The organism is Sphingomonas sp. CARO-RG-8B-R24-01, assembly GCF_022662295.1.
Taxonomy (GTDB): domain Bacteria; phylum Pseudomonadota; class Alphaproteobacteria; order Sphingomonadales; family Sphingomonadaceae; genus Sphingomonas.
The window spans coordinates 227,302-279,799 of the sequence record NZ_JAKNQI010000002.1 but is presented as its reverse complement, the minus strand read 5'-3'; the positions used below and the strand labels follow the sequence as shown (position 1 = coordinate 279,799).

The following is a 52,498-nucleotide window of genomic DNA, read 5'->3' as shown; positions in this document are numbered from 1 at the left end:
CCCGTGCGCGCCCCAAGCTGCGACCAGCGCCACCTTGCGTTCGATCGAGGTCAGCGCCGCGAGACGGATCGCTTCATCGTTCTCCGGTCCGATCGGTTCGGGATGCAGCTTCATCACCCGCGGGTCGGTGGCGCGGAGGGCGAAGAGGTTCACGACCACGACGCCGCCATACGCCCAGGCGCGCGCGCGTTTGGCGAGGCCGGCGATCGTCGGGTCGAGCTTCTCATGCGTCGCGGTCGACGGGTTCAGCATGCAAACGACGAGTGGCGGTAGCGCCCGGTCCCAAATCCACGACAGGCTGTAGCGGTGGGCCTCATCGTCGGAGAAGGTCGCCGTGCATTCGATGCCGGAAAGGTCGCTGCGCGAAAGCGTCTTCATCGTTCCCCATCCTCCCTGGTGAGGAAGCCGGGAAGGACGACCGTGAGATCCTCGGTGATCGTCACAATCGCCTTGGTGCCGTTTTTGTACGGCGGCGACCCGACGCTCTCGTCTTCAAACTGGACTTGGAAAGATACGCCTGGCCCAAGGGGGCTGGCTGGCCCTCGCGCGAGCTTCTTGCAAATAGCGTCGGCGATGATCCGCTCGAGTTCTGCCGCGGGCACAACCGCCCGATGCTTCCGGACGTGTGTCTCGGTGGTGACGACGTCATTCATTGCTGCTCGGGCTCCTCGTCCCAATGCTTGTTCAGGATATCGACCACGCGGCGGGCGATCGCTTCCGGCTCGTTCGCGTATGCCGAGACGATCAGGGCCGGGAAGTTCAGGCTCAGGCTGGTACTGCCGCTCTCGTTTCGGACAGGCGCGCTCTGGTAGAGCACCGCCCACGCCGTACGGTCTGCCGGGTCGAGGTTGCGCAGGTAGGCGGTCCGGTCGGCAGACCAGCACAAGTGTTCCTTGCTTGCTGCGGCGGTCATTGGATGCCAGCTCCTACTACCGGCTCATCCTTGCCGACGAAGGTGGCACTCACATCGCTAGCGACTGAGGTACCGGTCGAGATCCGCGTCAGGATAGCGAACAGCCGGTCCATTTCGTGTTGTCCGACGATGAACGAATCCTCAGCAGTGTCCGGATGGCTGATCACGATGCTCACCTCGCAATCGGCACCTGCACGCTCTGCGAGCTCGCGAAGGAAATCGATCGCAGTAGCCGACGCCATCTTGAGCTCGTCGAGCAGGCTCTGGTTTGCTGTCGCCATGTCGCTCATCGGATCACCTTCCCGGCATCGTTCGCGGTCGACCGAGGCTCGCTCTCCCACAATCCAGGCGGATCGAACCGACTGAAGCCACGCGGGCTCGGCGCGGTCGCGCGCGGCATAAGCCAGCGGCGGGCGACGTCGCGGAATTGTGCTTGCACGTCGGGCGGCACAATCTTGACCCAGCCGCCTTCACGCTGACCGGTGTCGTCGGCATGTTCGGGCCAACTGCGATCGGTCATCGCATCGCCAAACCCACCCTCGTCGTGCAGAAACTGTGCGAGCCGCTCTACATCCTCATTCCCGGTGTCGGGGCGGGCGGTGTGCGCGAGGGTCGCGTTGTGCGCGGAAACAACCGCTGTTGTGGCCTTGTGCGTGGATTCATCACCGCCGAAATATGCAATCAGATTGCCCCGCTCGTCGACGATCGCCGAACCTTTCTGCGGCTCTGACCCGTACCACCGCTCACGCCATTTAAGCGCGTTTTCCTGCGTAACCTCCTTGTGCATCGGTGCCGCAGGAGCAACAAGCTCGGCCTTTACCCCTTGGCATTGCGGGCAAGCTTCCTTGCCGCCCATAGAGGTGGTGGACGGTGCCATGATGACGTAGCCGTATCCCTTGCAATACGTGCAGTTTTCCTCGCGCATCGGCGCGGCGGTGGGGGTGTCGTTCATGCTGCCATCCTCAAATCTACGATCCCGGGTTGGTTGGCCGCGACCAGGGCGCGGGCCATCGGCGGGCACACGCTGTTGCCGATCGCGCTGATCTGCTCTGCGATGGTGAGGCGCTGCTCGACCCACTTGCCGCGGACGAACTTCCGAACGATCGGGTCGAGGACGTATCCCTCGGGGAACCCCTGTGCGCGGGCGAGCTCGCGCGGCTTGAGCATGCGCAGACCGATATCGACGATGACGTAGGTTACGGCATCGATCGTCACGGTGACGACGGCATAGCGCGCCTTGGTGGTCACCACATCGAGGGGCCGGTCGACAGCCTGGTGCTGGCCACCCCCTCCGTAGTATTTCACAAGGAACGCCGCGGTTGTCACGGCGCGCTCGAGCAGCTCGGGCGGAAGCGCGTCCTCTTCGATCAGGGTTGTTTCCACGATGCGCTGCTGCGCCCCGGTGGTGGTGACGGTTGACACAGGTCGGTCGGCGGCGCGTCCCGCGCTGTTGACGTTGCAGGGGCCGCCATTGGCCTGTTCGATATGGGCAACAACGGCGGAATGATGCTGCCCGCCCGCACGCGCCGTCTTGAGCGGCTCCTCGGCGTCCCCACCCCCGCCAGTCGTGTTGCTGCCGTTGAACGTCGACAGGAACGCTGCGACCTCGGCATGTTTCGACTTGCCCTCGATCGTCTGGGTCGGCTCGTCGAGGCTGGTTGCATCGTTGCCGGTTGCGAACTTGGACAGGAAGACCGCGACAGGAGCATGCTTGTTGCCCTCCGCCACGACGGTACCGAGCGGCTTGTCGATGTCGAGCGCGCGCGGCGCCTGCCCTTCCCGCTCGCCGTACCCTGTTTGCACCATCGTGCAGGCGATGACGCCGTTCGTGTCCTTCTTCGACGCCGCGATCGTATGATGCGGATCCTCAACGGAGCGGTTGAGGCCGCCATGCTGGCCGTAGCTGATGAAGGGGGCGAGAGAAGCCTCGGTATAAGCAAGCTCGCCGCGGTGAGCACCCGTTACCGTCCGGAGGGGTTCCTCAATATCATGAACGCGAATCCCGCCCTGGTGCGTGACCGGTGTCACGAAAGGCGCGAGCATGGTCTCGACGGTCCCGTGTCGCGTCGCCCCGGCCATAACCGTATCGAGCGGATCGGCGGGCGACTTGCCGCGGCTGTTCTCGCTGAACTTCTCCAGGTGCGCACCGACGAGACCGAGCGGCATAGCGCCCGCGGGCCGCGCCGGATTGCCGTTGCTGGTGACGGTGGGCATTTCCTTGTCGATCGGCGACCCCACGCTCCCGCTGTGGAACTTGGTGACGTGCGGCGCGATCTTGCCATCGACGATGAACGGGCGGCGCTGCAGGACGTAGCGAACCACGCCGGCGGCGATCCTGCGCTTGGTCGCCTCGGCAAGCTCGCGAGACCGGCCGAAGATCGACGGGCACGGGATCGACCAGTCGATGCAGCTGGCGGCGGTCAAATACGGCAGCAGCTTCCCGCTGCGCACGCCTGGCGAGCCCGGCGCGCCATGGGTCGGCTTCGGCCACACGATCGGCAGCCCATCGCATCGCATGACGATGTAGAGGCGCTTCCGGCTGGTGGGCGTGCCGTAATCACAGGCGCGCAGCACCTTCCACTCGACCTTGTAGCCCTCAGCGCGCCAGCTGCGGACGAGCTTCTTGAACTCCTTGCCCTTGGCGTCAGGCAGCGGCACGCCGTGGGCGTCGAGCGGAGCTGCGTATTCGAACTCCTCGACGTTCTCGACATAGGCGACGGTCGGCCGCACGTCCTTGAGCCAGCCGACGATCTCCCCCGCCAAGGCGCGGATATGGCGGTTCTTGACCGGCGCGCCCTTGGCCTTCGAATATTCCTTGCAGTCAGGTGAGAACCACGCCCCTGCGACCGGCCGCAGCCGCGTGGCCTGCCGAGGCCAGACGGCGCGGATGTCCTGGCAGTGATGCTCGGTGGTCGGATGGTTCGCCTTATGGATCGCGATCGCGCTGGGGCTGTGATTGATGGCGATGTCGACCTCGCGGCCGATCGCCTGGGCGATGCCAGTGCTTGCGCCGCCTCCGCCCGCGAAACCGTCGATGAAGAGGCCAGCCATCGCGGATCCCCCGAGCGCAGCTGTTGCCGGGGCCCGCATCAGTAATCACCGACCGAGGTGCTGACGGCAGCCTCGTCCAAAGTGATCGTGGTACCGCACGCGAAGTAGGCGCGGATCTTTTGATTGAGCCCATAACTCCGACCGACATAGTCGGTGGTCTTCAGGTCGCGACCGCGCATGGTCGCGCTCAGGAGCTTGCCGTCTTTCCCGATATGCAACTGGACTTCGCTGCGCCGCCTGTCGTGTTCGGCAAGCACCTGTTCCTCGTCGAGATAGACGGTAGCGGTGCCATAATCACTATGCTCGACGATGACGGTGATCACTTCGCCGTATCCGTCGCCCTCATGCCTTTTGCACATGTCGGCGGCGATCTCGGAGAGCTTGATCTCCTTCGGCGCGAGGTTCAGCAGCTCGTCCATGTCGGCGGCGAGCTGACCGGCGACAAGTGGGGCGACCTTTGCCTCGATCTGGGCCTTGAGGATGCCCGCGACCACGTTGCCGTAGGAAGGCAGATCGAGCCGCTCGACCCGCAAGGCATCGTCGATCGCCTTCTCGATCAGCTTTCCGGTGTCGCTGTAGCTCCGCAGGGCGCGATCGATGCTCTCGACAATGAGCTTCTCAACGCGGGTATTCACCTCTTTCTCGACGAATTCGGGGGTCATCTTCGCCGATACGGCGCTGCTGATGAGGCTGGTGAGGTCGGTCAATTTACGTCTCCTCGATGGGGTTCAGCGGCACGCGGGGCATGCCGGAAATAGACAGGGGTGGCGGGCGCACCGACGATGAGCCGGACAACCTCAGGATGGTGGAGCTTGCCGTCGGCACCCATCCAGGTCAGGCAGCCGTAGTGGATCCAGTCTTTCGGCAGTTCGGACGCGCCGAACCGCAGCAGCGGCTCGATGTCCTCCGGATGCTCGGCGAGGTAGGAGACGAAGCTTCCGGCCGTCTCCATCGCGCCGACGCCTGCGGCCTGCCCCAAGGCTTCCGAAACCTCGGCGAGACGCTTGATCACCGCAGCGGCAGCGGCGAAATCGATCGTCGACACGTCCGTCATGACTGCTTCCGCAGATCGGCGAGCGCCCGTGTCAGGTCCATGCTTGCGCGGCGGACCGCGCCACTGTCTTTCGGCGGAATGCTGTCGTCTATCCAAGCTTTGCCGTCTTTCGCCCATTCTGCCGGCGCGCGCTCGACCGGACCGGGTACGGCCTTCGCGCGGGCAAGGAAGCGTTCGGCCTCCTTGATCGCGGTGTTGAGGGTGTCGCGATTCATTCCGCGGTTCCTTTCGGTGCTGGCAGCATCGGCAGCATCGCGGGCATGGTGCCGACCCGATACGCCTCGGCGATTTGCGGACGCATCCAGTCGCCGACCGACTTTCCGTCGGGCAGCACGATGTTGGCCATGAACTCGTCTTCGAACAGCGCGATGCCGCTCTCGACCGCCTCAAGTTTCGCCTTGATGACAAGCGCGAGGGCCCGCCAGCGCTGCCGCACCGCCTGGTCGAATTCCTTGGCGGCGGCATCGGCGGTGCGAACGCCGCGGCTATGGTGCGTGAAAGCGTGGTCGTTGCGCGCCGGCAGCGGCAGGACGAACTTGATCTGGCGACCGTCCATGCGGAAGCCAACGACCGCGGCGTCACCCTGCCAGCCGTACATGAACTGGTCGGCACCGTAGCGGATCAGCGTGCGCTCGATCTCGTCACGCGACCGCGCGCTGGTGACCTCGGTCGAGGCGGCGTAGCGCGTCATGCGAAGTCGCCCGTGGGCGTGGTGAACTGCATCCGCTCGCCAGGGCGGGTTCGGCGATACTCGGCGCGGCGACCGTTGGCGTAATCGCAGACCAGCGCGACAAGCTTGCCCGTGTCGTCGTCGAAGAAGGCGATCGCGTCGACCGGGTCACCGATATCTTCGGGCGCGCCCTTGCGGCGCATGACCTCAGCTGCCTGACCTTCTCCCAAGATCGCGATGCTTGTCGCTTCGAACCGCGCGGGAAGGAAAGCGGGTCTATACCCCGACTGGTAGAGCGTCTTCATGCGAACTCACCGCATCCGCGCCCGACGAGCTCGCCGTTCTCCCCACCCGTGAAGTCGCGCCAATGCACCCAGCCCTTCGGACAGGCGAAGCCCCACTCGCGGACCTTGGGCCCGGTCATGAACAGCGACACGGCGCGCTCGCCCGGCAGGATCTCCAAGCGGTGCAGCGCGTCGGCACCGCGGCTGCCGATCCACCCGGCCTCGCGCATGAACGAACCCTCTGGAGTGTGCTCGACGTAGCGGCCCGAGAGCAGCATCGACGTGTTCGGCCACGGGTGGTCGTGCAGCGCACGGTCGTCGTCGCTCCGCAGGATCTCGTGCAGGTAGACGTTCGCACCCTCATTGCGCGGCACGACCCACCAGCGGCGGAGATACGGCGCGGCGGCCTCGCCGATGATGAAGTCGGGCGCGCGGACCATGACGTCCTGTGCCCATTCCGCCATATCGGCGGCGGTGGCGTATCCGATGCTCATGCCAATGCTCCCGCGCCGGCACGCCGGCAGTAATCGATAAAAGAGAGGTTGCAGTCGGCGTCGAGCCAGGCCTGATAGCGCCGCTGGCTTCGCGTCAGCTTGGGGGGCGGCGGGCTGTTAGCGACGACGAACGCGCGGCCCTCGTCGGTGACGCGGAAGAAGTCGTCGCCCCCGAACATCAGGGTTGCGCCATCCTTGCGCCACATCAGCCCAGCCTCGACCAGCGCAATACAATCCGGGTAGTCGTCGCTCCCGGCACCGGTGACGAAGTGCGAGCGATGTTGCTCGCCCTGTCCGTAATGGTCGACTCCGAGGGCGTGCTGCAAAATATGCAGCTGGCGTGCAGCGGGATCTGAGCGCACGATGTGCAACGAGACGATAATGGGACGATCAGTCATGACGGCGGAGCCTGAACTCGAGCGCGGAACACCAGCGAAGCTGTTTCGACTTTCCGGGTTTCCCGGTCAGCAGACGCAAACAGGGGGACCTATTCAGGAAGGTTCGCTCCGGGACTTGCTCCAGGTCGCCATGAATGACGTAGACGATCTCTGGCGCTACTCGATCGTGACGCTCGGCCGCCCGCTGATCAAGGAAAGCGACATTCGTGCCCTGGCGAAGGAATGGGATATCCGACCAGCCTGAAACACCGCAGATCACTTCGGCATCCCGTCATGCTGGACGCCATCGAGCAACCGCCCGGCGGCGCGCTTGCCGACCGAGCGCATCACGACGAAGCGCTTGCCGTGGAAGCCACATCCGCCCTCAAGGTTCAGCCACTTCGACTTGCCGCGATCAACGTAATCGTTCGTATAGTCGGCGCGCCAATCAGGATCGTCCCGCTCGCGATCGAGCGCTAGTTCCCAGTCTCCCCACTGCTTCATGAGGAACGGGACACCTGCAGCGGCGCACTGATCGCGCAGCCCACGTGCCCAGTCCGGATGCATCGGGCGCGCCCCGGGGCCGCTCTCGCCGCCCACGATCACCCAGTCGATCTTGCGGGTCAGCGCCCCGTCTCCGCCATTACGTCGGCAGCCCGCGTCAAACCCGTAGAGCGAGCCGCAAGCGCAATCTCCCCAGCATTCCGGATCCAGCGCAGTTGCGCCGTCGCAAACTTCGGTCAGATCGACCGGCCCGAGCAGCGGCTCACATGACAGGAACCGCACCGCGGCGGGGGTGGCGAGCAGATCGGGGATGCGCTCATCTGCGCGCTTCTGGTCCTCGACCGACACGCCCATCCACACGTTCTCCAGCGGCCAGCGGACGAACGAGGGATCCTCCTCCCGCGCGCGATCACCGAGTGGCGCGAGCTGGGCGGCGCCGGACACACCCCACAAATGCGACTCGTCCAAGATCACCCGCGCGATTCGCTGCGGCGTCCACGGATTGGCACAATAGGACTGCATGCGCGCCGACCGCTTGGTCAGCACCTGGTGCGTGTGATGAGGCGTCAGCGCCATGATGGCGAAGCACCGGTCGATCCATGCATCAGGGACGTTCCCGTGGAACAGGTCGCCGTGCGCGTTCCAGAAGATGGTCCGCGCGCGGCGCCAGTGCAGCGGTAGCACCAGCGCGCGCTCGTTGAGCCGGACATTGCCGGTCCAGACGTGCCCGGCCTTGCTCGGCACGGTCAGACCGGTTGACGGGTGCCCCGGCAAGTTCCGACCGCCCGCGCGCATGGCGAAGCAATTCGCGCAGCCGGGCGAGATCACGCTGCACCCGTTGACGACGTTCAGCGTCGCGTCGGTCCATTCGATTTTGGTGCCGTCAGCCATGTCGCACTGCCCCGCGCGCGGCGCGCAGCTGGTCGAGACGTTTTCGGATCCACAGCGGATCAATGCGGTCCAGGCGATCGCGTGCCTCGAGGACGCGCGCGGTATGCACCCGATCGTTGTGGACGAAGCGCTTCCCGGCCGGCGGCATGTAAGACGCGCTCACAGGGCACCGCGCATGCGAACTGGACCGACTGTGGGCAGGTGCGGCAGCGCGGCATCCCACTTGGCCTGGTCAACCTCGACCGGCGCGCGCGTACGGTGGGCGCACAGCACCTTCCCTTCGCGCGCCGGCACGCGGCGCAGCAGGCGCAACGGTACAAAGTGGACCGGCGCCACCTCGACGTTTCGGTATTGGCTGGACATCAGTAATCCTTCCGCGGCTTGCCGGGCGCGCCGACCCATCCGTCGCTGCGGACGATCTGGGGGAGACCCGACGGGGAGATGATCTTGATGCGCCCGTCGGCCATTCGGCCGATCACAGGGCACTGGAACGCGAAGTAAGGGGGCGGCGAGCGGAGCGGCCACCAGTATTCCCCGTTGGTCGCGTTGCGCTTGACCTCGATCGCTTCGCAGCCGACCGGCGTGATGCCAGCGGTAATCATGGCGGCGACCTGCTGATGGGTGAACGGCTTCCCCTCCTCGAACGAGCCATACCAGGGGTTCGGCTTCGAAGGGGTGACGAGCTTGATCTCGGGCTGACGCCCGACGAATTGGCGGGGGTGTTCCATCAGTTCGAATATCCCGTGTAAGCGCGACATGCGGCGCGCGCTGCGGCATCACGCCGTTTGGCTTTCTCGAAATCCGATTGCGCGCGGATCAGCGCCGCCTCGGTCGTCACGAGGTGATCAGCACACCCCTTGGAACGCGCCTGAAGCGCCACGGCCATCTGCTTAGCGCTGGGCTTGCGATTGACCCTTGAACGCTTGATCTCATCCGCGTCGGCGGCAAGGATCGCAAGGAAGGCATCGTATTCCAGCCGGATCCGGTCGGCGCGCAGTGAGATCTCGGATGCCAACTCGCGGACATACGCTTTGACCGCAGCTTCGACGTTGAGGTTGTTGCGAACCTTTTCGTAACGCAACTTGGCACGCTCTGCCCGCAGCTTGGCATAGACCGGACGAAGCTCGGCGATCGCCTGGTCGAGTTCGGGGTCGCGCGTCACCGCGGCGCCCCCGCGACATGCGCCCAGCGCGCGCGGTGCGGCGATGCCTTGCCGTACGCCCTGCCCGCCTCGAAATGGTCGACGCCATATTTCGCCTGCCAGGTGCGCAGCCCGATCGTGTCTTTCTCCTGGTGCGCGCCCGAGCAGAGCGGCACGGCGTGATAGTCCGGCGACTTGAGCGAAACGCCTTTCATGCCGTCGGCATCGGAGTGAGATGCCTCCATCACGCCAGTGCAGACGTGCCCCGCCCGGCCCGTGAGCAGGCACGGCCGCTTGCGCAACCAGGCGAGGTGCGTCGGGAATCGGCGGTCGGCGTCGGCCTTCCCGCTGTTCTGCTTCCGTGGGCGGATATCGACGCGCATCAGCCGAGCCACGCCCGTGCCACGACGAGGCAGACGACGACGAGACCGATGCCGAGGGTCAGCGCTGCGGACATCCAAAGCGGCTCCGGCTGTTCGGCGGCGGCGCGGGCGCGCGCCGCCTGCCGATTCAGCGCGTCCATGTTCTCGATCGAGCGCAGGAACTGCTGGCGGTTCTGCGGCGCATTCATGCCGCGCCCCCGTCGACGATCACATAGTGCGTGATCCCGCATTCATCGCCGTGGTCGCGGTTCCAGCGACGATACCACGCGCTCGCCCTACGCGGCGGTTGGGTGTGATCGAACTCGGCTTCGAAGACGCACTGGATCTGCACCAGCGTCTGCGGCGGGAGTGGGCAATCGCCCCCCGCCCATGCGATCGGCTGCGGCGTGTTCTCAGTAATTTCGGGTGGTAGCGATGCCACGTCGATCTCCATCGCCCGTCATGGGCTGATGGCTCGTTCTATAGCCTTGGCTATAGGCGGTCAATAGGCTTGGCTATAGAATTATCAGCTAGCGTTAGTCGTCAGGCGGTATGTAATCCGGATAAAAGTCATCCTGTCCTATATCGCACGCGCTATTTAAGTCGGCTTGCCAAGGTGTGGGCAACGCGGGCGGCGCGCCGACGCCGACTCGGATGGCAGCACCCCAGTTCGTCTCCTCTTGGAATATGGCGATGAGGCTATGACCTGCTCGCCGTAAAGCGCCGACATATGTCGCTCGCTCGGACGAGACGTAGCCGATCTGCGTATTACGTACACTCACCACCGCTATAGCGTGCTCGTCGTACGCATTCTTTGGCTCCGGGACGAGCGTCACCTCCTCGCCCGGAACGCAGAGTTTGATCTCGAACTGGCGGTTCGTTCCGTCAGCGTTTGGATACGCCGCCCCCACCACCGCAAGAGAGAAGTCTGCTATATTCGACGGCCGATCCAGATCACTCTTCCTAAAATATGCATTTCGCCGTCAGTGGCGCGTATCGTCCTCACCGATGGGTTGTCGCTCATAAGCTCGTGCGATCCGTCCGGCAGCCTGCGAACGCGCTTGATCATACCAAGGCCGCCGTACGACACTGCCCAAACTCGCTCCGGCTTGTCTATTACTCTTTGAGATCCATCGATTAAAACTACATCCCCATCTCGCAGCGTTGGTTCCATGCTGTCACCATCGCCTTGAGCGACGAACAGCTTCTCAAGGTTTCCTCCGGACACCGACCGAAGCCATTCTCGGTCAAATGCACGGTCGCCGCGTCGCTCGAAGACGTCGAGGAACGAGCCGCTTCCCATGGCGAGGCTGATTTCCATGTCGGGAACAAGCCATAGTCCCAACTTCTCCGCCATGCCTGCGCGATCGATAGCGCCCAGGGCGCCGGCGTCGGGATCGTCCGTCTCACCTAAAAGCCAAGCTTCGGTTGTATCGAGCTCGATCGCGATTTGCCGGAGGTGCTTCGACCGCTGCGTGTCCCCGTTGAAGATTGCGGAAATTGTCGGTTGAGAGACGCCGACAGCGCGAGCGAGCGCAGCTTGGCTGATGCCTCGTTCGCCCATTCGGGATGCCATTCGTTCGCCTAAGGTCATGCTGTCGCTTCTATAGAATGACCTATCGGAAGAAACTAACGATAGCCTATTGACCGACCTATAGGCTGTCCTATACATAGTCGTCATGGATCAGACGCCTCTTACCCGAGCCCTTAGCGCCATCGGCGGCCAAGCGGCACTGTCCCGCGCCGTCGGGGTATCCCAACCTTCGGTTTGGCACTGGGTCCACAGATCTCGCCGGGTACCTGCCGAATTCGTGCTGGCTGTTGAGACCGCAACAGGCGTTTCGCGCCACGAGCTCCGCCCCGACTTGTACCCCATCGAAAGGGCAGCAGCATGAACATCGTCGACGCGATCGCATTCTGGTCGGTGGTATCCGTTGGGCTGGGTCTGTTGATTGGCCCCGCTTTGCGCAAGGTTACGGCAGAGAAATCCTCGGGGCCGGTGCGTCACAATCGTCGCGCCGGAGACCGGTAAGCTATGACGCACGCTCATGACGAAGCTGAAGCGGCCAAGTGGATCGATCCGCTGATCGGTAAGCTCAACGCCGTCAGCGGTACCCGCTGCGCAGTCTGCCGTCAGGGCGTCTGCAACCATTCCGACGCTGAATACGCGGGCATCGTCAGTGATACTCAGCGCGTTCACGAGACAGGGACCAAGTGATGAGTGATCGTTTCCATGATGCTGAGGTAGCGCCGCAGTGCAGCAGCGTCGTTCCGGGAAATCGGGACGTTAACGAAGCCGAGTTCCGCGCAGCGATGTTGAGCGGCTTGGCGCGTTGTTCGAACACGGCGGCAAAGAAGCGTTCGCTTGCCGGCGCGATGGACCTCTCGAGCAAGGGCTTGGAGAACATCCAGCTGCGCGGTGCTGTGCCCGGCCCGAAGCGTTTGTGGGATGCCACTGCGGCATGTCCGCACGCGCTGGACGATATTGCAGACCTGTATGGGTTCGAGCTCGTCCGGAAAAGCGGCGACACCGCGACAGACGGAAATGGTACTTTGCCGATCGCCACCCTTCTTGCGCTTGTCGCCGAAGCGGAGGCCCCAGGCAGCGAGGGTGGCAAGGTCAAGACTCACCGGGAACTGCTGCGGATGGAACCGAATATCCGCCGAGTGCACGCGCTCACGGCGCAGTGGATCAAGGAAATCACCGACATACGCGCAGAGACGGGACTGCGCTCAATTCAGAACTGAGGATCAACGCCGGCGCTACCGGCAGGGAGTAAACGACAATGCCGAACACCACCCCTGCGGTGGCGACGATGGTCGCTTCCGTGAACGACAAAGCGCGCCTGGCTCGACCGGCATCGTTCAGGCTGCTGCCTGTTGCGAACAAGGCGATCGCCGGCTGGAACGAGCGCCTCCAGGTCTGGGCGGAGGCAGCGTAATGGCGCATGCTCGGATCATTCAGCAGCAGATGCTCGACTGGATCGGCAACAGCATCGCTCTGCGCAGCGCGCTGCCGACTGATGCGCAGATCGTCGATCGCTTCAACCTTCCCGGCGTTGAATCGGCGCGCTCGCTTTTGGCGGACCTAGCCGACGCAGGCGAGATCACGATCAAGGGCTTCGGTCCCTCTCGCACGATCACCATGGGGCGGAATGCTCGCTCTTTCGAGGCTGCGCCCCGCCCGACCCCGGCGGTCGTTGCTCGAATTGGCGGCAAGCGCGCCGATGACGAGAAGGTGCAGATCGACACGACGGCCGCTCGCATCCGCGCGATCGTCGCGCGCGGCAAGGCGGCCGTGGCCGAACCCGCGGCCGCGGTAATCCCCGCGCCGGTGTCCGATCCAGTTGCCGTCGAGGTCGTGCCGGTCCCCCCGCCCGAAACACCCGTTGTCGTCGAGCAGCTTGAGGTCGCGCCCGTCCCGCCTGAACAGCAGACGCAACTTCAGATCGAGCGCCTGCCTACGGCCCCGGGTCGCGCGCCGACGCGGCACGAAACAGCGATCGCGCCGCGCGACACGCGCCGGCAGCTCAACATCCACTTCCCGCACGACCAGTTCGACAAGCTCACTGCGCTGGCCAACGGCGCGGGATCGTCGGCAGCGGCGTTCGCGCGGGCCACGCTGATCAGCTGCCTCGACCGGAAGCCCCGCGTCCCCGCGGCGGTGACTGCGGCGGCGCTGCGCGAGAAAGCCCCGGTCGTCGACTTCGCCCATCGGATGATGGCCCTCGGCCTCGCCGCCTACGACCACGAGCGCTCAGGAGGCGCAGCATAATGCCCGACCACATCGATATGGCCGTTGAGATCAGCGACCTTCACCTCGAGCGCAGCATCCGCGCCGCGCGCCAGCCCGTCCCAATCGGCGTCCCCGGTGAGTGCGAGCAGTGCTATGAGGACAGCCCTCGCCTGGTCGGCGGGCGCTGCGCCCCGTGCCGTGATGGGAAGCGCCGGTGAACGTGCCCACTGCCCCCGCGCGCGTCTGCATCGCCGAAGGTTGCACCACGACGATCAGCCGCACCTCGAAGGGCCGCTGCCGTCCCTGTTCGACCAAACGTCTACATGACGACCCCGAGATCGTCGCGCGGCGGGCAGCTGCGCGCATCGCCTATCACGCACAGCCGGGTGTGAAGGAAGCCCAGCGCGATCGCTTGGCCACCGCGATCGCCAACCTGTCCGAGGACGCCATCGAGCGCCGTCGCGCGCATGCCCGCAAGGTGGTTGCCGAGCGTCTTCACACGCCCGAGGCTCAGGCCAAGGCACTGGCGAAGCGTTGCGAGCCTGAGGCCATCGCAAAGCGCGCGCGGTCGATCGCTCGTAAGGCTATGCCCTGGCTGCCGGATCATCTGATCGAAACCTACCGCGAGTTGACGCGCAAGGGCACGCCGAAGGACGTGGCGCGCGCGGCGCTCGAGCCGGAGATCCCGGGCACCGCCGCACACACGGCGCGCGTCCTGGCCAACTTCACTGATGCCCAGCGCATCCGCGCCGAGCGCGAGCGGGCGCAGGCATACTGATGCGCAGGGTCATTCTCGAAAGCCCCTATGCGGGCGACGTCGAGCGGAACGTGGCGTACGCTCGCGCCTGCTTGGCGGACAGCCTGGCGCGCGGAGAGGCCCCGATTGCGAGCCACCTGCTCTACACGCAGCCCGGCGTCCTCGACGATGCGAACCCGGACGAGCGGGCACTCGGCATATCCGCCGGGCTGGCTTGGAAGTCAGTGGCCGACGCCCAGATCTTCTACGTCGATCTCGGCTGGTCGAAGGGCATGTGTGCCGCTGCCGGTGACCGCGCCTTCGACACGATCGAATGCCGCCGTCTCGGCGGGGAGTGGACAGCATGACGGCTACCGTCCTCCACGGCGACTGCCGGGTCCTCATGGCCGCAATGGTCGAGGCCTCGATCGACTGCATCGCTACCGATCCGCCGTACGAACTCGGCTTCATGGGTCGCAGCTGGGACAAGTCCGGCATTGCGAACGACGCCGCTATGTGGCGCGAGGCGTTCCGCGTACTCAAGCCCGGCGGCATCCTCGTCGCGTTCTCGCACGCCCGGACCTATCACCGGATGGTATGCGCGATTGAGGACGCGGGCTTCGAGATCCGCGACCAGATCATGTGGCTGTACGGCTCGGGCTTCCCAAAGGGTGGCAACCGCGACGGCAAGGGCAGCTGCCTTAAGCCCGCGCACGAGCCGATCGTCGTTGCCCGCAAGCCGTTGATCGGATCGGTAGCGGCGAACGAGGCGATGTACGGTACCGGTGCGATCAATATTGATGCCTGCCGCATCCATTCCGACGACGCCTTGGGCGGCACATACACCGTCAAGCGGTTGAAGCCCGGCGCAACGCTGGACAAAACCGGCGGTAACTGGCGCCCCACCGACGGCGTCGAATACCACGGCGAGATGAAACCGGGCCGGTGGCCAGCGAACATCGTCCACGACGGCAGCGACGAAGTTCTGGCGGGGTTTCCAGCGCATGCTGGCGGTGCAGCGCCAGCGAGTGGCTCCACGCGCACCGACGGCTTCAAAAGTCGGGCGATGGCCGGTTCGATGAACGGCATAAGCACCCCAGCACCGTTCTACGGCGACACCGGTTCAGCGGCCCGTTTCTTCTACTGTGCCAAGGCCAGCAAGTCTGATCGCGACGAGGGACTCGACCACCTCGATCCGCAGGCGTTTGTCCAGTTCCAGACAGGAAATGGCGAAAGCGGCGCGGCGTCGAGCCTCAGCGAAGGCCGAGAGACTCAGTACCGGAACATCCACCCGACGGTGAAGCCCGAAGGCCTCATGCGGTGGCTGGTCCGTCTGTACACCCCGCCCGGCGGTACAGTTCTGGACCCGTTCACGGGCAGCGGATCGACCGGCAAAGCCGCGGTTCTCGAAGGCCTCGACTTCATCGGCTGCGAACTGACCGACGAATACATCCCGATCGCACGCGCCCGCATTGCGGCTGCCGAATTGCGCGTCGCGGACGTGCCGCCACCCTCGCCCCAACTCGGGCTGTTCGAGGACGCGGCATGACCATTGAGAATCACCAAGGGAGAACTGCTGTGAACATCCAAGTGAAGTCTGCCGACTTCCGGCGCGCGATCGTGCTCGCCGGCAAGGTCATCGAACGGCGGCACGTGATTCCGATCCTTAGCATGGTACGATGCCACGCCAACGGGTCGTTCCAAGCGACCGGCACCGATCTCGATATGTCGCTGACCGCAACGGTGGCGCGCATCCCGGGCCCCGGCGGCGACTTCGTCATGCAGTCCCCGAAGAACGTCGTCTCGGCTCTCTCGGCAGCTGGCGGCGACACGGTCTCGGCGTGGCCTGAGGACGGCAAGGTCGCATTTGCGTCGGGTCCGCTGACCATTGCAGTGGGAACGCTGCCAACCGACGACTTCCCCTCGGATATGGAGCGGACCATCACGCCGGCCTTCTCGGCGACGCTGTCGCGCGACCATATGGACGTGCTCGCCCGGGTAGCCGACGCCATGTCGAGCGAAGAGACCCGCTACTATCTCAACGGCCTGCACCTTCGCTCGATCGGTGACACCACGATCCGAGCCGAGGCGACCGACGGCCATCGGATGTATTTCGCCGACATCGAACTGCCGGATGCAGCTGGCACCTTGCCGACTAACTGCATCATCCCGCGCAAGGCGGTGGCCCTTCTGTTCGACCTTGCGAAGTCCGCAGACGACGGTGTGCGGCTGGCAATCGGTCCCGCACTGGCGAGCAACCATATCGAGGGCACCGCTCCAGAAGCGGTCGGCGCGCCGCGGTTGAGCGTCAGCATCCGCGAGCGCGCAGCCGAAGTCACCTTCCAATCGAAGCTCATCGATGGGACCTTCCCCGACGTGTCGCGGATCATCCCGACGGCGGGCAAGCGACAGTTCCTGTTCCAGTTGCCTGATCTTCGTCGCGCGATCGCAGCGATATCGGGGCACTCGTCGACGGTGCGGGCAACCCGGATCACGCTGGCAGAAGGCGGGACGGCGAAGATCTCGGCGGCGTTCATCGACATCGGCCTGTCCGCGGAGGTCATCGTGCCTTGCCAGCACACCTCGCCCGGTTTCGAGATCGGTTACAACGGCCGCTACCTGTCTTCGGTGATCGGCTCCTGCCGCGGCAGCGAGATCCTTTTCGATGTCGAGGATCCGTCAACGCCCGGCCTCGTGCGCGACCCGGCCGACACCGCCTGGACTGCTGTCCTGATGCCGTTGCGCCTTTCCTGACCTTCCCAGCACTCACGGAGATTACCATCATGAGCGATTCCATTTCTGCCGACCAGCTGCGCCTGCTGATCGAACGCGTCGAGCGTCTTGAGGAAGAGAAGAAGGGCATCACCGACGACATCAAGGACGTCTATGGCGAGGCCAAATCGACCGGTTTCGACGTCAAGACGATCAAGACGATCGTGCGCCTCCGCAAGATGGAGAAGCATCACCGCGACGAGGCCGAGGCGCTGCTCGAGACCTACAAGCAGGCGTTGGGCCTGGCCTGATGGGTCTGCTGGCCGCCCTTTTCCTGTCCAAGCAGGAACGCAACGCGCGTGCGCGGCGGCGGGCGCTGGAGGCCGAGCTCGACGCTCGCCTCCAGCGCCGGAAGGCCAGCCGCGCCATCCTCAACGAACGCGCGCGCCTCGGTGCCGCGACCAAGGTGCATGAGCAGGTCGCGCGCGACCCGCTGCTGCTCGAGCAGGTGATTTTCTGATGACAGGCCATGCGCCTCTAACATCGGCGGACGCCGACCTGCAGGACTTCCCCTTCATGCCCCTGCACGTCGCGCGTCTCCGCGACAGCGATCTTGCCGCAGAGGCTCACCCGGAAGCGTGCTGGTACGCTGTGCTGCTTTGGTCGGCATCGTGGCATCAGGTTCCTGCCGGGTCGCTGCCTGCCGGTGAGGCGGTGCTCGCGCGGCTATGCGGCTTGGGGCGCGACGTGAAGACGTTCCGCCGGCACCGCGACGATGCGATGCGCGGCTGGATCGAATGCAGCGACGGCCGGCTGTACCACCCGGTCGTTGCCGAGCAGGTCAACTCCGCGTGGTCTGAAAAGCTGGCGTATCGCGATCGCAAAGCAAAGCGTGCCGCTTCCGGATCCGCTGGCGGTGAGGCGAAGTGGAATGCCGATCCCAGCGGCTTGAGCCGTTCACAGCGACTGTCCATTGCGCGCGAGAAGGGTCGGCATACCAAGCAGGACTGGCTTCTGATGATTGAGGCTTGCGGTACCATCTGCGCGCGCTGTGGCGACGGTGGCCCTCTCGTGAAAGACCATATCCTCCCGATCTACAAAGGCGGGTCGGACGGCATCGAAAACCTTCAACCCCTCTGCCCAACATGCAACTCCTCGAAGGGCCCCGAGGACACCGACCACCGCCCGAACGGCTGGGAAGATCGCTACGAACGTCTGCGCGAATGCCTAGCAAACGGTAAACGAACGCCTAGCAAAATGCCTGACGAAATCGAAGGCGAACGCCTACCGAAAGGGACAGGGAGAGGGAAAGGGACAGGGAGTTATTCCGATGCTGACGCATCGGGCGGCGCTGCCGCCGTCGGTGCCGAGGTGATCCCGATCATTCCGGCAGGTGCTCCGCCAAGCCCCCCCGTCGATCCCGCCAAGGTCATGTTCGACAGCGGGATAGCCCTGTTGGGAGCAGCAGCCGTTCCCGAGCGGAAGGCCCGCAGCATGCTCGGGAAGTGGCTGCGCGACCACGGCCCCGAAACAGTCATCGTCGCCCTCGGCAACGCTCAGCGAGAAGGCGCAGTCGACCCCGTCAGTTTCATCGAAAGGTGTTTCCGCAATGGACCGCAATCCCGACCTGCCCGCCAATCTCGCAACGGCTTCCTCGATGCCATCATTGATGAGGAGCGCGCAGCCCGTGCTTGATCGAGCGTTCGAACCTGGCGCAGTATTCAGCGCGGCCGATATTGCGGTGATCACGCCGCTCGCGAATGCAGTGGCGCGCCCGCAGCTCGCCGACGACCGCTTCATCAATCAGTCCCTCGGCGGTTTGTCCGCGTCGATGCCAAGTCAGGCCACCGACAGCATTCATGGCAAGCTCAAGCTCAACACGTACAAGGCGATGCTCGAGGGATGCGACGCCCGCGCGCTGACATACGCAGTGCGGCGCTGCCTGGACGAGCTCGATTGGATGCCGACCGTTCACCAGCTGAAGGAACGTATGGCGAACTGGATAAGCCCCGAAGAAGCTGCGATCCGCCGCGCGCGATTCATTTTGCGAACGGGCACGAGGGACGAGCCAGTACAAGACGTGCCGATCACCGCCGCGCAGATCCGCGCCATGAAGCCGGAGTTTCGCGCGATGGGTCTCGCCGCCGGGCATCTGACGCAGGACGAGATCGACGCTGCCCTGTCCGAGCCGGTCGAGCAGGCGCAAGCCGCATGATGCCGCTGGTCGTAACCGCGCTGCTCGAAGCGGCCCCCGACGTCCGGGTCGAGGTCATGTCGCCCGTGTTCCGCAAGATCCAGCTCGGCGACGGTCGCGCGCTCCACCACTTCACCGCAGGTGACGAAGGTGATGAGTTCCACGATCACCCTTGGTGTTTCGCCAGCAGCGTCCTTCATGGGGGATATGCCGAGGACGTCGTTGTGTCGCTGGATCCGTTCACCGTCATGGAGAAGCGACGTCTGCCCGACACCATGCATCTGGTGAACGCCGGTCACATTCATCGCATCACGCGCCTGCTCGCGGAAGATTGCTGGACCTTGGTGGTTGCCGGTCCTCCCAAGCGCGACGTTAGCTTCTACCGGCACCGCGAGGGCAGCGTGCAATCCCGGCGATGGGACGAGGCTTGGCCATGAAGTGTCGCAAAAGCTTCAACCGAAAATACGTGAGAGGAAACCCTATGGCTAACGATCCCATCCGCAGCGAACGTCCCCGAGAAGACATCCCGGAATCGATGCGCAATCTTGTCCAGGCTTGGCAGGCGATGGCGTCGTCATCCGCCGAGATTGCCAATGCGAAGCGCACGATTTTCCTCGCCTACGTCGCCGAGGGGTTCAGCGAAGCCCAGGCACTGGATCTGGTTAAGACCGTGTGACGGCACAGAACGCATTCAATTCAGTATCAAAGTTCAAAGGGTGGGATATGACGAGGAACGCAGAGAAGCGCCGGAACAACTCCGATTGGTGCATTTTGCGTACGTCCGGACCAAGCACGCTCAGCTTGGTCTCCTCGCTTCAGGATGCCGGCCTCCACGTCTGGACACCGACCGAGCATACAAAGCGGCGCGTTCCGCGAAGTAAGGCCACCGAGTACCGTATCGTGCCGTTGGCGCCGACATATGTGTTTGCGCGGCGCAGTCATCTTGCGGCGTTGCAACGGATCGAGCGGATGATAGTCTCGCCTCATCCTCGGTTCTCGATATTCAGGTATTATGGCGAAACGGTATTCGTCAGACACAGCGAGCTGGCTCCGCTTCGATCGATCCAGCAGGGCACATATGTCAGGTCTTTGCCTGCTAGCGGCAAAGCCGCCGGCAAGCCGCGCGGTAAAGCGTACGACGTGGACGACGTTGTAACCTTCACGACCGGGTCGTTCACTGGCTTCGAAGGCTTCGTGTATTCGAGCGACGGGCTAACCACGACGGTGCAGCTCAGTCTCTTCGGCCGTGAGCAGCTGGTGAAAGTAGATACTTTACAACTTCGTTCACGCAATGTACCAGTAAGGAAGAAAGCTGCTTGAGCAGCCCGCGACGAGCGTGACCGGCTGGCGATATCGCCTTACTGCCCTCGTCCCCAACGCAGAGGCCCGCATAGGGTTCTCGGGCGATTGTCCTACGGCATGGTAAAACCCAGTATTCAGTTCGGTTGGCTGACCGTTCCCTCCCTGGCGGTCAGCACGCCCCCTCACCCAAGCACACGACGCAAGACATCGGTCATGCTTCGGCACCTGCGAGCGGCTGACTGGCGGTGAGGAAAGACAATGGCCAAGCTCAAGACGCTGCCCAGCCGCCTCGGTTCGTTGAGCCCGATGCGCGGCCACCTGCCAGCGCCTGAGCGGAAGCTCGAAGCCGAGCGCAAGGTCTTCTCGCCTTGGCGCGCCTGGTACAACACGACGCGATGGCGTCGCCTGCGCTGGGCGCAACTGGTCAAGGACCGCTTCACCTGCACTCGGTGCGGTAAGCTCGAAGGCGACACCGCCAAGCTGGTCTGCGACCACAAGATCCCGCACCGCGGCAGTGCGGACCTGTTCTGGGACGAGGGCAACCTGACGACCCTGTGCAAACCGTGCCACGACAGCGCCAAGCAGCGCGATGAGCAGGCGCAGGGTATGCGCGGGGCCTGACACGTCCTGCGGCGCGCTGGCGGGAGTCCTGGGTAGCCTGATGCTGCACGAGACCGGGGGGGGTGGTCCGGACTTCGCGGCGGGGCGCCGCCTGAGACCGGTATGGCTCTCACGCAGAGAAAAAATTCTACTGGAGCGATCCGGGGTGCGAACTAGGCCGCGGGAACCGATGCAATGAAGACTTCCCGCCCAACTGTTGACTGGTCGAGAATTGAGCTCGAATACTGCGCCAACGAAGATTCCATTCGCGAAATAGCCGATCGCCATGCAATTTCCGACACGGCTATTCGTAAGCGCGCAAAGGCCGAAAAGTGGGTTCGCTTGGTTCGCACCCCGCCAAGTGCGAACCAGTGCGAACCTGAGCTGACCGCACCCCCTCCCCGGCCTGTTGACCCATCTGAACCGATCGACCCGGTCGCGATCGCGGATGGGGGGCGCGGCTTGGTGTGGCGTATGCTCGACGAGCTCGATGCCACCACGACACGGCGCGGTGAGCTCGAAGACATGATCATCGCAGCGACCGACGGTGACGACGATACTGCCCGGCGGGAATCGATGATGCGCGCGGTCAGCCTGAGCAGCCGAGCCAACAATCTCAAGACGCTCGCACTGGCGTTCAAGACCCTGAACGAAGCATCAGCGCCGCAGGGTAAGAAGGCTGCGGCGCAGGAGCGAGCCACCCAGATTGGCGGCAGCTCGCGCTTCGGATCGATCGGTCCGCCGAAGCTGAAGGCAGTCCAGTAGCGTGGTGACCTGGTCGACTGCGAACCTCGACTGGAAGCGCAATATCCGTGAGCGGCGATCGCTCATCCCGTTCGCTCCGCTGTTCCCGGACTCGGCTGATGCCAAGATGGCGGTGTTCACGTCGCTGAAGATCGTGGACGTCCCCGGGCGCCCCACGTTCGGCGAGGCATCGGATCAGTGGCTGCTCGACTTCGTCGCTGCGATCTTCGGTGCCTACGACCCCGAGACCGGGCAGCAGATGATCCGGGAGTTCCTGCTCCTCATATCGAAGAAGAATACGAAGTCGACGCTCGCTGCCGGCATCATGCTGACCGAGCTCATATGCGGTTGGCGCGAGGAAGACGAGAACCTGATCCTCGCGCCGACGATCGAGGTCGCGGGCAACAGTTCCAAGCCAGCGTTCGCAATGATACGCGCCGACGACGAGCTTGCCGAGCTCCTGCATATCCAGGAGCACATTCGGCTCATCACGCACCGGGTGACCAAGGCGACCCTGAAGGTGGTTGCCGCGGACAGCGCCACGGTATCGGGTAAGAAGGCCAGCCGTGTTCTGGTCGACGAGCTTTGGTTGTTCGGCAAGAAGGCGACGGCGGACTCGATGCTGCGCGAAGCGACCGGCGGGCAGGTGTCACGGCCGGAGGGATACACCCTCTACCTGACGACACAGTCGGACGAGCCGCCCGCCGGAGTGTTCAAGGAGAAGCTGGCCTATTTCCGCGACGTCCGCGACGGCATCATCAACGACCCGGAAAGCCTGCCGGTACTCTACGAATTCCCCGACGAGATGGTCAAAACGGGCGAGCACCTCGACCCCGCCAACTTCTACGTCACCAACCCGAACCTCGGTCTGTCGGTCAGCCAGAAGTGGCTGGAGAGCGAGTTCCGAAAGGTTGAGAACGCCGAAGACGGCACCAAGCAGGTGTTCTACGCGAAGCATCTCAATGTCGAGATCGGCGTCGGGCTGCGGCATGATGCCTGGGTCGGCGCTCTCTACTGGCAGGCGGCGCGCGCAGCCCCTGAAGTCTGGGACGGCTCGCTCGACCAGTTCCTCGAAATCGTCGAGGTGGTGGTTGCCGGCGGCGACGGCGGCGGGCTCGACGATCTGATGGGGCTAGCGCTGCTCGGGCGGCACAAAGTCACCAAGCAGTGGCTGCTCTGGTGCCGGGCATGGGCGCAGCAGGACGTTTTTGATCGGCGCAAGGACATCGTGTCCAACCTCAACGACTTCGCGGCCGAGGGGTCCTTGGTCAAATGCCTGACGCCGACGCAGGACCTGATCGAGGTTGCCGACCTGCTCGAGCGCGTAAAGGACCTGGGGCTGTTCCCGAAAGAGGCCGCCATCGGTCTTGATCCGCAGGGCATCACCTCGCTGGTCGACGAACTGACCGGCCGCGGCTTCACGATCGAGCAAATCCCGGCGATCAGCCAAGGCTTTCGCCTTTCGGGTGCGGTCTGGGGCACCGAACGCAAGCTGAAGGACGGCACGCTGATCCACGCTGGTCAGGCGCTGATGGCCTGGTGCGCGGGCAACGCGAAGGCTGAGCAGCGTGGGAACGCAGTGCTGATCACGAAGCAGGTCGCCGGCAAGGCGAAGATCGATCCGCTCATCGCCGCCTTCAATGCGGTGGTGCTCATGTCCCGCAATCCGGAAGCCGCCGGTGCAGGGCCGCAATTCATGTTCATCTGAAAGGCACCCCTATGGACAACAGGGCATACAGCGTCCTTGCGATCAAGGCGGTCAACGAAGACGCCCGCACCATCGAAGGCATTGCGACGACGCCGACCGTCGATCGCGTCGGCGACATTATCGAGCCGCTGGGGGTGAAGTTCACCAACCCCATGCCGTTCCTGTGGCAGCACAATCACGACCAGCCGGTCGGGACGTGCGAGTTCGGCCAGCCGACTGCGAACGGTATTCCGTTCAAGGCGAAGATCGCAAAGACCGACGAGCCGGGCATCCTCAAGGACCTCCTCGATCTCGCCTGGCAGTCCATCAAGCTGGGGCTCGTCCGGGCGACCAGCATCGGCTTCCGCCCGATCGAGTACGCCTACATGGAGGCCGGCGGGATCCGGTTCACCGAGGTGGAAGTGTTCGAGCTTTCTGCGGTCACCATCCCGGCGAATGCCGACGCCATCATCACCGCCATCAAGTCGATCGATACCTGCCTGCGTCATGCGGCAGGCATCCCCGACCCCGAAGTCCCTGCCAACCCTGAACCTGCCGCGTCCGGCAAGTCGGTTCGAGTGGTGAAGCTGGTCGAACCCGCCCGCGATCGGGCGAAGCCATTCGTCATCAAAACCATTCGAAGGAACACGAAGTGAGCAAATTCGCGGAACAGATCGCGGCTTACGAGGCGAAGCGCGCGTCCAGCGTCGGCGCCATGGAAGCCATCATGACCAAGGCGGCAGCCGACGGTGCAACCCTCGATGCCGCGCAGTCGGAAGAGTATGACGGCCACGCGGCGGACATCGAGTCGATTGACAAGCACCTCGATCGGCTGCGCGTGGCCGAGCGCACCATGGCGAAGTCGGCGCGTCCGATCGAGGACGTCCGGGATCCGAACGCGGCTTCCGAGCAGCGTGGCGGGTCGATCATCGTCAAGGCGCAGCCGAAGCTCGCCCCCGGCATCGCCTTCGCACGTTATGCCAAGGCACGCGCCGTCTCGCGCCTCGATTCGGAGCCGGTGCTGGTCGTTGCCGAGCGTATGTACGGCGCCGACAGCGACGTGGTCGGCACCGTCAAGGCAGCCGTTGCAGCGGGTTCCAACCAGCCCGGCAGCTGGGCCGCCGCCCTGCACAGCCCGGAAGGTGCGGCGTTCGTCGACTTCGCCGAGTTCCTCCGTCCGGCGACGATCCTCGGCAAGTTCGGTACCGGTGACATTCCGGCACTGCGCAAGATCGGCTTCGACGAGCCCGTCATCCTGCAGACCGGCGGGGGCCAGGGCTACTGGGTCGGCGAAGGCAAGCCCAAGCCGCTGACGTCGTTTGACTTCAAGCGCGACGTACTCGGCCGCTTGAAGGTCGCGAACATCGCCGTTCTCACCGAAGAGAACGTCCGCAGTTCGAACCCGAGTTCGGAGGCGATCGTCCGCGACGCGCTGAAGGCCGCGCTGGTCGAGACGCAGGATCTGGCGTTCATCGATCCGACCAATGCAGGCGTGGACACGGTTCGTCCGGCCTCGGTGACGAACGGTGCGTCGGCCCATGTCTCGGCTGGTCGTGACGCAGATGCGGTTCGCGCGGATGCGCGCGCAGTCATGGCTGCGTTCATTGCGGCATCGAACTCCCTCACCACCGGCGTCTGGATCATGTCGGCAACCAACGCGCTTGGCCTGTCGATGATGAGCAATGCGCTCGGGCAGAAGGAATTCCCGGGCATGACGATGCTGGGCGGCACGTTCGAAGGCCTTCCGGTCATCGTTTCGGAATATGCCGGGTCGACGGTCGCGCTGGTCAACGCCTTGGACATCTATGAGGCTGACGAGGGCGACATCGCCGTCGACATGAGCCGCGAGGCATCGCTGGAAATGAAGAACAGCGACTTCGCCCAGGATGGCCTCACCGGTGCCGGCACGCAGCTGGTCTCGCTGTGGCAGAACAACCTGGTCGGCCTGCGCGCCGAGCGCACCATCAACTGGCGCCGTCGCCGCGCGACTGCAGTCGCGTACCTGACGGCCGTCCGCTGGGGCGAGCCTGCGGCTCCCGGGGCCTAAGCGCACCGTGAACTGGATCGGCGGGCGGCTTTCCGCCCGCCGATTTACCGAAAGGAAAGCATTATGCCCGACCTCATCGCAACTCGCAGTTTGCGGTACGCCACGCGCGCGCTGACCGCGGGCGACCCTTTCCAAGCCAGCAACAAGGATGCCCGCATCCTCGTTGCGATCAAGAAAGCGCGCCCCGCCTCTGTCGAAGAGGCAGCGCAGTCGGAGGCGTCGGCCGACGCCGAACATCAGGCGCTGCGCGACGAAGCGACGAAGCTCGGCATCATGGTCGGCCCTCGTTGGGGTGAGAAGCGCCTCAAGGACGAGATCGCCAAGGCATCGCGCGCGTAATGCGGCTGTTCGGGCTCAACATTGGCAGGTCAAACCCTTCCGCCGAGCCCGCATTGTCTGCGCTGGTGGAAGGTGGCTTGCCGATCCTCACCGAGCGGTCCGCGCGGACCGTAACGGCGCCGTCGGGGCCATGGATGCCGATCGTTCGGGAGAGCTACGGCGGTGCCTGGCAGCAGAACGTCGAGGTCAATCAGACCGCCGTTCTCGCCTACCACGCCGTGTTCGCGTGCATGACGCTGATCGCGTCGGACATTTCCAAGCTGCGCGTCAAGCTGGTCGCGCAGGACGACAACGGTATCTGGTCGGAGACGACGAAGACCGCCTACTCGCCAGTGCTGCGCAAGCCGAACCCGTTTCAAACCCGGATCCAGTTCTGGGAGACGTATTTCCTCTCCAAGCTGTCGCGCGGAAACACCTACGTGCTGAAGCGGCGCGATGGGCGTGGTCTCGTGACCGGGCTTTACGTCCTCGATCCCGGCCGCGTGCAACCACTGATCGCGGACGACGGTAGCATCTTCTACGATCTCCAGTGCGACAACATTTCGGGTATCACAGGCGGCGTCGTCGTCCCCGCACGAGAAATCATCCATGATCGCTGGAACTGCCTGTTCCACCCGCTGATCGGGATCTCGCCGTTGTATGCGAACGGCTTGGCGGCAACTCAGGGGCTGAACATCCAGGGCAACTCGGCCAACCTCTTCGGCAACCAGTCGCGCCCCGGCGGTATTCTCGTCGCGCCGGGCGCGATCGACGCGGGCTCAGCGCAGGAACTGAAGGACAACTGGCACCAGAATTATGGCGGCAAGAACGCCGGTAAGGTCGCGGTGCTCGGGAGCGGCATGAAGTACGAGACGGTGGCCATTACCCCGGACGACGCCCAGCTCATCGAGCAGTTGAAGTGGACTGCCGAGGTTGTGTGCTCGACCTTCCACGTCCCGCCGTACAAGCTCGGCATCGGCAATCTGCCGACCAGCAGCAACGTCGAGAGCCTGAACCTCGAGTATTATACACAGGCGCTGCAATCGCTGATCGAAGCCGCTGAGCTTTGCCTCGATGAAGGTCTCGGCATTGGCGAAGGGTTCGCGCTTGGCACCGAATTCGACCTCGACGGGCTTCTGCGGATGGACACCAAGGCTCTGATCGAGGCCGAAGCGATCGGAACCAAGGCTGGCATCAAGAAGATCAACGAAGCCCGTCGCCGCCTGGATCTCGGGCCGGTGGAAGGTGGCGACACGCCGTACCTCCAACAGCAGAATTACAGCCTCGAGGCGTTGGCGAAACGCGACGCCAGCGACGATCCGTTCGCCAGCAGCGGCTCCACTACCAGTGCGACTGCGCCCGCCGCACCAGCCAACGACAATCCGGCTGCGGAGCAGCAGGCGCGCGCGACGATCGCGCTGTTCGAGAAAGAGTTCCGGGAGGCGCTGAATGCTTGACGTGAAGGCGCTAGCCCAAGCCACCGCGGCGGTTGTTCGCGAGCTTGTCCCCGCCATGCTGGACAAGGCAACCGCACCGCTGCTCGAGCGCATCGCACAGCTTGAAGCCCGTAAGCCGGAACCGGGCAAAGACGGCAAGGACGTCGACATCGACGAACTGGCTTCGATGATCAATCGCGCGGTCGCCGCGATCGAGATACCAGCCCCCCAGCCTGGCAACGACGGCAAGGACGTCGACATGGACGAGGTGCGCTCGCTCATCCTCGCTGCCGTCGCCGATCTGCCACCTGCGCAGCCTGGGAAGGATGCTGACCCCGAGTTGGTTCGATCGCTCGTCGCCGAAGCAGTCAGCGCGATCGTCGTCCCGGAGGCTAAGCCCGGCAACGACGGCAAGGACGTCGACATGGACGAGGTTCGCACGCTGATCGTCGCCGCAGTGGCGGATCTGCCCCCTGCGCAGCCGGGCAAAGACGCGGATCCGGCGCTCGTCCGGTCGATGGTCGCCGAGGCCGTCGCTGCGATCGAGATCCCGACGGCGAAAGACGGCAAGGACGTCGACGTCGAGCAGGTCCGCGCGCTCGTACAGTCCGCCGTCGATGCGTTGCCACCTGCGCAGCCCGGACGGGATGCCGACCCCGAGATCGTTCGGTCCGCCGTTGCCGCTGCGGTCGCGTCGATCGAACTTCCCCAGCCGCGTGACGGCAAGGACGCTGACCCGGCACTGATCAGGGCGCTCGTTGAAGAAGCGGTCGCGGCCTTACCGCCCCCTGCCCAGGGCAAGAGCATCACGATTGACGATGTGGCCCCGCTAATCCGCGAGGAGGTCGCCAAATCAGTGGCGGCGATCCCGCGTGCCAAGGATGGCGTGGGCGCGGCCGGCGCGGTGATCGACCGCAGCGGATCGCTCGTGCTGACGCTCAGCGACGGCAAGATGGTCGACCTCGGCCGGGTCGACGGCAAGGACGGCCTCGATGGGACCGGCCCTGAGGACATGACGGTCGAGCTGATGCCCGACGGTCGCACTGTGAAGTTCGTCTTCGCCAAGGGCGATAAGGAATATGCCTTCCAAGTGCCCTTCCCGGTCGTGCTCGATCGCGGCGTGTTCAAGGAGGGCACCGCATATGAGCATGGCGACGCGGTCACGTTCGGCGGCTCGCTGTGGATCGCGCAACGCGCGACTGGCGAGAAGCCAGAGGGCACGAACACAGGCTGGCGCCTGGCGGTCAAGAAGGGTCGCGACGGCCGCGACCTGAGCCGGGAGTAGCTCGCCGTGCTGACCGTAGATCAGATGCGGATCATCCTCTGCGAGAACGCAACGACGAGCGATGCTAACGTGCAACTCGCCTATGATCTGTACCGGGAGTCGCTCCGCAATCATGTCGGTGCGGACGCCGGCCCCGACGTCTATGACACCCTCGACCGGTTGGCCGCGGCAGCGCAGCGGGCGGTGCGCAACGAAGTGGGCTGGGATGTTCCCGCCGGAGATCTCAACCGGCCTGTAATCGATACTGCGGCGAGCCTGTTGGTCGGGCTCTGGTTCGCCAATCGCGAAGCCGTGGCCGTTGGGACGCAAAAGGCCGAGTTGCCGCTTTCCGTCACCTGGCTGCTTATGCCGATCAAGAAGTGGGTCTGCTGATGGCGTTGGCTGCGGGCTCCCTCAATCGTCGCATTCGGATCGAGAAGCCTGTCGCCGACAGTTCGTTCGACGGTGCTGGATCGGGATCCTGGCAGCAGGTTACCGAGACCCGCGCGAGCGTTCAGGATATGCTGCCGAGCCGGTCGGAGAAGCTGGCGGATGGCCTTAACATTGCCACGCGGCCATCTCGCGTTCGGATCCGTTACCGGGAAGATATCAGCGCGAGCATGCGCGTCCTGGTGGGCCGATATCTGAGAGATGACTCCGGCGTGCTCTACTGGCAGACGACCCGGGTCGCACAGATCACGACGGTGCCCGCGGAGATCGGCAACCGTGACGGGCTCGAGTTCATGGTTGAGGATTACTCGACCGCGGGCAACCCGGCGTAATGGCGACGGTCAGGGGCAGCGGCGATGTCAGGCGCTTCCTTGCTCAGATCCCGGTGGACCTCGAATCGAAGGTGCTGCGCGGCGCGGCGCGAGCGGCGGCGAATGTAATCGCTGACGAAGCGCGCGACCGGTCTCTTTCTCACGTCGTGACGGACTCAATCGTCACCAAAGTCCGGGCGACTCCAGGTCAGATCAAATCGACCGTCTCCGTCAAATCAGGCTGGGCACGCTCGTTGGCGATCTGGCAGGAATACGGGACCGACCCGCATTTTATCTCGGTAGACGACAGCCAGCGCGAAGGCCGCAGCACCAGGCGGATCAACGATCTGAACAAGGAAGGCGCGTCGCTCGTCATCGGCGGGCAATTCGTTGGGACGACAGTGCACCATCCGGGCGCCAAAGCGCACCCCTTCATGCGGCCGGCGCTGGACCTTAGGGAAGCCGAAGCGATCGCAGCGGCGCAGAGCTACATCAACGCTCGCGTCTCGCGGGCGGGGATCACCGGATCGGCCGAACCCGAGGAGAGCGACGCATGATAAGCCAGCCCATTCCGGCAGTTCTGTCGATCGAGGAAGGCGAGCCGGGGTTTCGGCCCGACTGGCAGGACATCGCCTTCGATCTCAACATCTTCGTTGATGGCGTGGAGCAACGCAACGTCGTGAGTTACGATTGCAACGCGGGGCTGGTGAAGCGTTTCCTGATCAGCGCGAGTGGACGCTTCATAGTGGAGGGCGACCAAGTGGTACTCGAGACCATCCACGGCACTGTCGAAGTGCTCCGCAAGCCAAAATGACCGGGGTCGACATCATCGGTGCGCTGCTCGGGGACAGCGGCGAGATCAACTCGCTGGTCGCTACGATAAAGGCGGGATCTCTGCCGGACGGAACACCCCTGCCCGCGCTTCTGGTCAGGCTGGTCAGTTCGGTAGAGCGGCAACCGCTCGTCCGCGGTGGTGCGGTGCGGATGACCGATCGCGTCTCGGTCGCGGTACGCGCGAACAGCTACCGTGAACAGGTCGCGATCATCAAAGCGGTCCGCAACGTCTGCGCCGGCCAGCTCGGCGCGATTGCTGGTGCAACCGAAGTCGCAGTGCTCAGCGCTGGCACCGGCCCCGACGTCGGCGGACCGGCCAATAGCTTCGAGCAGACGCAGGATTTCAAAGTCGGCTTCAACGCCCTCACCTGACGGAGATTCCCATGACCAACACTGTTCCGGCGCTGGTCCTCAGTGCCTTCGAAGACGCGACCTCGGGAGATCGGTTCGCCGCAGGCGATACGCCGACATTCAGCAAGGGCGCATTCGACAATTTCGAGGCTGCAGGTCTGGTGCGCGCGCTGGAAGACGATGAAATCGAGAAGGTCGCCCCGCTCGCAGCGGCGGCCAAGCCAGCGCCGCGCAAGCGCTCCCGCGCCGCCAAGTAATTCCGTCCGCCCGCCGGACCGAATCCTGCCGGAAGTCCCGGCAAGCCACCACTGAAAGGAAACATCATGACCATTCAAGCATCGGCGGGCGCGGCGCTCGCCATCTCTGCCGCCGCCCCGGCAACCCCCGATGCGGCCGGTTATGCCGCGCTGACCCTGATCGAGATCGGTAACATCGAGAAGATCGGCACGATCGGGTCGGTCTATGCCAAGATCGAGTTCCAGCCGCTCAAGGGCGCCAAGCAGAAGCTCAAGGGCAGTGTCGATTACGGCTCGCTCCAGCCTTCGGTTGCACATGACGGTTCGGATGCAGGCCAGACCCTGCTCCGCACCGCGGCGGACGATGAGACCAACAAGCTCTACTCGTTCCAGGTGACCTACCAGAACGGAGACAAGCGCTACTTCCAGGGTCGTGTGTTCGGCTACCCGGAAACGGTCGACGGCGCCGACACGATCCTGATGGCCGCGCCCACTGTCGAGATCAGCACCAAGGTCGTGAAGGTCGCCGGTACCGCCTGACCCCAGTTCCGGCGCCCGCGACGCCGTTCCCTATGCGCTGGTCTGGCCCGTTATCGCGGGTCTCGGGTCGGATCAGCGCACCATCCCCCGCGAGGATACCACCACCATGAAGATCGCCACTCTTGCCGTTTCGCCGACCGCCTTCCTGCACCTCAAGGGGCCGGACGGTCAGCATCTGTATGAAGCCGGAAAGCCCGTCGGTATCGACCTGTTCGGCCCGGGATCGCCCGAAGCAGCCGTGATCGAGTCCGCCCAGTCCGCGCGCGCAATCAAGCGCATGCAGGACAACGACAACAAGATCGCAATGCCCTCGATCGAGGTGCAGCGCGAGGAAACGACCGCCGACCTGATCGCCTACACCGCAGGCCTCCGCAACATCGAGATCGATGGTTCCGGCGACCAGCCGCTCTCCGGCAATGCGCTTCTCACCGCCCTTTATTCCGACCCTGCCCTTGGCTGGATCAAGGTCCAGGTGATCAAGTTCGTCGCTGACTGGGGAAAGTTCATGCCCGGGTCGCCGACCAGCTGATCCTCTTCGTCCAGCATATGGCGTGGCTCCACGCCACGCCGAAACCGGACGCGGGTACCAAGCGGGCGAAGGTGGTTGCTGACGCCGACCAGCCGAAGCTCAGTCGGATCGACCAGATGAAACGGGACCGCATCCCGGTACAAATGCCGCCCAACCCCGCTCAGCATCTCGTCCAATATCTCGTTGAGATGGGAATGAGCGAAGCGGCCGGGATGGGAATGGTCCCGCTCAGCTGGCGCGAGATCAATGCGTGGTGCGATCGTACCCGGGTCGATCTCGCGCCTTGGGAAGCCCGACTTATTCGGCGTATGTCGACCGAGTACCTTGCCGAAGGTCGAAGGGCTGAGAGCGAGAACTGCCCGCCCCCATGGAAGGCGGAAGTGACGCAGCGCGAGCTTGATGTGGAGCAAGCACGGCTGGAGATGCTTTTGGGGTGAGATTGTGCCAGCGTGCCTCGAAAGGGGTTCTATATGCGCATGATCTTATTGGTTCTTTTTGCAGCCGCTGGTCCAGCAGTGGCTGCTGACGTCCCGGAACAGCGAACCGTGACTGCCGGGGATGTCGTTTGGAGCAGCGCCCCTCCGCCCGCGGTTCATTATGAGGTGGTTCTGGATCAGCGTGCCAAGGGCGGAAGCCTGATATCATCGGCGGGGCTAATCGACGTACCAGCGGGCACCACCTTGGATTTTGTCGAAACGCCGAGCGGCATGAAAGCCTGTTCGAGAAGCGGGACAGACTCGATATTTGGCCGGGAACGCACCTGTCTGATCGATGAAAACGAAGACGGCGCCTTTGATAGATATTCTTTCAACGAAACGAGTAAGATAGCGCCTCTTAAAAGCCCGGCGAAATACACGAAGCGGACCGTGACGTCGTTGGAGGGCCCAGCGTTTGAGCGCCGCATTATTTACCTTGGTTCCACGCCGACGACTCTCAGCCTGTCCTACCGAGAGTTCGGCGATAGTCTGGCTCGCTCGGCATTTACGGAAAATCTAACGATCCCGTTGGGGACGGCCTACCCGCAAATAGTCCGGTTCAAAGGCCTGGAAATGGAGATTGCGAACATCAGCGGAATGGGGATGCGCTACTCGATCAAGCCTATTCCCGCCCAGCCTTAAGACCTGCCGCAACCAGCTGCCGGATGGCCGCTGAGGGGGGATGGGATATCCGGGTGTTAGCTTGGTCCGAGGAAGGGCGGAGTCCGTATCCTCGCACATTCATCGGTTGGTAGCTCGGGCCTTTCATGGGTCAAGCGCCGATGGCTAGCAGGTCGCAGATAATGACGGCGACAAGACAAACTGCAGAGCATCGAATTTGCGTTGGGCGACATCAAAAGAGAATAACGCCGATCGCTATAGCCATGGGACGGCACCTGTTGGCGAGCGGAACCCACGAGCGGTTCTAAATGAAGCAATAGTTGTCGAGATCCGCGCATCGGCTGCAAATCATGCCGCTCTTGGCCGCAAATTCAGCGTCAGCGCTCAGCAAATAGGTCGAATCCGATCCGGCCAGCAATGGCGCGCATCTGGCGATACATCCTGACAATTATCTGAGGGAGGTTCACAATGGCAGAATCTGGCCAGCCTACCCTCGAGGTCGGTTTCAGCATTGAAACCAGCGGCTCGTTCAGCGAGCTTCAGCGCTTGCAGGCGATGATGGATAGCACCGAGGGCAAGATGCTCACGGCCGCTACGCAGATCGAGCAGGCAACGCGCGGCATGGTTGGTCAGACCGCCACGGCCAACGTCGTTGCATTTGGCAATGCCGCAACACGCGCCGGCGCCGACGCAGCACGCGCGCTCCGCTCGGCCGAGACGGCTGGTGAGGCCCTGTCGCGCAGCATGGAGCGGCAGATCGACAATTTCGGCAAGACCAAGGACCAGATCCGTGCTGCACGCGTCGAGGTCGCGGCACTGGCGGCGGCAGAGCAGGGCCTGACCGAGCTTTCCGGTCGGCTACACGCCCAGAATGCCGCCATCGAAGAGCAGGCGCAAAGCTTGCGTAGCGCGTCGCTCGCCTACAATATGTTCGAGGCGGCTGCTCGCAAGGGCGTGGCCGTGATGCGTGAGGCGGACGCGGCTGCGGCGTCGGCGGCAATGGAAAAGAAGGCGCAGGATCTGCGCTCAGCGACGCTCGCCTACAACATGTTCGAGGCAGCGGCCCGCAAGGGCGGCGATGCCTTGCGTGAGACCGAAGCCGCGACCGCGCGTGCCACAGCCGAGGCGGCGGTCAACGCGCAGCTGCTCGAGCGCTCGCGGATCCAAGCGGCGCTCGAGCGCAACACCGGCGTCGGCAAGATCGCCGCTACCGATCAGGGCGCGACCTTCAGCGCCCTCGCTGCCAAAGCGGCCGAGGATGAAGCGCGCGCGGACGCGTCGGCCGCGGCAGCTGCCAAGCGGCTTGCGGATGAGCATGAACGCCTCGCGGCGATGGTGCGCGGATCGTATGAGGCGCAGATGGCGGACGTTGCGGCTGCCGAGCGTATGCGCGCGGCGACAGATCCGCTGTATGCAGCGACGCAGCGCTTGAATGCCGAGATCGCCGAGTCCACGCGCCTTTATCACAACGGCGCGACCGCACCGGCCGAGTATGCCCGTCAGCAGCAGGTGCTGAGCCAGCGCATGGCAGCGACCACCGAGCAGCATACGGCAATGGCGAAAGCGGGCAGCAGCAATGCAAATGCGATGCGGAACCTTGCGATCCAGATGCCGGACGTGGTGCAAGGGCTGCTCACCGGGCAGAAGCCGTTCACGATCCTGATCCAGCAGGGGGGCCAGCTCGTCCAGGTCGCCATGATGGCGGAGGGTGGGCTGAAGGCAATGGCCGTTGCCATCGGCGGCTTGGCGGTCGCGGCAGCCCCGTTCATCGTTGTTGGGGCTGCCGCCTTCGGCGCGTTCAAGCTGTTCCAGAGCCAGGTGAAGGATAGCAAGGAGCTGACGCGGTACCGCGAGAGCCTCGGGCTCACGCACAAGGAAATGCTGCAGCTGAGCGACGGCGTCGATAAGGCCGGCGACAAGATCGAGCGTCTGAGCGGCGTGACCGTCACCGCCGGCGACATGATGGCGGGCATCTGGAAGACGATCCAGGATGGTATGGGCAAAAGCTCCGACTGGGACGCGATCTCGAAGGGCGCAGTGAGTGCGTTCAAGAAGGTCCTCGCTGCCTGGAATGTCGTAGCAGCCGGTATCACGGCCGGCATCAACGGCACGTTCGACGTCGTACGCACGGTGTGGAGCGCATTCCCGGCAGTCTTCGGGGACCTGTTCGTGCAAGGCGTCAATGCGGCGATCGGCGCGCTCAACCGCCTGACCAAAGCCGGCGTCGACCAGCTGAACGGCCTGATCACTACGGTGAACAAGGCGACCGGTTTGAAGATCGGCACGGTCAGCGCCCCGCAGATCGACCCCGTCGCAAACGGCAATGCCGGGGCGGCCGCGAAGGCGGCGAAGATGATCGGCAGCAGCTACACGAACGCCTACAGCGCGGCGCGGAAGGCTGATGCCGAGTTCTGGAAGCAATCCGGCAACAACGCCATCTCGTTCGCCAAAAAGCGGATGGCGGAGGAAGCGGCTGCCCTCAAGGCCAACCGGACCGCCCCGAAACCTAAGGTCGACCGCAACGCCCTTGCCGCCGAGGGTGTCGAGGCCGAGATCCGCAACCTGTACAAGCTGGCCGATGCCTATGGCGTGTCCGGCGCGGCCGCGCTGATCGCGGAAGCGCGGGTGAAGGCCGAGACGCAGGCGATCAAGCAGCGTGGCGATATCGAGGCGGCGGTCGACCGGCAGGTTCGACTGTCGATCGCGCAGCGCGTTGCCGATGCTGAGAAGACGTCGGCGGCGACGCGCGATCAGGCGCGGATCCAGACCGAGGTGAACGCACTCGTCGCTAATGGACTGGCACCGGCCGAGCGCGCTGCGGAGCTTGTGCAACAGCGTGTCGCCGAGTTGCCGCTGCTCGCGGCAGCTGAGGCAGCGGCTCAACGGGCGGCGGAAGCGGGCGCGCAGGGTAATATCTCGCGTGAGAAGGAGATGAGCGCTGCCGCTGATCGAGCGACGCAGGCCCTGAAAGCGCAGCGGGCCGCACAGGCGGACGCTAAGGCGGCTGCAACCGGCGCGTTCTATATCGGCGCTGATGAGGCTGCTACCCGCCAGCTGGCCAGCCTGACCGAGGAGCGTCGACTGATCGGCGCGACGGTCGACGAGCGCGTGCGCGCCATGGCAACGATCCAGGCTACGCAGGCCTTGGAAGCGCGCGGCGAGACGCTCGGCACCGCTTATGCCGACGCATACATCGCCAAGCAGGTCGAGATCGCGGTCGCCACGCAGAAGCTCGCAGACGAGCAGCAGGCATACAATGACGGCCTCAGCTTTACCGCCGACAAATGGGATCTGATCGCTCGTAACGTCCAGACTGCATCGCAGGGTATGGCAGACGCCTTCGGAAGCGTCGGGCGCGCCATCGGCGACATGGCGTCGGCCTACGCCAGCTTCCAGGCTGATCGCACCCGGCTTGATCAGCAGCATGCTGCCGCGCTCGCTGCGGCGAACGGTAATGAAAAGCTGAAGGCGCAGGCCAATACCAAGTTCGCGCTTGCGTCCGCGACTGCGCAGATCGGCGCGTTCGGCGATATGACCGCCGCAGCCAAGGGGTTCTTCAACGAGAAGAGCAAAGGCTACCAGACCATGCTCGCGGCGGAGAAGGTATTCCGCGCGGTCGAGTTCGCCCTGTCGGTCAAAGCGATGGCGCAAGACGCGATCCACACCGCATCGAGCGTCGCTAAGAGTGCGATCCGTGCAGCTGCAAGCGGCGTGGAAGCGGTCGCCAAGGCTATCGCATCGCTGCCCTTCCCGGCGAACATCGCAGCGGGCGCGGCCACGATCGCGGCGCTGGCGGCGATCGGCGTGTCGGTCGTCGGCGGGCTCGGCGGCGGCAGCAAGGGTACCGTAGTCAAGGCGAACGATGGCACCGGCACCGTGCTTGGCGACAGCTCGGCCAAGTCCGACAGCATCAAGAACGCGGTCGACGCGCTGAAGGAGGTGGACACCTTGACCAACACCTTCGCGCGTCAGATGGCGGCATCGCTCCGCTCGATCGACAGCCAGATCGGCAACGTCGCATCGCTCGTGTCGCGTGCCGGCGACGTCAACGCTTCGGCGGGCGTAACCGAGGGCTTCAAGCCCAACCTGATCGGGTCGGTCCTGTCCAAGATCCCGCTGATCGGTGGCCTGCTCGGCTCGCTGTTCGGTTCGACCACGACGGTGACCGGCAGCGGCCTGTATGGTGGAGCGCAGTCGATCGGCTCGATCCTGGGCGGCGGGTTCAACGCGCAATATTATTCGGACGTCGAGAAGAAGTCGAAGTTCTTCGGCATCGTCACCGGCACGAAGACGTCGACCCAATACACCGGGGCCGATGCGACCCTGCAGAACCAGTTCACGCTCATCCTCAAGCAGTTCAACGATTCGATCGTTGCCGCTGCCGGGCCGCTTGGTTCGGCAACGAGCGAGATCCAGAACCGGTTGAACGGCTTCGTGGTCAACATCGGCAAGATCGACCTCAAGGGGCTGACCGGTACCGAGATCCAGGAGAAGCTCTCGGCGGTGTTTGGCGCTGCAGCCGACAACATGGCGAATGCGGCGTTCCCCGGGATCGAGCGGTTCCAGAAGGTCGGCGAAGGCGCGTTCGAGACGCTGGTGCGGGTTGCCTCGACCGTCGAGGCGGTGACGAACGCGATGGACCAGCTGGGCGCGGGCGCGCAGGCGCTCGGCATTGACGCAAAGATGGGGCTGGCCAACCAGTTCGCCAGTATCTCGGACCTGACCAGTGCGGTCGACGGCTATTTCCAGGCGTTCTACACTTCGGAAGAGCAAGCGACTGCTAAGCAAGCGCAGCTGGCCCGCGTGTTCGGCAGCCTCGGCGTCGCCATGCCCGGCACGCTCGCGGCGTTCCGCTCGCTGGTCGAGGCGCAGGATCTGACGACCGCTGCCGGGCAGTCGACCTATGCGACGCTGCTGCAGCTAGCACCGGCCTTCGCCGATCTGCAGAAGTCGATGGAAGGCGCAAAGAGCGCGGCCGATATCGCGAGCGAGCGCAACGACCTCCAACGTCAGCTGCTCACCCTGCAGGGCAATACCGCGGCGATCCGCGCGCTCGATCTGGCCAAGATCGACAGCAGCAACCGTGCCCTGCAGGAACAGGTCTGGGCAATCCAGGACGCGCAGGACGCGGCCAAGGCGGCGGACGAGCTGCGCGCGGCGTGGACCTCGGTCGGCGACAGCATCATGGACGAGGTGAAGCGGATCCGCGGCCTGACCGGCACGAACGGCGGGACCAGTTTCGTGTCGCTGATGGGCCAGTTCAATGCGGCGACCGCAGCGGCACGCGGCGGCGACCAGGATGCGGCGAAAAGCCTGCCGCAGCTGTCGCAATCGCTGCTCGCCGCAGCCGCGCTTGTCGCAACCAGTCGGCAGGAGCTTGACCGCGTACAGGCCCAGACCGCCGCTAGCCTCGAGGCTACGAATGCCGCGATCAGCAACCTTGCGACCACGGTGACGCCGACGACGTCGGTTGCCGCCATCCTTGCCAACGCGGCGACCGTTCAGGCCAGCACCGCCCCGGCCGCTTCGAACGACGACATGGCCAGTGAACTGCGCAGCCTGCGCGACGAGCTGGCCCAGCTGCGCGCGGACAATAATGCCGGGCACGCAGCGACCGCGAGCAACACCGGAAGCCTCAAGCGCTCGTTCGACAGCGTGACTGCTGCGAGCGGCGGCGAGGCGATCAGCGTGGCGGCAGCGGCATGAAGATCCAGCTCGCCAGCGGTGAAGTGTTCGATCTCGGCGCGACCGAGACGAATCCGACGATCGGCATCACCGATTACAGCCGGCGCGTGACCGACGATTACGGTATCACCACCGTGGTCGAACGCGGCTTCGCGCGGCGTATGTCAGTCCGGCTCGGCGTGCCGTTCGCCTCGGTCGACGCGATCCAGCGCAAGCTTGCCTCCCTCCGCGCGACCGCGGCGACCTGGGTTGCCGACGATCGCCTCGCGAGCCTCAAAGTGAACGGGTTCTTCAAGGACTTCGAGATCGATCTGTCAGTACCGCCGCTCAGCTATTGCACGCTGACGGTAGAGGGGCTGCTAGAAGCCGACGCGGTCGCCGATGCCGGCGGTGATCCAGCGCCAGCGGGGCAGTCCTCGACGCTGAACCTGTTGCAACCGGCTCCGGTCAGCGACAGCAGCCTCGTTGCCAGCACGATCGTCGAGAACGACTATGCGGCCTGGTCGTCGAGCAGGACCTATGCGCTCGGCGAGCGTGTTCTGAAGTCGCCAGAGCACCGGATCTATGAAAGCTCGGCGGCTGGCAACATCGGGAACGACCCGGCGGGCGGGACGGGCAAGTGGACCGACATCGGCCCGACCAACCGCTGGGCAATGTTCGATCAGGCGCTCGGTTCGACCTCGAGCGCGACCAGCTCGATCAGCGTCACCGTCGATGCACCCGTCCTGACCGCAGTGGCGCTGCTCGACGTCGTTGCGGCGACGGTGCGGGTGCAGGCGATCGGCTATGATCGCACTGTAGCGGCGAGCGAAGGCGCGATCACGTTCCTCGATCTGCCGGTCGGGCTTACGCGCGTGGTCGTGACAATCGCGGGTAGCGGGATTGTCTCGGTCGGCACGCTGCTGGTGGGCAAGCTGGTCAACCTCGGCATCACCGAATCGTCGCCGACTGCCGGGATCACGGACTTCAGCCGCAAGGACGTCGACGACTTCGGCGAAGTGACGATCGTCGAGCGCGCCTGGGCAAAGCGCATGGTCGCAAAGGCGCTGATCCGGACCGACGCGGTCGATGCCGTCGCCGGGCGGATCACTGCCGTTCGCGCCCTGCCGGCGCTGTGGATTGGGCAGACCGGGATCGACAGCCTGACGATCTACGGGTTCTTCAAGGATTATTCGATCGAGGTCGGCGAGACCGTCAGCAAGCTGTCGTTGTCGATCGAAGGCCTGAGCACCGCGGGCAAGATCGAGCCGTTCAAGGCTGGTGCCGTCGACTGGCCAGCGGTCGGCGATCCGATCGGCACCAAGCCAGCCAACAACGCGACCAACAGTGCTGACCCGAAGAGCCCGTTCGGATCAGGCACGGTCGGCAGCACGATCGCCCAACTGGGCAGCTTCGATGCGCAGATCGCGGCGGCGCGCACCGATCTTGCCTACATCAGCGGAACGACCATTCCAGCGATCAACAAGGCCGTTGCCGACGCCGGAACGCGGATCGACCAGGCACAGCAGGCCGCAAACGACGGAATCGCTGCAGCGAACCAGAAAATCACGGACATCAACGGCTCGATCGGTGACGTGAACGGCCGAATCACTGCCGCCATGCAAAACGCAGATAACGCGCTTGCAGCGGCAGTTGCGCGGCTCGACAATTCCGACGCTTTCATCAATCGCCGTATCGACAGCGTCAGCGCGAGCGGCGGCTATGACGACAGCAATGTCTACGCCGAGGTGCGCCGCGTCGACGAGACGGCGATCAGCAGAGACGGGGCACTCAGCCGCCGAGTCGATAGCATCGTCACGGATTATCAGGCGGCAGATGCGTCGGCTAAAGCGCAGATCGACCAAGTCGCGACAACTGCCTCGGACGCAAAAACGGCGGTCGCAGATCTCAATACGAGCCTGAACACCCGCTTCACCGGCATCAACGATACGCTGAGCCGTTACGACGGCAGGATCACGACGCTGTCGAGCGATGTGCAGGGGTATGCGAACCGCACTTCCGTTCTGGAGACGACCGTCGGGCCGGCCGATCCGAGCAAGCCCGCGTTGACTGCCCGTATCGCAACGGCCGAGAGCGTCTTGACCGATCTCCCCAACCAGTTCGCGACGGCGGCTCGCGCTACCGCGCTGGAGGTCAGCGCGGGCAACCCGATCGACTTCACAATGCGGGGCCTATACTACGGCCAGAACGCCTGGCAGGGGCAGAATGCGCAGCTGCCAGACAGCCTGTTCACCGGCGATAGTCTGGGCGGCTTCCATTATGTGAACGCGACCAGTGGCGGCAGCTATTCGGTCGGCCTGCGCCGTCCGTTGCCATTCGCTGGCAAGATCTATCGATATCAGGCGATGATCCGCGCGGTCGGCAACGACGGCACCTATTCCGCCGATTACGAATGGTCGGGCCGACAGACTGGCGCAGATGGTGGCAGCTACGCGGGTTTCACGCCACTGCCGGTCAGTGCAGGCTGGGTAACGATCGACTATGTGATCGATGGCACGGCGCGCACGGAAGCCTGGATCAATCCTCATCTTCGGGGATCGATCGGCATCGGTGGCAAGATCGAAATTGCCTATTTCCGTTGCCTCGACATCACCACGACGCAAGCGATTGGCGCGGTGAATGCTCGCGTGAACACGACAGAGCAGGCGAGCCAAGATCGCGACACGGCACTCGGCAAACGGATCGATAGTGTAGCTGCATCTGGCGGGTACAACGACACAAACATCTATGCCGAGGTTCACCGCGTCGAACAGGCCGCGATCGACCGTGATGCCGCGATCGGGCAGAGCATCGCGAGCGTCACCTCGAGCTATCAGAACGCGGATACGGCAACCAATGGCCGGATCGATCAAGTAGCGACCACCGCGTCGAATGCAGCGCAGTCGGTTTCCGATCTCTCCACCTCGGTCAACACGCGCTTCAGCAACGTCAACACGACACTCAGCGGGTACGATGACCGCATCACGACATTGTCAACCAACGTACAGGGCTATGCGAACCGTACCGGCACGCTCGAGACAACGGTTGGCCCTGCGGATGGAAGCAAGCCGCCGCTGACGTCGCGCGTCACGTCGACCGAAAACGCTATCGCCAATTTCCCGCAGAACTATGCCGCGGCGACCCGCGCATCGGATCTGGAGGCGAAGGTCAACGGCACCGCGCCAAGCAATCTGCTGGCACGCGCAAACGATCAGGCTTCTGTTATCGCAGACGGCAAGGTCGGTGCCGTCGCTCAATCGCTCGCCAATCTCTCGGCCTCGATCACGCCGCCCCTGGCGAACCTTGGGTCCAGCTTTCCAAGCTGGCCAGATGGTCAGGCGGCTCCAACGTACTGGACCGTATGGGCCGGTACCAACGTCCGGGTGTCGCCTGGGCTCGTAGGGGCGTTTTCGGTTCGCAACGACGTGACCCGCGGCGCGGGTGCCGGTCTGACTACGAGCTTTGCCCTCGATCCCGGCATGGCACCGCTCAAGGGTGACGCCGCGTACCTGCTGCGCGGCGATCTCACGCTGCTCAGCGGCGGCCTGCGCGGCGCGGGTATCCTCGTCCAGGGCTTCGATGCCAACGGTGTGCAGGTTGCCGAGGTGAAGTTCGCGTTCAACACCTTCGAGACGTCGCCGGGCAATATCGTCGGCAATGGTCAGTTGGGCAAACGGTACGTCTTCAAGCGCGCCGTGACGATCCCGCCTGTCGTCGCGAAGCTACAGCTGTTCATGATCTCCGACTGGTACGGCTTCGATGGTGACTCGGTCACGAAGTCGCTGCTGTGGCACGAGTGCGGGATCAGACTTGGCACGGACGTCGATACCGTATCTGCCCAGATTACGACGCAGGCCGGCGCCCTGGCAGGGCCAGGCGGTGCATCCGTTGCGTGGAGCGTCACCGGAACGACGGCAGACGGCAGCACCATGATCCAGCTGTCCAAGCGCGATGGCTCCGCCGGTCTGTTCTACATCAACGCCAACGTCCTGATCGACGGCAACCTCCTTGTGAATGGTACGGTCACTACTCGTGTCGTCGCGCCAAACGCGATCACTCAGTGGGCCAGCATCAGCGGCAGCAGCGGTGAAGTCGATGCGGGGGCAGCACCGGCTTACAGCGACCCCCTGACGATCGTCACCCAAGGTGGTCTGGTGAAGCTCGACTGTAGCTTCGACGCGTCGAATGGGTCCGGGACAGGGCCATTCTTCTTCGTCACGCTACAGCGCGACGGTGGCGACGTGACGCGGCAATTCGCGGTCAGGACAACCGGTACCAGCGTGCCGAACTTCTTCACCATCTCCGACACGCCGCCTGCCGGATCGCACAGCTACCGCATGTATTTCGGACGATCAGCTTCGGGTTCCTCCGTCATGCAATTCAGCAACACGGCCATCTTCGCTCAGGAGTTCAAACGATGACCGAATATTACGTCGTTTACGATGTCGTGACGGGTGACGTCCGCCTGCGCGGGTCGGGCTCCACTGGTGCCACGGCCAACCAGGCGGTTCCGGAAGGTGCTGCAGTGCTTCAGGTCCCGCCCGAAGCGTTCTCGGGGTTCGATATTAATCTCGAGCCGATCCGCGAAGGGCTGATTGGACTGGTCAATCACAACGCCGGCGAGTTCCGCCTGCGCTTCATCACCGACGTAGCCGGGCAACAGGCAACCTATCTCTCGAAGGAGGAAGAGGCAAAGGCCTGGACCCCTGGTGCCGATATGGCCAACTTCCCGTTCCTTGCGGCAGAGGCCGAATACACCAGCATGCCGATCGCCGATATTGCGGCCCTCGTTTTGGGGACCGCCGCAGCGTGGCGTGGGCTTGCGGCAAAGATCGAGGGGCGGCGACGCGGGGCGATGGTTGAGCTTGCGGCTGCCACGAACGTCGCTGCGATGGTCCGGGCATCGGCGGTTGATTGGGACGCGCTTGCCGCGCCCATGGCGTGACCATGCCAGCCCGTGAAACTCCCCTCAAGCGGCTCGGCAACTGGATCGTCCAGGTCCTGATCGGGATCGACCAGTTCGTCTACGTCCTGCTCGCCGGTCCCTATTACCTGATCGTCGGCGGGATCTGCCCCTCGGCGGATGAAACGATCAGTTCGCGCGTGGGTCGAGCGGCAATGGCCGGCGCGTGGTGGGGCAAGCCCTGCGCCTGGTTGATCGACCATCTGTTCATGCTGCTCGGATCAAAGCCCGGCCACTGCGCCCGCGCGATCGAAACCGCCTTCCTCGGCATGGCGCCGAAATAACAGGAGCTACCGTGATGTTGCTTGCTGATGCGCTTCGCGGCGCAGCCATTGTTGCGTGGCTAATTTGCCTCGCCTGTCTCTCGCCAGCCATTGGCCGGATTCTCCGCCGGCAAAGCCGCTACCTGGATCCGGTGTGGGGCATAGTCTTCTTGCTTGCGCTGAACCGGCTGTCCTTCCTGTTTCGGGTCCATGCGGTCCTTTCGTACACGACAGCGCTCATACTGGCCTTGGTGATGGGAGCGGGTTCGGTTTGGTATCAGAAACATGACCGGTAATCACACGCCGGACCTGGTCGGCTTGCCGATCGGCTGGGGCGCAATCTTTGGCTTCATCAACCTGCTGCTGGGGGGCGGCGCCATTGTAGCGTGGATCAAAAATCGCGGAGGCTGGCGCAAGATCGACATCGATGCCGAGGAACGCATGCGCGCTGAGATGTGGAAAGACATCGAATCGCTCAAGCAATCGAAAGATGCGCAGTCGCGCCGCATGACGATCGCGGAGGCTCAGATTGCCGGCCAGACGATCCAGATCGGACAGCAGCGGTTCGTGCTGACGCTGGTTATCGACGAGCTCGAACGGGTGTCGCCGGGCAACTCTGTCGCCCGTCAGGCGCGCGTCCTGCTGCGCGAGATCTTGCCAACGGCGTTCACGAGCCCGGAGGAGATCGGCCACATGGCCGAAACCATGATGAAGGCGGACTGAGACCGCCCGGCCATCCGCGCGCCCGTAGCGCGCTCCCCATACGAACGAAGGAAACCGAGATCATGACGATCAACGGCAACATCACCGTGCGCGTCGCGTGCGAACTGGCCGCGGCCGAGGGCATCGTGCGCGAGTGGTATCTCGACAGCGCAAGGCCGCCCAAGGGCACCTGGGGCATCGGCGTCACCAATGACTCCGGCCATCTGGTCGATCGGTACAAGGACAAGCCTACCTCGATCGAACGGGTGCTACAGATCTATATCTGGCTCCTTCGGACCAACTACGTGCCGGCGGTGCTGGCAGCGTTCAAGGGTCGCGTACTGACGGAGGCGCAACTCGCTGCGGCGCTATCGTTCCAATACAACACGGGTGCGATCGGCGAGACGGCATGGGTGAGCCTGTTCCTGGCGGGCAAGGTCGCCGAGGCGCGGAAGTTCCTTGAGACGCATTACCTGAACAACGGTGACCTCAAGCAGCGTCGCCTCGACGAAGCAGCTCTGTTCTTCGATGGGAAGTGGAAGCACCTCGACGGCATCGTCAACGTCTACCCCGTCAGCAAGCCGAGCTACCTGCCCGGCAAGCCAGTGCGGGTCGATATCCGCGCCGACGTCGCCGCAGCGCTGGCGGCGCAGTGATGGGCGCGCTCTCCCCAATTCTGCGCGGCGACGATGCCGGTAGCGTCATGTTCTGGTGCCCGGGCTGCAAGGAGGCGCACCGAGTCTCGGTCGACGGTGCCGGCGCAATCTGGGGCTGGAACAGAAGCGCCGATCGACCGACCTTCACTCCGTCCGTCCTGATCCGGTCGGGGCATTACGTGCCGTCCGAGGCGGATCGGGGCCATTGCTGGTGCACGTATAACGCCGCTCAGGTCGCTGCCGGGAAACCGCCGGCAGGCTTCACATGCTCGATCTGCCATAGCTTCGTGACGGACGGGCGGATCCAGTTCCTCGGCGACTGCACCCATGCGCTTGCGGGGCAGACGGTCGACCTGCCGGAGTTTCCGGCATGACGAGCCGCCTTCAGGAATGGGGCCTCATCGCCCTGTCGCTGCTCGCGGCGGCGCTGCTCGCCCTGATCGGCTGGACGTTCGCGATCATCGGTCAGCACATCGGCGCCGATGGGCGCGTGCCTTCGGCCGAAGCTTTCGGGTTGACCGCGCTCTTGCTCTCGTTCCGCGAGGTCATCGGCTCGATCCGCGCTCTGTACGATGCAGCCGACCGGACCAGCCTTACCGAAAAGCTCGCCGCAGCCGGGCCTGCGGCGGCTCCGGTCCCGCAAGACGCGATCGCCGGCGCACAGACCGCTGCGGACAGCGCACAACAGACCGCCGACCAGCTGGCGGAACAGGGAGGAAGGCCATGAGCAAACTCGGCACCTGGTTCGCCGCCAACGCGGCGCGGATCGTCTTCGCGATCGGCGTGGTGGCGCTGATCACGACGGTCATCTCGATCCGCTCCTGCAGAGCCGCACAGACGGTCAAGACCGAGGCCCGGCTTGAGGCCGGCCAAGCGAGCGCGGCGGTGGCAAGCGGAGCGGATGCAGTCAACACGGTCGGCAATCGAGCCCAGGAAGAGGAACAGACAGATGCAATCTCGCGAGAAAACGACGCCACCATCCGCAACGCCGAGGGCGCGGCCACTGTCGTTCCAGCGGGCGTCTCAGGTGCTGGGATTAGCGCGCTATGTCGCCGCGCGGCCTATGCGGGTGATCCTCGCTGCGCTCAGCCTCGGTAGCTGCGCGGCGAGCGTTATCGTCGCCAGCCCGAGCGATTGCGCTGGTCTGCTGCCCGAAAGCTGGCGCAAGCCCGTCGCCGGCGCGCCGCTGCCGCCATACGCCGCAGTCATGGCGGACTGGATCGGGTTCGCCGACCTGCAAACCGCCCAACTCGACAAGGCCAACGGCCGGACCGCTGACACGATCGACATCGTATCGCGCTGCGAGGCGCGAGCGGCGGCGGCCCAGCAAAAGGCCAAACCCAAGGTGCTCGGCGTCTTTTAGGAGCAACACGACATGGCAGCATCTACGGCGGCGGGGTCATCCCTTGCCATTTGCATCGGCGCGCCCGCGACGAACGACGCGGCCGGGTTCGCCGCGCTGACGTTCACCGAGATTGGCGGGCTCGAGAAGGTCGGCGCGGTTGGCGCGGTCTTCTCCAAGATCGAATTTCAGCCGCTGTTCGGACCAAAGCAGAAGTACAAGGGCCCGGCCGATTACGGCTCTTTGCAGCCGTCTCTAGCTCACGACGAGTCTGACGCGGGCCAATCGATCCTTCGCGCGGCGGCAGATGACGAGACGAACAAGCTGTTCGCTTTCGCTCTGACGTATTCCAGCGGTGCCAAGCGGTTCTTTCAAGGCCGCGTGTTCGGCTACCCCGAGACAACCGATGGCGCTGACACAATCCTGATGGCTGCGCCGACGATCGAGATCAGCACCAAGGTTGTGAAGGTCGCAGCGGGCGCGCCTTCACCAGATCCGCCGACGATGGCGAACACACGCGGCACCAGCATGCTGCGCGGCGCCGAGGTCAGCGGCTTTATCGCTTCTTTCGATCCCCTTGACGCCCGTCTTGTCGCCCTCGGGGCATAGGAGTTCCAATGGCCTACAATCAGAACGACTTCGTCAACGTGCTCGTGGCTGGGTTCGATTCCCGTATCTCTGGCTTGGAAGCTGCGCTGGCAGTAGCGACGCCTCCAGCGCCCGCCCTTACTGTCACGCCCGGTGATGGACAGAACACGCTGTCATGGATCGATGGGCCATCGGGCACGGCGATCACGGGGCACAAGCTCTATGAAAGCAGCGTGTCCGGAACCATGGTCCTGATCGGTACGATCACGACAACATCGCCCTTCGTCGATGCCGGACTGACCAATGGGCAGGCGCGCTTCTACCGGTTGTCGGCGATCAACACCGCCGGCGAAGGTGCGTTGAGCGCGGAGAAAAGCGGGATCCCGCAACCCAAGGTATCGATCTCCGGAACGCCGCCCTCGGCATCGCAGAACACCGCATACACGTTCACGCCAACCACGTCGGGCGGCAGTGGCACAAAGACGTTTGCGCTGACCGGTTCCTTGCCGACTGGCCTCGCATTCTCGACGACCACGGGCACGATCTCCGGCACGCCGACTGTGATCGGCACGACCAACGGGTTGAATATCACCGTCTCGGACAAGTCGGGTCAAGCCAACCTCGGCGCGTTCTCGCTGGTGGTCGGGTCGGGCTTCAGTGCCGGCACTGCCCGCGTCATTCCTTACGCGGATGATTTCGAGACGCCTGGCACGATCAGTGGCCGAGCGAACTGGACGCTTGCCGATGCCACGCAGACGGCCAACTATCGCGTCGACAATGGCTATGCCCATTTACACTCGAACTATGATCAGAACACCCGCGTCCTGATCGGTCCTGCGCAGCAGGATTTCGTGGCTACTGTCGGGTACGATACGAGCGGGACCGGAGGCGGCGGGCAGGCCTGGGACGAAGGCCGACAGACATTCCTGCTGTGGTATGTCGATCCAAGCAATTACGTCGAGGCGTCTATTAACAAGAGCATCGGTCGGCTGGTCATCACTGGACAGAAAGCGGGAGCATCAATCGGGCAGCTGCGGTTCAACAACGTCGTTTGGCAGCTTACGGGTGAGATCACGATCCTGGCCATCAAGGGCAAGATCCGCGTGAAGGTCGACGGCAAGTGGCTGATCGACGCCAATGCTTACAGCTATCCGTTCGACAATCTGGATCTATCGGGTCAGATGAGCACGACCCTGCCCAACGGTAAGTTCGGGTTGAGCGCCCAGACGTGGACCTATGCGCAAGCACAATATATCGCGCTCGAGCCGTTCGCCGTCTCGATCGATTACAACGATGCGTTTGTCGGCCGGAACGTGGCTGGCGGTACCAACGGCGATTGCCTAGTCTCGATGAGCTATATGGGCACGCCCTCCAGCTGGGTTTACCGCCTGAGAGATCAGGCCACGAAGGCAGTCGTGCAGGACTGGGCGCCATTGAAAACGCCGGCAGCTGCCAATGGCTCGTGCAGTGGGCTCGCTACGCTCCCGGTCGGTGGGCCTTACGAAATCGAGGCGGGCTATGTGGATGGATCGGGCACGCGCTACACCGCGACATCGCGCCCGGCATCATGCGGCATTCGCGGTATGACCTGGGGGCAGAGCAACTCGGCTGGACGCAATAGCGCGTGGACGACGGCGACCTTCAGCCCGCTCGCATTCTCCGCACAGCAGTATCCCGACAACCCCCAGGGCGGCATCCCGCTGCGGGAATGGGCAAGCGCCTACAACACCAAGATCATCCCCCAGGCGAGCTATGCCACCGCCTATGTCATGTCGCAGGCCCTGGGCATCCCAGTGGGTATCTCGGCCGTTGGCGTAGCCAGCCGAACGCTTGCGTCGCTATCGCCGGGCGGTGCTGATTGGGGCTCCTTCACCAATGCCGTCGGCTACCAGCGTGGGGTCGTCGAGTTCGTCGTTTGGGATCAAGGCGAAGCGGATGCCGATGGCGCATCTGCACCGACCGGATACTCGGCGGCATTTCGCGGCAACCTTCTGCCAGGCCTTCGGACCGCAACAGGAAATCCGAACCTGAAGGTGTTCATCGCTCCGGTTGGACGCTTTGCGGATACGAACCCGCCATCATCGCCCAACTATCCCGCTGCGCAGATCGATGCGCAGCGCGAGGTGTTGCGACAGCAGTATCTGGACATCATCGCCAAGGAGACGCTGGTGCAGTTCTCCGCCAGCAAGCTCGGTTGCGTCCACGGCGATTCGTACCATTACTCGACGTCGAACACGGGCTACCCGGAGATGAGCCGGCGCGACGGCTTCACGATCGCCAAGGCGTTCGGCGCAGCCGTCCACGATGGCAAGGGGCCGACCGTGGCAAGCGCTAGCCGCAGCGGTGCGGTCATCACCCTTGCCATGGCCATGGGTGGCGCCACGGGGCTGACGGGTCCGACGACCTTGGCAACTGGTACGGTGCCGACGCCGACGCTCGGCAACGCGCTGTACGGCTTCCAGGTGTCGAAGGACGGGTTCGCCACGACCCTTCCCATCAGCACGGTCGCGGTATCGGGCAATAATCTCGTGATCACGCTGGCAGCCGACCCCGGGGCGTCGGTATCGGTCCGTAGCTGCTATGGCTGGAGCTACGACGACACGAACCTGATCTACGGAACGTATGCGGATACGACCCCGATCCCGGTGTTCCCAGTCATGACGCCGTTGGTTGCAGCCTAACGAACTGACACGAATGCAGCGTCAATCTCGCTGAACGGATTTGCCCCTCCCGCTGTCAAAGCGGGTGGGGCTGCCTTGCGCATCATCGGCATTAGCGCAGCGCCGACCACTCAAATCAAACCCATCCCCGCCCGAGCCAGGGGTCTTAGGCTCGTCCTCAGAGGATATGCATATGTTGAGAGCGTTCATCTTACTGAGCCTGCTTGTGCCCGGGCTTGCGTCTGCGCAGGACAAAGCCACGCTCGACACCCGTCAATTGCTGGCGGAGACGGTCACCACGGCCAAGCCCCGCGCGGAGTTCCTCAACGGCACGCGTGATAGCCTGCCCGCATTCGTGCGCGTGTTGGCGAAGTACAAGCAGCTGACCGCCCCGCCTGCGGTGGTGCAGGATCCAGCCAGTTTGCCATCCCCTGCGCCGGCGAAGAAGGCGGTCGGTATGAACCTGTCCGGCCTCTCGTGGTACGCATCGCGCCAGACGTTCACGAACCTGTTGCAAGGCGGGTATTGGGCGATCAATTGGGCACAGGTCCCGAGCGACAAGCTGGACGCGCTAGGCTACCCAAAGGACTGGTCGCAATCGTATGTCCGCCTCCTCGGCGCGCCGACCGGCGGCTGGGTGAACCAGACCAGCATCGCCTGCAGCTGGAAAGGCAGCGGTACCCTGACGCACAGCGGCAGCGTCAACCAGGTTAAGGGCGACCACACGTTGGCGTTCGATATGCCGTCATGGGGCGGCGCGGTGAAAAATACGTGGTTCAGCCTTTACGGGGTGAACGCGGCCGATCCGTTCCGCGAGTTCGAATGCCACGACGCGAAAAACGCCTCGGGTAACGAGTTTTCGAAAGAGGTGATCGCCAGCTCGAGCAAGTACGCCGTCCTGCGCTTCATGGACTGGAACGAGACGAACAGTAGCCCGGCGCGCACGGCAGCCAACCGGCCCGATCCGCGGACGCTCGACAATCCGGGTCAGGCGCTGGAGAACCAGATGCGGTTGGCCAAGCTGGCCGATGCTGATCCGTGGTTCAACCACTCGTGGAACGACGATGCGACCTATATGCAGTGGGCCGCGAAACAGGCGCACGACACGCTGCCGGCTGGGCACAAGATCTACGTCGAGCTCAGCAACGAGGTCTGGAATTTCCAGTTCTGGCAGGCGCAGGACAACCTCGCGCAGGCGACCACGCTGAAGATCAATGCGAACAACGGCTACGGCGCGTGGCAGAACTATTCGCGCCGAGCCATCGACATGTTCAAGATCTGGGAGGCCGCATTCGCCGATCGCCCGAAGGATCTGGTGCGTGTGCTCGGCACTCAGTCCGCCTACCCCGAGGTCACGCGGCAGGAGATGAGCTACCCGGGGATTGCGGATCACGTCGACGCGATCGCCGGCGCACCGTATTTCAGCCATGACCGCCAGGTGCCGTACAGCGACGCCCTGTTGCAGGCCAGCGTGACCGACGCGGTAGCCACGCTCAAGACGACCTGCGAAATCGCCCGCGCGAGTGCCCCCAACATCCGCTGCATCACCTATGAGGGCGGCCAGCACGAGCTTCCGACAGCGCTGCTTCCCCAAGATCAGTTCGAAACGCTCGAACGCAGCCAATTCATGGGCGACATGTATGCGCAGTACCTGAAGGCCATCTCGGCACAGGCTGACCTGGTCATGCTGTTCAACGACGTCGGCCCGATCAGCAAGTACGGTGCTTGGGGGGCACAGGAATACGGCGGTCAGGTCGGCGCGCCAAAGCAGCTGGCGATCGAGCAGTTCATAAAGCCGTAAAGGGGCCGTTGGGACGGTTCGACCGTGCGGCCCGTCTCAATTGCGCCAAGCCCCGGACTTCGCCAGCTGCACCAAGATCCCGTTGAACGCCCCGCTGACGTTCTGCGCCCGGCCGATCGGCTCGTCATAGCCGGCAGCCTCCCACAGGTTCGTCAGCGGCCAGCGTTCGGGGCAATGGGGCAGCAGCACGCGCAGGGCCAGGCGGACGGGGACGGTATCGACCTTCTCCCGGCGGCTGGCCTCAACCGCATCGCGAAGGATCTGTACGGCTAAGGCGATCGTAGTGCGGTCAGCGGAGCGCATGGCCTATTACCCCAAACTCGCGGCGACGTGCGGAGCCAACGTCAACGCCACGATCACCAAGATCGCTACCCAACTGACTAAGCCAATCAAGGCTCCCAGTCTTCCCGCTCGCCAAACATCCGCGGATCGACCCGGAAGTATCGCGCAAGCAGCTGCTGCTCGTCGACCGGAAGGCGCGCCGGCCCCGCGCCGCGCGCGAACCGCGACAGATATCCGGGAGGCCGGCGCAGCATGCGCGACAGGGCGGTGAGCGTCACGCGGTGCTCGACAGCGAGCGATCGCAGCGTTTCGCGCACCTGGTCGGGTGTGGCGGCGACGATAGGCTTCACAGACCAACGGCTTTGCGCACCGCCTCGTTGATGCGGGTCTGCCAGCCGGGACCGTCCGCGCGGAAGCGATCAAGCACGTCCTTGTCCAAGCGAAGCGTGACGCTCTCCTTGTTGCTCCCTGCCGGGCGACCACCCGGCTTCCTTACGAGCGATGCAACCACGTGCGGCGGCAGGACTTCGGAAGCTGGGCGAGACCGAGCGGTTGTCTCTTCCGTCCATTCCGGGTTCTCATCGAAATCTTCGGGTGGCGGGGTCTTACTCATACCGGCGCATCTCCTTTTCTCTTGCGCGACGAAGGCTGATCAAACGTGATCCGTTGGGGGTCTTCACGAAGACGAGGCAATACCCCTTTCCGTTGATCC

General features: G+C 64.1%; 75 protein-coding genes (2 of these 75 running past the window's edge). 49 read left to right on the top strand and 26 right to left on the bottom strand.

Annotated features, from left to right (window positions below):
* From L8G49_RS06185 to L8G49_RS06080, 22 genes are all read right to left on the bottom strand, one after another.
* A protein-coding gene (locus L8G49_RS06185) for a DUF1643 domain-containing protein (RefSeq protein ID WP_242183321.1) crosses the window boundary here: on the bottom strand, positions 1 to 378 show its 5' portion. Its footprint begins 150 nt before the window's first position; only the first 378 of its 528 coding nucleotides appear in the window; it begins with the start codon at positions 376 to 378; its stop codon lies off the left edge, out of view.
* The gene (locus L8G49_RS06180; protein WP_242183319.1) at positions 375 to 653 is read right to left on the bottom strand and encodes a hypothetical protein; all 279 of its coding nucleotides are present in this window, start codon (positions 651 to 653) and stop codon (positions 375 to 377) included. The genes L8G49_RS06185 and L8G49_RS06180 overlap by 4 nt, the downstream gene beginning before the upstream one ends.
* Positions 650 to 913, bottom strand: a complete 264-nt coding sequence (locus L8G49_RS06175) for a hypothetical protein (RefSeq protein ID WP_242183317.1) — start codon at positions 911 to 913, stop codon at positions 650 to 652. The genes L8G49_RS06180 and L8G49_RS06175 overlap by 4 nt, the downstream gene beginning before the upstream one ends.
* Complete coding sequence (locus tag L8G49_RS06170) at positions 910 to 1,203, bottom strand: hypothetical protein (RefSeq protein WP_242183314.1); 294 nt, start codon at positions 1,201 to 1,203, stop codon at positions 910 to 912. The genes L8G49_RS06175 and L8G49_RS06170 overlap by 4 nt, the downstream gene beginning before the upstream one ends.
* Positions 1,200 to 1,865, bottom strand: coding sequence for a YuiA family protein (locus L8G49_RS06165; RefSeq protein ID WP_242183311.1), 666 nt, complete (start codon positions 1,863 to 1,865; stop codon positions 1,200 to 1,202). Before L8G49_RS06165 ends, L8G49_RS06170 begins: the two co-directional genes overlap by 4 nt.
* Positions 1,862 to 3,964: a DNA cytosine methyltransferase gene (locus tag L8G49_RS06160; RefSeq protein ID WP_242183310.1), complete on the bottom strand. Its 2,103-nt coding sequence runs from the start codon at positions 3,962 to 3,964 to the stop codon at positions 1,862 to 1,864. Before L8G49_RS06160 ends, L8G49_RS06165 begins: the two co-directional genes overlap by 4 nt.
* 38 nt (positions 3,965 to 4,002) lie before the next feature.
* Positions 4,003 to 4,671: a hypothetical protein gene (locus L8G49_RS06155; protein WP_242183308.1), complete on the bottom strand. Its 669-nt coding sequence runs from the start codon at positions 4,669 to 4,671 to the stop codon at positions 4,003 to 4,005.
* Positions 4,668 to 5,009: a hypothetical protein gene (locus L8G49_RS06150; RefSeq protein ID WP_242183306.1), complete on the bottom strand. Its 342-nt coding sequence runs from the start codon at positions 5,007 to 5,009 to the stop codon at positions 4,668 to 4,670. Before L8G49_RS06150 ends, L8G49_RS06155 begins: the two co-directional genes overlap by 4 nt.
* 5 nt (positions 5,010 to 5,014) lie before the next feature.
* Entirely contained in the window at positions 5,015 to 5,233 is a 219-nt protein-coding gene (locus L8G49_RS06145) for a hypothetical protein (protein WP_242183304.1), read from the bottom strand.
* Complete coding sequence (locus L8G49_RS06140; protein ID WP_242183302.1) at positions 5,230 to 5,709, bottom strand: hypothetical protein; 480 nt, start codon at positions 5,707 to 5,709, stop codon at positions 5,230 to 5,232. Before L8G49_RS06140 ends, L8G49_RS06145 begins: the two co-directional genes overlap by 4 nt.
* Complete coding sequence (locus L8G49_RS06135; protein WP_242183300.1) at positions 5,706 to 5,993, bottom strand: hypothetical protein; 288 nt, start codon at positions 5,991 to 5,993, stop codon at positions 5,706 to 5,708. The genes L8G49_RS06140 and L8G49_RS06135 overlap by 4 nt, the downstream gene beginning before the upstream one ends.
* Entirely contained in the window at positions 5,990 to 6,466 is a 477-nt protein-coding gene (locus tag L8G49_RS06130) for a hypothetical protein (protein WP_242183298.1), read from the bottom strand. The genes L8G49_RS06135 and L8G49_RS06130 overlap by 4 nt, the downstream gene beginning before the upstream one ends.
* A complete protein-coding gene (locus L8G49_RS06125) occupies positions 6,463 to 6,864 on the bottom strand; it encodes a hypothetical protein (protein ID WP_242183296.1) in 402 nt (133 codons plus the stop codon). The genes L8G49_RS06130 and L8G49_RS06125 overlap by 4 nt, the downstream gene beginning before the upstream one ends.
* Positions 6,865 to 7,119: 255 nt before the next feature.
* Complete coding sequence (locus L8G49_RS06120) at positions 7,120 to 8,238, bottom strand: phage Gp37/Gp68 family protein (RefSeq protein ID WP_242183293.1); 1,119 nt, start codon at positions 8,236 to 8,238, stop codon at positions 7,120 to 7,122.
* A complete protein-coding gene (locus L8G49_RS06115; protein WP_242183291.1) occupies positions 8,231 to 8,401 on the bottom strand; it encodes a hypothetical protein in 171 nt (56 codons plus the stop codon). Before L8G49_RS06115 ends, L8G49_RS06120 begins: the two co-directional genes overlap by 8 nt.
* Entirely contained in the window at positions 8,398 to 8,601 is a 204-nt protein-coding gene (locus L8G49_RS06110) for a hypothetical protein (RefSeq protein WP_242183290.1), read from the bottom strand. The genes L8G49_RS06115 and L8G49_RS06110 overlap by 4 nt, the downstream gene beginning before the upstream one ends.
* The gene (locus L8G49_RS06105) at positions 8,601 to 8,966 is read right to left on the bottom strand and encodes a hypothetical protein (RefSeq protein WP_242183288.1); all 366 of its coding nucleotides are present in this window, start codon (positions 8,964 to 8,966) and stop codon (positions 8,601 to 8,603) included. The genes L8G49_RS06110 and L8G49_RS06105 overlap by 1 nt, the downstream gene beginning before the upstream one ends.
* Complete coding sequence (locus L8G49_RS06100) at positions 8,966 to 9,400, bottom strand: hypothetical protein (RefSeq protein WP_242183286.1); 435 nt, start codon at positions 9,398 to 9,400, stop codon at positions 8,966 to 8,968. Before L8G49_RS06100 ends, L8G49_RS06105 begins: the two co-directional genes overlap by 1 nt.
* Entirely contained in the window at positions 9,397 to 9,762 is a 366-nt protein-coding gene (locus L8G49_RS06095) for a hypothetical protein (protein ID WP_242183284.1), read from the bottom strand. Before L8G49_RS06095 ends, L8G49_RS06100 begins: the two co-directional genes overlap by 4 nt.
* Entirely contained in the window at positions 9,762 to 9,950 is a 189-nt protein-coding gene (locus tag L8G49_RS06090) for a hypothetical protein (RefSeq protein WP_242183282.1), read from the bottom strand. Before L8G49_RS06090 ends, L8G49_RS06095 begins: the two co-directional genes overlap by 1 nt.
* Positions 9,947 to 10,183, bottom strand: a complete 237-nt coding sequence (locus L8G49_RS06085) for a hypothetical protein (RefSeq protein ID WP_242183280.1) — start codon at positions 10,181 to 10,183, stop codon at positions 9,947 to 9,949. The genes L8G49_RS06090 and L8G49_RS06085 overlap by 4 nt, the downstream gene beginning before the upstream one ends.
* 489 nt (positions 10,184 to 10,672) lie before the next feature.
* Positions 10,673 to 11,335: a helix-turn-helix transcriptional regulator gene (locus L8G49_RS06080; protein ID WP_242183278.1), complete on the bottom strand. Its 663-nt coding sequence runs from the start codon at positions 11,333 to 11,335 to the stop codon at positions 10,673 to 10,675.
* A gap of 85 nt (positions 11,336 to 11,420) precedes the next feature.
* Between L8G49_RS06080 and L8G49_RS06075 the strand changes: the two genes are divergently transcribed.
* From L8G49_RS06075 to L8G49_RS05835, 49 genes are all read left to right on the top strand, one after another.
* Positions 11,421 to 11,636: a YdaS family helix-turn-helix protein gene (locus tag L8G49_RS06075; protein ID WP_242183276.1), complete on the top strand. Its 216-nt coding sequence runs from the start codon at positions 11,421 to 11,423 to the stop codon at positions 11,634 to 11,636.
* Complete coding sequence (locus L8G49_RS06070; protein ID WP_242183274.1) at positions 11,633 to 11,773, top strand: hypothetical protein; 141 nt, start codon at positions 11,633 to 11,635, stop codon at positions 11,771 to 11,773. The genes L8G49_RS06075 and L8G49_RS06070 overlap by 4 nt, the downstream gene beginning before the upstream one ends.
* 3 nt (positions 11,774 to 11,776) lie before the next feature.
* Complete coding sequence (locus L8G49_RS06065; RefSeq protein ID WP_242183272.1) at positions 11,777 to 11,959, top strand: hypothetical protein; 183 nt, start codon at positions 11,777 to 11,779, stop codon at positions 11,957 to 11,959.
* On the top strand, positions 11,959 to 12,489 hold the full coding sequence (locus L8G49_RS06060; RefSeq protein WP_242183270.1) for a hypothetical protein: 531 nt from the start codon (positions 11,959 to 11,961) through the stop codon (positions 12,487 to 12,489). Before L8G49_RS06065 ends, L8G49_RS06060 begins: the two co-directional genes overlap by 1 nt.
* A gap of 38 nt (positions 12,490 to 12,527) precedes the next feature.
* Positions 12,528 to 12,683, top strand: a complete 156-nt coding sequence (locus L8G49_RS06055) for a hypothetical protein (protein ID WP_242183268.1) — start codon at positions 12,528 to 12,530, stop codon at positions 12,681 to 12,683.
* A complete protein-coding gene (locus tag L8G49_RS06050) occupies positions 12,683 to 13,516 on the top strand; it encodes a hypothetical protein (protein WP_242183266.1) in 834 nt (277 codons plus the stop codon). Before L8G49_RS06055 ends, L8G49_RS06050 begins: the two co-directional genes overlap by 1 nt.
* A 175-nt stretch (positions 13,517 to 13,691) precedes the next feature.
* Positions 13,692 to 14,255 carry a hypothetical protein gene (locus L8G49_RS06045; RefSeq protein ID WP_242183264.1) on the top strand — a complete coding sequence of 188 codons (564 nt, stop codon included), beginning with the start codon at positions 13,692 to 13,694 and terminating at the stop codon, positions 14,253 to 14,255.
* Positions 14,255 to 14,581 (top strand): hypothetical protein, encoded by a 327-nt coding sequence (locus L8G49_RS06040; RefSeq protein WP_242183262.1) that lies wholly within the window; start codon positions 14,255 to 14,257, stop codon positions 14,579 to 14,581. The genes L8G49_RS06045 and L8G49_RS06040 overlap by 1 nt, the downstream gene beginning before the upstream one ends.
* A 35-nt stretch (positions 14,582 to 14,616) precedes the next feature.
* Complete coding sequence (locus tag L8G49_RS06035) at positions 14,617 to 15,762, top strand: site-specific DNA-methyltransferase (RefSeq protein WP_242183260.1); 1,146 nt, start codon at positions 14,617 to 14,619, stop codon at positions 15,760 to 15,762.
* A 29-nt stretch (positions 15,763 to 15,791) separates the two neighbouring features.
* Positions 15,792 to 16,967 carry a DNA polymerase III subunit beta gene (locus L8G49_RS06030; protein WP_242183258.1) on the top strand — a complete coding sequence of 392 codons (1,176 nt, stop codon included), beginning with the start codon at positions 15,792 to 15,794 and terminating at the stop codon, positions 16,965 to 16,967.
* A 29-nt stretch (positions 16,968 to 16,996) separates the two neighbouring features.
* On the top strand, positions 16,997 to 17,236 hold the full coding sequence (locus tag L8G49_RS06025) for a DUF2312 domain-containing protein (RefSeq protein WP_242183255.1): 240 nt from the start codon (positions 16,997 to 16,999) through the stop codon (positions 17,234 to 17,236).
* Positions 17,236 to 17,445 carry a hypothetical protein gene (locus tag L8G49_RS06020; protein ID WP_242183253.1) on the top strand — a complete coding sequence of 70 codons (210 nt, stop codon included), beginning with the start codon at positions 17,236 to 17,238 and terminating at the stop codon, positions 17,443 to 17,445. The genes L8G49_RS06025 and L8G49_RS06020 overlap by 1 nt, the downstream gene beginning before the upstream one ends.
* Complete coding sequence (locus L8G49_RS06015) at positions 17,445 to 18,620, top strand: HNH endonuclease (RefSeq protein ID WP_242183251.1); 1,176 nt, start codon at positions 17,445 to 17,447, stop codon at positions 18,618 to 18,620. The genes L8G49_RS06020 and L8G49_RS06015 overlap by 1 nt, the downstream gene beginning before the upstream one ends.
* On the top strand, positions 18,535 to 19,140 hold the full coding sequence (locus L8G49_RS06010; protein ID WP_242183249.1) for a hypothetical protein: 606 nt from the start codon (positions 18,535 to 18,537) through the stop codon (positions 19,138 to 19,140). Before L8G49_RS06015 ends, L8G49_RS06010 begins: the two co-directional genes overlap by 86 nt.
* Entirely contained in the window at positions 19,137 to 19,556 is a 420-nt protein-coding gene (locus L8G49_RS06005; RefSeq protein WP_242183247.1) for a hypothetical protein, read from the top strand. Before L8G49_RS06010 ends, L8G49_RS06005 begins: the two co-directional genes overlap by 4 nt.
* 44 nt (positions 19,557 to 19,600) lie before the next feature.
* Entirely contained in the window at positions 19,601 to 19,795 is a 195-nt protein-coding gene (locus L8G49_RS06000; RefSeq protein ID WP_242183245.1) for a hypothetical protein, read from the top strand.
* Positions 19,796 to 19,920: 125 nt separating this feature from the next.
* A complete protein-coding gene (locus L8G49_RS05995; RefSeq protein ID WP_242183243.1) occupies positions 19,921 to 20,439 on the top strand; it encodes a hypothetical protein in 519 nt (172 codons plus the stop codon).
* Between the two features lie 240 nt (positions 20,440 to 20,679).
* A complete protein-coding gene (locus L8G49_RS05990; protein ID WP_242183241.1) occupies positions 20,680 to 21,042 on the top strand; it encodes an HNH endonuclease in 363 nt (120 codons plus the stop codon).
* Between the two features lie 174 nt (positions 21,043 to 21,216).
* Entirely contained in the window at positions 21,217 to 21,786 is a 570-nt protein-coding gene (locus L8G49_RS05985; protein ID WP_242137368.1) for a hypothetical protein, read from the top strand.
* Between the two features lies 1 nt (position 21,787).
* On the top strand, positions 21,788 to 23,473 hold the full coding sequence (locus L8G49_RS05980; RefSeq protein ID WP_242183239.1) for a terminase large subunit: 1,686 nt from the start codon (positions 21,788 to 21,790) through the stop codon (positions 23,471 to 23,473).
* Positions 23,474 to 23,484: 11 nt separating this feature from the next.
* On the top strand, positions 23,485 to 24,108 hold the full coding sequence (locus tag L8G49_RS05975; RefSeq protein ID WP_242137370.1) for an HK97 family phage prohead protease: 624 nt from the start codon (positions 23,485 to 23,487) through the stop codon (positions 24,106 to 24,108).
* Positions 24,105 to 25,499, top strand: a complete 1,395-nt coding sequence (locus L8G49_RS05970; protein ID WP_242137371.1) for a phage major capsid protein — start codon at positions 24,105 to 24,107, stop codon at positions 25,497 to 25,499. Before L8G49_RS05975 ends, L8G49_RS05970 begins: the two co-directional genes overlap by 4 nt.
* A 63-nt stretch (positions 25,500 to 25,562) precedes the next feature.
* The gene (locus L8G49_RS05965; protein ID WP_242137372.1) at positions 25,563 to 25,838 is read left to right on the top strand and encodes a hypothetical protein; all 276 of its coding nucleotides are present in this window, start codon (positions 25,563 to 25,565) and stop codon (positions 25,836 to 25,838) included.
* Positions 25,839 to 25,915: 77 nt separating this feature from the next.
* The gene (locus L8G49_RS05960) at positions 25,916 to 27,274 is read left to right on the top strand and encodes a phage portal protein (protein WP_242183236.1); all 1,359 of its coding nucleotides are present in this window, start codon (positions 25,916 to 25,918) and stop codon (positions 27,272 to 27,274) included.
* Entirely contained in the window at positions 27,267 to 28,538 is a 1,272-nt protein-coding gene (locus L8G49_RS05955; RefSeq protein ID WP_242183235.1) for a hypothetical protein, read from the top strand. Before L8G49_RS05960 ends, L8G49_RS05955 begins: the two co-directional genes overlap by 8 nt.
* A gap of 6 nt (positions 28,539 to 28,544) precedes the next feature.
* On the top strand, positions 28,545 to 28,910 hold the full coding sequence (locus L8G49_RS05950; protein WP_242183233.1) for a head-tail connector protein: 366 nt from the start codon (positions 28,545 to 28,547) through the stop codon (positions 28,908 to 28,910).
* Positions 28,898 to 29,299: a head-tail adaptor protein gene (locus L8G49_RS05945; RefSeq protein ID WP_242183230.1), complete on the top strand. Its 402-nt coding sequence runs from the start codon at positions 28,898 to 28,900 to the stop codon at positions 29,297 to 29,299. Before L8G49_RS05950 ends, L8G49_RS05945 begins: the two co-directional genes overlap by 13 nt.
* Positions 29,299 to 29,835: an HK97 gp10 family phage protein gene (locus L8G49_RS05940; RefSeq protein WP_242183228.1), complete on the top strand. Its 537-nt coding sequence runs from the start codon at positions 29,299 to 29,301 to the stop codon at positions 29,833 to 29,835. Before L8G49_RS05945 ends, L8G49_RS05940 begins: the two co-directional genes overlap by 1 nt.
* Positions 29,832 to 30,092 (top strand): hypothetical protein, encoded by a 261-nt coding sequence (locus L8G49_RS05935; RefSeq protein WP_242183227.1) that lies wholly within the window; start codon positions 29,832 to 29,834, stop codon positions 30,090 to 30,092. The genes L8G49_RS05940 and L8G49_RS05935 overlap by 4 nt, the downstream gene beginning before the upstream one ends.
* Positions 30,089 to 30,484 (top strand): hypothetical protein, encoded by a 396-nt coding sequence (locus tag L8G49_RS05930; RefSeq protein ID WP_242183225.1) that lies wholly within the window; start codon positions 30,089 to 30,091, stop codon positions 30,482 to 30,484. Before L8G49_RS05935 ends, L8G49_RS05930 begins: the two co-directional genes overlap by 4 nt.
* A gap of 11 nt (positions 30,485 to 30,495) precedes the next feature.
* On the top strand, positions 30,496 to 30,720 hold the full coding sequence (locus L8G49_RS05925; RefSeq protein ID WP_242183223.1) for a hypothetical protein: 225 nt from the start codon (positions 30,496 to 30,498) through the stop codon (positions 30,718 to 30,720).
* Positions 30,721 to 30,786: 66 nt separating this feature from the next.
* Positions 30,787 to 31,239, top strand: coding sequence for a hypothetical protein (locus L8G49_RS05920; protein WP_242183221.1), 453 nt, complete (start codon positions 30,787 to 30,789; stop codon positions 31,237 to 31,239).
* Positions 31,240 to 31,345: 106 nt separating this feature from the next.
* Positions 31,346 to 31,768: a hypothetical protein gene (locus tag L8G49_RS05915; RefSeq protein ID WP_242183218.1), complete on the top strand. Its 423-nt coding sequence runs from the start codon at positions 31,346 to 31,348 to the stop codon at positions 31,766 to 31,768.
* Between the two features lie 71 nt (positions 31,769 to 31,839).
* A complete protein-coding gene (locus L8G49_RS05910; RefSeq protein WP_242183216.1) occupies positions 31,840 to 32,205 on the top strand; it encodes a hypothetical protein in 366 nt (121 codons plus the stop codon).
* 33 nt (positions 32,206 to 32,238) lie between these two features.
* On the top strand, positions 32,239 to 32,886 hold the full coding sequence (locus L8G49_RS05905) for a hypothetical protein (RefSeq protein ID WP_242183214.1): 648 nt from the start codon (positions 32,239 to 32,241) through the stop codon (positions 32,884 to 32,886).
* Between the two features lie 447 nt (positions 32,887 to 33,333).
* Positions 33,334 to 38,571, top strand: coding sequence for a hypothetical protein (locus tag L8G49_RS05900; RefSeq protein ID WP_242183212.1), 5,238 nt, complete (start codon positions 33,334 to 33,336; stop codon positions 38,569 to 38,571).
* Positions 38,568 to 42,950, top strand: coding sequence for a hypothetical protein (locus L8G49_RS05895; RefSeq protein WP_242183210.1), 4,383 nt, complete (start codon positions 38,568 to 38,570; stop codon positions 42,948 to 42,950). The genes L8G49_RS05900 and L8G49_RS05895 overlap by 4 nt, the downstream gene beginning before the upstream one ends.
* Positions 42,947 to 43,474, top strand: a complete 528-nt coding sequence (locus tag L8G49_RS05890; protein WP_242183208.1) for a hypothetical protein — start codon at positions 42,947 to 42,949, stop codon at positions 43,472 to 43,474. The genes L8G49_RS05895 and L8G49_RS05890 overlap by 4 nt, the downstream gene beginning before the upstream one ends.
* Before the next feature lie 2 nt (positions 43,475 to 43,476).
* Positions 43,477 to 43,776 carry a hypothetical protein gene (locus L8G49_RS05885; RefSeq protein WP_242183206.1) on the top strand — a complete coding sequence of 100 codons (300 nt, stop codon included), beginning with the start codon at positions 43,477 to 43,479 and terminating at the stop codon, positions 43,774 to 43,776.
* Positions 43,777 to 43,790: 14 nt separating this feature from the next.
* Positions 43,791 to 44,051, top strand: a complete 261-nt coding sequence (locus tag L8G49_RS05880) for a hypothetical protein (protein ID WP_242183204.1) — start codon at positions 43,791 to 43,793, stop codon at positions 44,049 to 44,051.
* Positions 44,041 to 44,478: a hypothetical protein gene (locus tag L8G49_RS05875; protein WP_242183202.1), complete on the top strand. Its 438-nt coding sequence runs from the start codon at positions 44,041 to 44,043 to the stop codon at positions 44,476 to 44,478. The genes L8G49_RS05880 and L8G49_RS05875 overlap by 11 nt, the downstream gene beginning before the upstream one ends.
* Positions 44,479 to 44,540: 62 nt before the next feature.
* A complete protein-coding gene (locus L8G49_RS05870) occupies positions 44,541 to 45,113 on the top strand; it encodes a hypothetical protein (protein ID WP_242183201.1) in 573 nt (190 codons plus the stop codon).
* Positions 45,113 to 45,487 carry a DUF6527 family protein gene (locus L8G49_RS05865; RefSeq protein WP_242183199.1) on the top strand — a complete coding sequence of 125 codons (375 nt, stop codon included), beginning with the start codon at positions 45,113 to 45,115 and terminating at the stop codon, positions 45,485 to 45,487. Before L8G49_RS05870 ends, L8G49_RS05865 begins: the two co-directional genes overlap by 1 nt.
* Entirely contained in the window at positions 45,484 to 45,840 is a 357-nt protein-coding gene (locus tag L8G49_RS05860; RefSeq protein WP_242137393.1) for a hypothetical protein, read from the top strand. The genes L8G49_RS05865 and L8G49_RS05860 overlap by 4 nt, the downstream gene beginning before the upstream one ends.
* Positions 45,837 to 46,211 (top strand): hypothetical protein, encoded by a 375-nt coding sequence (locus L8G49_RS05855; protein ID WP_242183198.1) that lies wholly within the window; start codon positions 45,837 to 45,839, stop codon positions 46,209 to 46,211. Before L8G49_RS05860 ends, L8G49_RS05855 begins: the two co-directional genes overlap by 4 nt.
* Positions 46,177 to 46,476 carry a hypothetical protein gene (locus tag L8G49_RS05850; protein ID WP_242183196.1) on the top strand — a complete coding sequence of 100 codons (300 nt, stop codon included), beginning with the start codon at positions 46,177 to 46,179 and terminating at the stop codon, positions 46,474 to 46,476. Before L8G49_RS05855 ends, L8G49_RS05850 begins: the two co-directional genes overlap by 35 nt.
* A gap of 12 nt (positions 46,477 to 46,488) precedes the next feature.
* The gene (locus tag L8G49_RS05845; RefSeq protein WP_242183194.1) at positions 46,489 to 47,064 is read left to right on the top strand and encodes a hypothetical protein; all 576 of its coding nucleotides are present in this window, start codon (positions 46,489 to 46,491) and stop codon (positions 47,062 to 47,064) included.
* An 8-nt stretch (positions 47,065 to 47,072) separates the two neighbouring features.
* Complete coding sequence (locus L8G49_RS05840) at positions 47,073 to 49,724, top strand: putative Ig domain-containing protein (protein WP_242183192.1); 2,652 nt, start codon at positions 47,073 to 47,075, stop codon at positions 49,722 to 49,724.
* Positions 49,725 to 49,896: 172 nt separating this feature from the next.
* Entirely contained in the window at positions 49,897 to 51,504 is a 1,608-nt protein-coding gene (locus tag L8G49_RS05835) for a hypothetical protein (protein WP_242183190.1), read from the top strand.
* A gap of 36 nt (positions 51,505 to 51,540) precedes the next feature.
* On the opposite strand, the gene L8G49_RS05830 is transcribed toward L8G49_RS05835, so the two are convergent.
* From L8G49_RS05830 to L8G49_RS05815, 4 genes are all read right to left on the bottom strand, one after another.
* A complete protein-coding gene (locus tag L8G49_RS05830; RefSeq protein ID WP_242183189.1) occupies positions 51,541 to 51,807 on the bottom strand; it encodes a hypothetical protein in 267 nt (88 codons plus the stop codon).
* A gap of 86 nt (positions 51,808 to 51,893) precedes the next feature.
* The gene (locus L8G49_RS05825) at positions 51,894 to 52,136 is read right to left on the bottom strand and encodes a peptidase S24 (RefSeq protein WP_242183187.1); all 243 of its coding nucleotides are present in this window, start codon (positions 52,134 to 52,136) and stop codon (positions 51,894 to 51,896) included.
* A complete protein-coding gene (locus tag L8G49_RS05820) occupies positions 52,133 to 52,399 on the bottom strand; it encodes a BrnA antitoxin family protein (RefSeq protein WP_242183185.1) in 267 nt (88 codons plus the stop codon). The genes L8G49_RS05825 and L8G49_RS05820 overlap by 4 nt, the downstream gene beginning before the upstream one ends.
* Positions 52,392 to 52,498: the 3' portion of a BrnT family toxin gene (locus L8G49_RS05815; RefSeq protein ID WP_242183184.1), read on the bottom strand. 151 nt of this gene lie beyond the right edge of the window; 107 of the gene's 258 nt are visible here — the last part of the coding sequence; its start codon lies off the right edge, out of view; the stop codon is at positions 52,392 to 52,394. Before L8G49_RS05815 ends, L8G49_RS05820 begins: the two co-directional genes overlap by 8 nt.

Excerpts from the sequence above, each read along its gene's own strand:
- L8G49_RS05870 (WP_242183201.1), top strand. The coding sequence starts at position 44,541 with ATGACGATCAACGGCAACATCACCGTGCGCGTCGCGTGCGAACTGGCC.
- L8G49_RS06080 (WP_242183278.1), bottom strand. The coding sequence starts at position 11,335 with ATGACCTTAGGCGAACGAATGGCATCCCGAATGGGCGAACGAGGCATC.
- L8G49_RS06005 (WP_242183247.1), top strand. The coding sequence starts at position 19,137 with ATGATGCCGCTGGTCGTAACCGCGCTGCTCGAAGCGGCCCCCGACGTC.
- L8G49_RS06050 (WP_242183266.1), top strand. The coding sequence starts at position 12,683 with ATGGCGCATGCTCGGATCATTCAGCAGCAGATGCTCGACTGGATCGGC.
- L8G49_RS06180 (WP_242183319.1), bottom strand. The coding sequence starts at position 653 with ATGAATGACGTCGTCACCACCGAGACACACGTCCGGAAGCATCGGGCG.
- L8G49_RS06035 (WP_242183260.1), top strand. The coding sequence starts at position 14,617 with ATGGCCGCAATGGTCGAGGCCTCGATCGACTGCATCGCTACCGATCCG.
- L8G49_RS06065 (WP_242183272.1), top strand. The coding sequence starts at position 11,777 with ATGACGCACGCTCATGACGAAGCTGAAGCGGCCAAGTGGATCGATCCG.
- L8G49_RS05925 (WP_242183223.1), top strand. The coding sequence starts at position 30,496 with ATGACCAACACTGTTCCGGCGCTGGTCCTCAGTGCCTTCGAAGACGCG.
- L8G49_RS05860 (WP_242137393.1), top strand. The coding sequence starts at position 45,484 with ATGACGAGCCGCCTTCAGGAATGGGGCCTCATCGCCCTGTCGCTGCTC.
- L8G49_RS05845 (WP_242183194.1), top strand. The coding sequence starts at position 46,489 with ATGGCAGCATCTACGGCGGCGGGGTCATCCCTTGCCATTTGCATCGGC.
- L8G49_RS06040 (WP_242183262.1), top strand. The coding sequence starts at position 14,255 with ATGCGCAGGGTCATTCTCGAAAGCCCCTATGCGGGCGACGTCGAGCGG.
- L8G49_RS06095 (WP_242183284.1), bottom strand. The coding sequence starts at position 9,762 with ATGCGCGTCGATATCCGCCCACGGAAGCAGAACAGCGGGAAGGCCGAC.
- L8G49_RS05875 (WP_242183202.1), top strand. The coding sequence starts at position 44,041 with ATGACCGGTAATCACACGCCGGACCTGGTCGGCTTGCCGATCGGCTGG.
- L8G49_RS05940 (WP_242183228.1), top strand. The coding sequence starts at position 29,299 with ATGGCGACGGTCAGGGGCAGCGGCGATGTCAGGCGCTTCCTTGCTCAG.
- L8G49_RS05895 (WP_242183210.1), top strand. The coding sequence starts at position 38,568 with ATGAAGATCCAGCTCGCCAGCGGTGAAGTGTTCGATCTCGGCGCGACC.
- L8G49_RS05865 (WP_242183199.1), top strand. The coding sequence starts at position 45,113 with ATGGGCGCGCTCTCCCCAATTCTGCGCGGCGACGATGCCGGTAGCGTC.
- L8G49_RS05965 (WP_242137372.1), top strand. The coding sequence starts at position 25,563 with ATGCCCGACCTCATCGCAACTCGCAGTTTGCGGTACGCCACGCGCGCG.
- L8G49_RS05955 (WP_242183235.1), top strand. The coding sequence starts at position 27,267 with ATGCTTGACGTGAAGGCGCTAGCCCAAGCCACCGCGGCGGTTGTTCGC.
- L8G49_RS05930 (WP_242183225.1), top strand. The coding sequence starts at position 30,089 with ATGACCGGGGTCGACATCATCGGTGCGCTGCTCGGGGACAGCGGCGAG.
- L8G49_RS05880 (WP_242183204.1), top strand. The coding sequence starts at position 43,791 with ATGTTGCTTGCTGATGCGCTTCGCGGCGCAGCCATTGTTGCGTGGCTA.
- L8G49_RS06070 (WP_242183274.1), top strand. The coding sequence starts at position 11,633 with ATGAACATCGTCGACGCGATCGCATTCTGGTCGGTGGTATCCGTTGGG.
- L8G49_RS06140 (WP_242183302.1), bottom strand. The coding sequence starts at position 5,709 with ATGACGCGCTACGCCGCCTCGACCGAGGTCACCAGCGCGCGGTCGCGT.
- L8G49_RS05830 (WP_242183189.1), bottom strand. The coding sequence starts at position 51,807 with ATGCGCTCCGCTGACCGCACTACGATCGCCTTAGCCGTACAGATCCTT.
- L8G49_RS06125 (WP_242183296.1), bottom strand. The coding sequence starts at position 6,864 with ATGACTGATCGTCCCATTATCGTCTCGTTGCACATCGTGCGCTCAGAT.
- L8G49_RS06105 (WP_242183288.1), bottom strand. The coding sequence starts at position 8,966 with ATGGAACACCCCCGCCAATTCGTCGGGCGTCAGCCCGAGATCAAGCTC.
- L8G49_RS06015 (WP_242183251.1), top strand. The coding sequence starts at position 17,445 with ATGACAGGCCATGCGCCTCTAACATCGGCGGACGCCGACCTGCAGGAC.
- L8G49_RS05905 (WP_242183214.1), top strand. The coding sequence starts at position 32,239 with ATGCGCATGATCTTATTGGTTCTTTTTGCAGCCGCTGGTCCAGCAGTG.
- L8G49_RS05985 (WP_242137368.1), top strand. The coding sequence starts at position 21,217 with ATGAAGACTTCCCGCCCAACTGTTGACTGGTCGAGAATTGAGCTCGAA.
- L8G49_RS06175 (WP_242183317.1), bottom strand. The coding sequence starts at position 913 with ATGACCGCCGCAGCAAGCAAGGAACACTTGTGCTGGTCTGCCGACCGG.
- L8G49_RS06120 (WP_242183293.1), bottom strand. The coding sequence starts at position 8,238 with ATGGCTGACGGCACCAAAATCGAATGGACCGACGCGACGCTGAACGTC.
- L8G49_RS05835 (WP_242183190.1), top strand. The coding sequence starts at position 49,897 with ATGTTGAGAGCGTTCATCTTACTGAGCCTGCTTGTGCCCGGGCTTGCG.
- L8G49_RS05990 (WP_242183241.1), top strand. The coding sequence starts at position 20,680 with ATGGCCAAGCTCAAGACGCTGCCCAGCCGCCTCGGTTCGTTGAGCCCG.
- L8G49_RS06145 (WP_242183304.1), bottom strand. The coding sequence starts at position 5,233 with ATGAATCGCGACACCCTCAACACCGCGATCAAGGAGGCCGAACGCTTC.
- L8G49_RS05900 (WP_242183212.1), top strand. The coding sequence starts at position 33,334 with ATGGCAGAATCTGGCCAGCCTACCCTCGAGGTCGGTTTCAGCATTGAA.
- L8G49_RS06135 (WP_242183300.1), bottom strand. The coding sequence starts at position 5,993 with ATGAAGACGCTCTACCAGTCGGGGTATAGACCCGCTTTCCTTCCCGCG.
- L8G49_RS06060 (WP_242183270.1), top strand. The coding sequence starts at position 11,959 with ATGAGTGATCGTTTCCATGATGCTGAGGTAGCGCCGCAGTGCAGCAGC.
- L8G49_RS05885 (WP_242183206.1), top strand. The coding sequence starts at position 43,477 with ATGCCAGCCCGTGAAACTCCCCTCAAGCGGCTCGGCAACTGGATCGTC.
- L8G49_RS05975 (WP_242137370.1), top strand. The coding sequence starts at position 23,485 with ATGGACAACAGGGCATACAGCGTCCTTGCGATCAAGGCGGTCAACGAA.
- L8G49_RS06020 (WP_242183253.1), top strand. The coding sequence starts at position 17,236 with ATGGGTCTGCTGGCCGCCCTTTTCCTGTCCAAGCAGGAACGCAACGCG.
- L8G49_RS05935 (WP_242183227.1), top strand. The coding sequence starts at position 29,832 with ATGATAAGCCAGCCCATTCCGGCAGTTCTGTCGATCGAGGAAGGCGAG.
- L8G49_RS06165 (WP_242183311.1), bottom strand. The coding sequence starts at position 1,865 with ATGAACGACACCCCCACCGCCGCGCCGATGCGCGAGGAAAACTGCACG.
- L8G49_RS05920 (WP_242183221.1), top strand. The coding sequence starts at position 30,787 with ATGACCATTCAAGCATCGGCGGGCGCGGCGCTCGCCATCTCTGCCGCC.
- L8G49_RS06075 (WP_242183276.1), top strand. The coding sequence starts at position 11,421 with ATGGATCAGACGCCTCTTACCCGAGCCCTTAGCGCCATCGGCGGCCAA.
- L8G49_RS05890 (WP_242183208.1), top strand. The coding sequence starts at position 42,947 with ATGACCGAATATTACGTCGTTTACGATGTCGTGACGGGTGACGTCCGC.
- L8G49_RS06160 (WP_242183310.1), bottom strand. The coding sequence starts at position 3,964 with ATGGCTGGCCTCTTCATCGACGGTTTCGCGGGCGGAGGCGGCGCAAGC.
- L8G49_RS05840 (WP_242183192.1), top strand. The coding sequence starts at position 47,073 with ATGGCCTACAATCAGAACGACTTCGTCAACGTGCTCGTGGCTGGGTTC.
- L8G49_RS06055 (WP_242183268.1), top strand. The coding sequence starts at position 12,528 with ATGCCGAACACCACCCCTGCGGTGGCGACGATGGTCGCTTCCGTGAAC.
- L8G49_RS05855 (WP_242183198.1), top strand. The coding sequence starts at position 45,837 with ATGAGCAAACTCGGCACCTGGTTCGCCGCCAACGCGGCGCGGATCGTC.
- L8G49_RS06025 (WP_242183255.1), top strand. The coding sequence starts at position 16,997 with ATGAGCGATTCCATTTCTGCCGACCAGCTGCGCCTGCTGATCGAACGC.
- L8G49_RS06000 (WP_242183245.1), top strand. The coding sequence starts at position 19,601 with ATGGCTAACGATCCCATCCGCAGCGAACGTCCCCGAGAAGACATCCCG.
- L8G49_RS06010 (WP_242183249.1), top strand. The coding sequence starts at position 18,535 with ATGGACCGCAATCCCGACCTGCCCGCCAATCTCGCAACGGCTTCCTCG.
- L8G49_RS05850 (WP_242183196.1), top strand. The coding sequence starts at position 46,177 with ATGCGGGTGATCCTCGCTGCGCTCAGCCTCGGTAGCTGCGCGGCGAGC.
- L8G49_RS06110 (WP_242183290.1), bottom strand. The coding sequence starts at position 8,601 with ATGTCCAGCCAATACCGAAACGTCGAGGTGGCGCCGGTCCACTTTGTA.
- L8G49_RS06090 (WP_242183282.1), bottom strand. The coding sequence starts at position 9,950 with ATGAATGCGCCGCAGAACCGCCAGCAGTTCCTGCGCTCGATCGAGAAC.
- L8G49_RS06170 (WP_242183314.1), bottom strand. The coding sequence starts at position 1,203 with ATGAGCGACATGGCGACAGCAAACCAGAGCCTGCTCGACGAGCTCAAG.
- L8G49_RS05820 (WP_242183185.1), bottom strand. The coding sequence starts at position 52,399 with ATGAGTAAGACCCCGCCACCCGAAGATTTCGATGAGAACCCGGAATGG.
- L8G49_RS06130 (WP_242183298.1), bottom strand. The coding sequence starts at position 6,466 with ATGAGCATCGGATACGCCACCGCCGCCGATATGGCGGAATGGGCACAG.
- L8G49_RS05915 (WP_242183218.1), top strand. The coding sequence starts at position 31,346 with ATGAAGATCGCCACTCTTGCCGTTTCGCCGACCGCCTTCCTGCACCTC.